This is a genomic window from Vibrio sp. V12_P9A6T4, assembly GCF_963874835.1.
Lineage (GTDB): Bacteria > Pseudomonadota > Gammaproteobacteria > Enterobacterales > Vibrionaceae > Vibrio > Vibrio anguillarum.
Genome location: NZ_CAWNJO010000041.1, coordinates 1 through 57,388 on the forward strand (window position 1 = coordinate 1; position 57,388 = coordinate 57,388).

Below are 57,388 nucleotides of genomic sequence, written 5' to 3' on the forward strand. Positions count from 1 at the left end.
TTGACATGCAGGGTAATCTTTTGCAATCTAATCCTTGAGATTTAATGGCGGCAACGAACCGAGTTTAAATTTGGAAGTTGCCAGCAAAAACAAAGGGAACCGGATAAGGAATTCCCATACATAAGAAAAGGCAGTGGATTAATTATGAAAAAGACTCTATTAGCACTAGCAGTGCTTGCGGCAGCAAGCTCAGTTAACGCAGCAGAAATTTACTCTAACGACAGCACTTCAGTTGGCCTTAAAGGCGAAATTGATGCTTACTTAATTCAAAAAGAAACAAGCAAAGATTATGCTAAAACTAAAAACTCTGCAGATTTCTCTACTTGGGCGAAAATCCAGCTAGATGCTTCTCATAAGCTTTCTAATGGCCTAACCACTTTTGGTTCTTTTGAATTTGAAGGTGACGGTTCTGCTGGGGTAGTAGTCGACGACCTATATGTCGGTGTGAAAGGCGATATCTGGGGTGTGGCTGTTGGTGAAACTGGTGATTTCGCAGAATCTTTTGATGCAATTCAAAAAACCGATATTGCTAACGAAGGTAACTACATCGGTCTAGATCGTCCTTACGAAAGCAAAACAGAAGGTCTTGCACTGAAAGTGACTCCTGTTGGTGGCCTAACCTTAGTTGCGGATGTGTATACTAATAGCACTGACAAACTAGATAACTCTTACGGCCTATCAGCTAACTACGCGATGGACATGTTCTCTGTTGGTGCTTCATTCAACAGCAGTGAAGTGGCAAAAGACTACGATGCAAGTTCATTCGGTGTATCTGCTTCTGTTGATGTTGCTGGTTTCTTCTTCGCGGCAACTTATCTAAGTACTGAAGGTCTAAGCTCTCTTGGTGCTGCAGATGTCGCGTCTGTTAGTTCAACTTCTGGCGCAGTAGAAGGTGATGTATGGAACCTAGCAGCATCTTACCAAATTGATGCGTTACGCCTATACACTACTTATGCATTCGCTGATTTCGATAAAGCCGTATCTTTTGCTAATGTAAGCCAAAAAACTACTATTGATGCGCAAGTGACTGATTTGGTTGTAGGTGTTGACTATGCCGTTTCTAGTAACGTACTCGTGTTCGTTGAATACGAAACAGCTGAAGCTAAGAAAGCTTGGGCGGGTAATGATTACGAAGATATTACTCTAGGTGTTTACTACACATTCTAATTCGAGTAATTTGATGAACTAAAAGCCGACGCTTAGCGTTGGCTTTTTTCATATAGGAGCTGTAAAAGAAAATGGTAAAGAACGTTATTGTAAGTTTATTGATGTTAGTGAGTTTTTCTTCATTATCTCAATCGCTTGATTTGCAAAGAGGCATTACTTTGGAAGTGCTGAATGAAGCGCTATTCACGGATGAAGAAAAACCAATATTTATTGATGGTGAAAACCAATTGGTTCTCACCTTTGCTGGTCGCTTAAAGAAAGTGGCTAAGCCAGAGTATTTCTCGTCTCTCCCTTATGTCATTCGAACAGAGATTAAAGCTGGAGATAAGCTATCTGTGGAGCTTGTTTCGGGTCGATACGAAGTTATTCAGGAGAAGCAGTTTAAGAGTGAGCCGATTTTTGTTTTGAAGAAAAACGGAGTCGAAGTCACAGATAGTAAACAATATCGCCTTGAGCCAGAAAATGGTTCGCTGATGCCTTATTCAGATATTCGTTCTTTGACGATTAAGCAAAACCGCAAAGAGGGTGTCATTTTTGAATCTGGAAAGTTTCATCATTTGACCGACGAATTAAAATCGTTGGGCACTTCAGCTCAATCGACAAAATATACTGAATCGGAAGCGGCCTTACAGCTAAAAATTTGGTTTAGTAAAGCTTCAAAAGAAGAAAGACGAGAGTTTTTGGATTGGGTTGTGCAAGGTCTTTATACTGAATAGGTTACTCCGTACTACACCATAATTCCAGGATCCAAAGTCACATAGCTGTGTGTGACTTTGAATCTCTTACCCACAACACTTCTTAAATTTCTTGCCGCTACCGCAATGACATGGGTCATTTCGTCCTAGCTTCGTTGGTGTGTTCTCCTGTGGAAATTCACCGTCAACGTAGAACCAGATACCATTTTCTCGTATAAATCGTGAACGTTCTTGCAGACAAAATTGCTGTTGATTCTGTGTGTAATAGGCTTTGAAATGAACGAAGCCTTCATTTTCGTTGTTGCGGATACTTGCGGAGATGACGTCTAGCCCACACCATTGACTGCTGATTGATTCTTCAATCGCGTCACGTTGCTGTGGTGCATTGCAACTCGGATGATAGGTATTGATGACGAAATCAACCAAACCCAGAACATGGGCACTATAGCGGGCTCTCATCAGTTGCTCTGGATAGATGGCTAAAGCTGAATCACTGTGGATTGGTTCACAACAGTGTTGGTAATCTAAATGACTACCACAATAGCATTGGTTCATAAATCCTCTCAAATTGCCCATTCATATAAGACGGGGAAGTTTAAGGAGATCTAAACTCGATGTCTACTCAGGAGTGGACACCCAGTAAATCGGCTGTCCATTTCACAGCTTCGTTGTAACACTCTTTCACCACGGGCTCTTCGATATTTAACGCATTAGCAATTTTCTCAACCTTTTGCCAGTCAGCCTGTTCATAAGCTCGAGTTAACTCGAGTACCAGACCTAATTCTCCTTTCCCTTCTATTAATGCAAGTTTAACGTATTCGTCGATAGGCATCTCTTCCATGATACTTTCTAAAGGTTGATCAAGTAGGCTATCGAGTAGCGAAAACATTCCTGTCAGGAAGGCCGAACCGGGTTCGACGTTCATTTTTGCTTTCACACCGATCAGCTCGCAATATCTTGCCCTTTGAATGGATAAACCATACAAATAGTCCGGTTTAGATTCTTGCGTCGAAGCAATAGCAACCAAGGAGATAAACTTTCTCAATCGTTGTTCACCGAGATAAATCAGCGCTTGTTTAAATGAATGGATTTTTGAACTGACTGTTGCGGATGAGTTAACAAAGGTTAACAGTTTATAAGATAAGGTCAGGTCGGTGGCGACAAGCTCCTCAATGGCTTTGTAATCGAGGTTAGATTTGGCTATTTCTTTGAACAGTTGCACCACAGTAAGAAATGCGGGTTCTAACGCTTTGCGCTGTAACATCTCTGGTTTGCTAAAAAAGTAGCCTTGAAAATAGGTAAAGCCCGCCTTTTTAGCTTGCTTAAACTCTTCATAGGTTTCTACTTTCTCAGCAAGGAACTCAATTTTCGTCGCACCAAGTTTTTGAATAAAGCGAGTGGCTTTTTCAAGGGGAACGATACGGATGTCAAATTTGATAATTGACACATAGGGGAAGAAGACGAGCCAGCCTGAACTGGGTACAAAGTCATCAAGCGCAATTCGGTAACCAAGCTTCGCCATCTTTTTAATTGCTTCTAATAACTCTAAAGTTGGTTCGCAATCTTCCAATACCTCAACGACCAAGTTTTGCGCAGGAAAAAGCGTAGGCACGAGGTTAATCAGGCTTTGATAAGGAAAATTGACAAACCCTAAATGCTTACCCAGCGTATTGTAATGAGTGGATAAAAAATGATCAGAGAGTAACCGGCTCGTTGCTAAGTCCGGGTCTATATCTGGAAAGGTGTTCTTAGGACCGTCTCGAAATAGCAGCTCGTAGCCGATAGTTTTTCGGTCACGATCGAGTATGGGTTGTCTGGCGATATAGGAGTATTTCAAGGCAAGACTCTTATCTAATTATTGATATTATTGATTATACTTATTATAGCTTAACTTTTGATTCGACCACTTAAACCAATTAGTACCAGAGTGCGACTTGTCGTCAGTTTTTAGAACTAAAAGGTCGAGTTTGCAGTTCGTAACCATCATTAGCATAGACTAAGACTGAACCTTGGGTGTACCAGTCACCCAAAACAATTCGCGTTGCGGTGCCATGAAGTTGATTTCTGTGATGAATCTCTGGTCGATGAGTATGGCCATGAATCATTAAATCGACCCCATACTGGGTCAGAACTCTATCCACTTCACTTTGTGTAACATCCATAATATCCATAGATTTCATTTGCTTATCATTATGGATGCCCGACTGTACTTTACCCACAATACGAACCTTTACAAAAAATGGCAGCCGATTAAATACCCATTGTAGCCAAGGCTGGTGAACCTTCTTTCGATAGGCTTGATACTTTATATCGTCAATACAGAGTGTGTCGCCATGCAACACCACGGCTTTTTTTCCGTAAAGGTCAATTACTTGTTCTTCTTGGAGAAGAGTGATTCCGGTTTCTTTCGCAAATCGTTTGCCAAGCAAGAAGTCGCGGTTTCCTTGAGTAAAATAGCAAGCAACCCCTTCGCGAGTCAGTTGTTTAAATTCCGATTTTATTTGGTTGGCGAAAGGTGAATTATCATCGTCACCTATCCAAAATTCGAAAAGATCGCCAAGCACGTACAGTGCATCGGCATGAATGGCTTCTTCGCGCATGAAACGGATAAAACACTCGGTGATATCTGGTCGAGAAGGGCTTAGGTGTAAATCAGAAATAAATAGTGTATGCATAATAAAAATAAGGAGCGCATAGCGCTCCTTTTACCGTTACTCTTCGATGGTTGTGCCAGAAATGAACACTTCTTCTAGTGGAACATCTTGATGCATGCCCATAGAGCCTGTGCTCACGGCTTTTATTTTGTTCACAATATCCATACCTTCGATCACTTCAGCGAACACGCAGTAGCCCCAGCCATCTCGGCTTTCTGAACGAAAATCTAGGAATGTGTTGTTGTTCACGTTGATGAAAAACTGAGAACTTGCAGAGTGTGGATCCATAGTGCGCGCCATGGCAAGAGTACCGATCTTATTGCTTAGGCCGTTGTTGGCTTCGTTTTTAATCGTTGCGCGAGTTGTTTTTTCTTTTAGGCCAGAGGTCATGCCGCCGCCTTGAATCATGAATCCATCGATAACGCGGTGGAACAGAGTGTTATCGTAAAAACCGTCACGGCAGTACTGTAGAAAGTTTGCGCTTGTTTCTGGTGCTTTTTCTTCATTAAGTTGAATTTTAATATCACCAAAATTCGTGTGAAGGATGATCATGATAGTTACCTTTATCTATTTTTCGTTGAGGCCCGGATTTTAACTGAACTTTGGACACATTCAAATCAACAAATGTCTTTAGGGGCCGTATTATTGCGAGAGAATAAGGATGACCAAGCTAGGCTAGAGTTGTTATACTGTGAAGCCATTTTAGTTCAAACAGTTATTAGATAGAGATCATGCTGAAAATATATAACTCAATCACTAGACAAAAAGAAGAATTCAAACCAATTCATGCCAACAAAGTGGGTATGTATGTCTGTGGAGTCACCATTTATGATCTCTGTCATATTGGCCATGGTCGCACCTTCGTTTCTTTTGATGTGATTTCTCGCTACTTGCGCTACTTAGGCTATGACCTTACATTTGTGCGTAACATCACTGATATTGATGACAAAATCATTAAACGTGCTGCCGAAAATGGTGAATCTTGCGATTCGCTAACCGAGCGCTTAATCGCAGACATGCATGCAGATTTCGATGCATTGAATATGAAACGTCCAGATGTCGAGCCTCGTGCAACCGCTTATATCCAAGAAATCATAGGCTTGGTGCAACGACTGATTGAACGCGGTTTTGCTTACGTTGCTTCTAATGGTGATGTGATGTTTGAAGTCAGCAAATTTGACGAATACGGCAAGTTATCCAAACAAGATCTCGATCAGCTTCAAGCGGGCGCTCGTGTTGATGTTGATCTTGCTAAGCGTAGCCCACTTGATTTTGTGTTGTGGAAAATGTCGAAGCCGGGCGAGCCCACTTGGGAATCCCCATGGGGAGAAGGACGCCCAGGCTGGCACATCGAATGTTCGGCGATGAATTCAGCGATTTTGGGTAACCACTTTGATATTCATGGTGGAGGCTCTGATTTGCAGTTTCCTCACCATGAAAATGAAATTGCTCAATCATGCTGCGCACATGACACTCCCTATGTGAACACATGGATGCACAGTGGCATGGTGATGGTGGATAGAGAAAAAATGTCTAAATCATTAGGGAATTTTTTCACAATCCGCGATGTACTTGCTCACTATGATGCGGAAACGGTGCGCTATTTCTTGATGTCGGGCCATTATCGTAGCCAATTAAATTACAGCGAAGATAACCTAAAACAAGCGCGAGCCTCGCTAGAGCGTCTATACACAGCGTTGAGAGGGTTGGATTTAACCGTAGCAGTTGCGGGCGGTGAAGAGTATGTCAGTCGCTTTACGATAGCGATGAATGATGACTTTAATACGCCAGAGGCTTATTCCGTATTGTTTGATATGGCACGTGATATCAACAAGTTGAAGACAGAAAATCTTCAGCAAGCCAGCGCTCTTGGCGCACTTATGCGTGAGCTTGCCGATGTGATTGGCATTTTGCATCAAGATCCAGAAGCGTTTCTTAAAGGGGACACTAATGGCGACGAACAAGTGGCTGAGATTGAAGCTTTGATCAAACTGCGTAATGACTCACGTGCAGCAAAAGATTGGGCTAATGCTGACGTGGCACGCGATAAGTTGAACGAACTCGGCATCATTTTAGAAGATGGCCCAAGTGGGACTACTTGGCGTCGTAAATAATCAGGCAGTTAACTTGTCGATGATGGGCTTGAACTTTATTGGTTAAGCCCATTTTGTTTTTCGTCCACGATTAAGGTTTTCATGTCAATTATTTTAGGTATAGATCCCGGCTCGCGAATCACAGGTTATGGTGTGATCAGGCAGCATGGACGATATTTGTACTATCTTGGTAGTGGATGTATTCGTACATCCGAAAAAGAGTTACCTGGGCGGCTCAAGCAAATTTACGCTGGCGTGACGGAAATCATCACACAGTTTCAGCCTGATGTTTTTGCCATCGAGCAAGTATTTATGGCAAAGAATGCGGACTCAGCACTCAAACTCGGGCAAGCAAGGGGCAGTGCTATTGTGGCGGCGGTGAATGCGGATCTTCCAGTCTATGAATATGCCGCTCGACTGGTTAAACAATCTGTAGTTGGTACGGGTAGTGCTGATAAAGCGCAGGTGCAACATATGGTCCAGCAAATGCTCAAATTATCGGCTAAGCCACAAGCGGATGCCGCTGATGCTCTGGGTGTGGCAATTTGTCATGCGAATACCAATAAAACCTTGATTGCGTTAGCTGGGCGGGCAAGCAGTGCTAAAAAAGGCCGATATCGCTGAAAAACCGATCTCGAGCGGGGTGGTATTTTTCTACTGGCTATACATCCAGTTATTTATTATCATCCGAGTCAAATAACCTCATTTCTCTAAGGAATTTCCTGTGATTGGACGTCTTCGCGGCATTCTGATTGAAAAGCAACCTCCAGAGCTATTGATTGAAGTCGCTGGCATTGGTTATGAAGTTCAAATGCCAATGAGTTGCTTCTATGAACTCCCTAAATTGGGCGAAGAAGCGGTCATTTATACCCATTTTGTGGTCCGAGAAGATGCGCAGCTTTTATATGGTTTCAACTCGGTAAAAGAGCGAGCTTTATTTCGTGAAGTGATTAAAGCGAATGGCGTCGGGCCAAAATTAGGCTTGGGTATTTTGTCCGGAATGACGGCCGGTCAATTTGTTTCATGCGTTGAGCGTGAAGATATCTCCACATTAGTTAAGCTTCCTGGTGTGGGTAAAAAAACCGCTGAACGTTTGGTTGTTGAGATGAAAGATAGGCTGAAAGGTTGGGGAGCCGGTGACCTCTTCACTCCCGCTACTGACGCTGCGCCAGTCGATAACAATTCCTTGGAAGCGCTCACGAGCAATGCGGAAGAAGAAGCGATCAGTGCGTTACTTTCTTTGGGTTATAAGCCTCAACAAGCTTCTAAAGTAGTGGCACAAGTAATGAAGGCTGACATGACCAGTGAAGCGCTGATTAAAGAAGCCTTGAGAGCAATGGTATGATTGAAGCTGATCGCTTAATTGCCCCTGATAGCCCTATTTTTAAAGATGAAGATATTATTGATCGCGCGATTCGTCCCAAAAAATTAGCGGATTATCGTGGCCAAGATCATGTACGCAATCAAATGGAAATCTTCATTAAAGCGGCACAAATGCGCAGCGAACCACTCGACCATCTCCTGATTTTTGGCCCTCCAGGGCTTGGAAAAACAACATTAGCCAATATCGTTGCCAATGAGATGGAAGTGAATATCCGCACAACTTCTGGTCCGGTATTGGAAAAAGCAGGAGATTTGGCGGCATTACTGACTAACCTTGAAGAGAACGACGTTCTTTTTATTGACGAAATTCATCGCTTAAGTCCGGTGGTTGAAGAAATTCTTTATCCCGCAATGGAAGATTACCAGCTCGATATAATGATTGGCGAAGGTCCAGCCGCTCGGTCCATTAAAATCGATTTACCCCCTTTTACGCTGATTGGGGCAACAACTCGCGCTGGCTCGTTAACCTCACCCTTGCGTGATCGCTTTGGTATTGTACAGCGCCTTGAGTATTACAAAATTGATGATCTACAGTACATAGTGCAAAGAAGCGCGGACTGTTTAGGATTGTCGATGGAAGCGGATGGTGCACTTGAAGTGGCTAGGAGAGCAAGGGGAACGCCTCGGATTGCCAACCGTTTATTGCGCCGAGTTCGAGATTACGCTGAAGTGAAAGGCAACGGGCACATATGTATAGAGACTGCAGATAAAGCGCTAAACATGTTGGATGTTGATAGCCAAGGTTTCGACTATATGGATAGAAAGCTATTACTAGCGATTATGGACAAATTTGGCGGTGGCCCTGTTGGTCTCGATAACCTAGCTGCTGCAATCGGCGAAGAAAAAGATACCATTGAAGATGTGTTAGAACCCTTTCTTATCCAACAAGGTTATTTACAACGGACACCAAGAGGACGAATGGCGACCGATCGCGCCTATCTTCACTTCGGAATTGAAAAATAAGTTTACACCTCATCGTCATTTTTAGGTGGTAAGCACAAAGTGTGAACTACATCTTATTTATGATAATTTCATTATCACTAAAGAGTTAATGATGTGAAGTGTATTGTTAACTCTCTGTGTGATTCGTTGTATTAATTTCTATCCCTTTCACTAAATACTCACAACAATTTCATTCTTCCTTTGATGTGGATCATTTTGTTCTTTTTTTGTTCAGATTTGCCGCGTGAAAATTGATGTAAATCAAGGCTTTTTTCTCCCATAAATCTTTTGAAACAACCTGCATTTAGAAGTAGTATTAGTCCCAGCTATATTAGCTGATGCTTAACAATTAACTAACCATAACGGTACATGCTTGCAACAAAATTCTGATATTTTTCAACATTTGATGAGGTTATATCACTGATGAATTTTGAGGAATTTTAACCCGTTTAGCATGTCAAAAGTGTCATTCAGCCGGCACAAAGGAGTTACCATGATTGACGTCGTTGATCTATCGCGGTTGCAGTTTGCACTGACAGCGATGTATCACTTCCTGTTCGTTCCATTGACTCTAGGTATGGCTTTTCTTTTAGCCATCATGGAATCTTTGTATGTAATGACTGATAAGCAAATCTATAAGGACATGACAAAGTTCTGGGGTAAGCTTTTTGGTATTAACTTTGCCCTTGGGGTGGCCACTGGCCTCACTATGGAGTTCCAGTTCGGTACAAACTGGTCATACTATTCCCACTATGTAGGTGACATTTTTGGCGCCCCTCTTGCGATTGAAGCACTTGTAGCCTTCTTTTTAGAATCAACCTTTGTCGGTTTGTTCTTCTTTGGGTGGGATAGACTATCAAAACGCCAGCATTTGGGCGTGACTTGGTTGGTTGCTCTGGGGTCCAATTTCTCGGCACTTTGGATCTTGATTGCGAATGGTTGGATGCAAAACCCAGTTGGCGCAGAATTCAATTTTGAAACTATGCGTATGGAAATGGTCAGCTTTGCTGAAGTCGTTTTCAACCCAGTTGCTCAAGTGAAATTTGTGCATACCGTCGCTTCTGGTTACACCACTGGCGCGATGTTCATTCTTGGTATTAGCTCATATTACTTGCTGAAAGGTCGAGACGTTGCGTTTGCACGCCGCTCATTCGCTATCGCTGCATCATTCGGCATGGCCGCTATTTTGTCCGTGATTGTGCTTGGTGATGAATCAGGATATGAAGTGGGTGAAGTTCAAAAGGTGAAGCTGGCTGCGATTGAAGCTGAGTGGCACACGGAACCTGCACCGGCTGCATTTACACTGTTTGGTTTGCCTAACCAAGACGCCATGCACACCGATTATGCAGTAAAAATTCCGTACGTGATGGGTATTATCGCTACACGTTCACTGGATACCGAAGTCACAGGGTTACGCGATCTACGCGATCAACACGTTGACCGAATTCGTAACGGTATGTATGCCTATGAACTGTTAGAAAAATTACGTGCAGGCGAAAAATCACCAGCAAACATTGCCGCTTTTGAAGAAGTGAAAGGCGATTTGGGCTACGGCTTATTGCTAAAACGTTATACCGATAAAGTGAGCGATGCAACGGAAGAGCAAATTCAAGCCGCCGCCGATGATTCAATTCCAACCGTATGGCCACTATTTTGGTCATTCCGCCTGATGGTTGGTGTCGGTTTTGTGATGCTATTTGTCTTTGGTGCAGCATTTATTCAAACTTGCCGTCAGAAAATTGAGCAAAAACAATGGGTACTTAAAGCCGCCTTGTTCAGTATTCCTCTACCGTGGATTGCAATTGAAGCGGGTTGGTTTGTTGCTGAATATGGCCGTCAACCATGGGCTGTTGGTGAAATATTGCCGACCAATGTTGCTGCTTCTGCGCTAACTCTGGGCGAATTATGGACCTCATTGTTTGCGATTCTTGCACTGTACACAGTGTTCTTGATTGCTGAAGTTTACCTGATGGTTAAATTTGCTCGTAAAGGGCCTAGCAGCCTGAAAACTGGTCGTTATCACTTTGAGCAAAACGCAAACTCTGTTGAAGACAAAGTTAGCCGTCAAGTCGAAGCATAAGGCAGGGAGATAGAATAATGTTTGATTACGAAATCTTGCGACTAATTTGGTGGGTGCTGATCGGCGTACTGCTGGTTGGTTTTGCAATCACGGATGGTTTTGACATGGGCGTTGGTGCTCTTGTTCCAGTCATTGGTAAGAATGACAGTGAACGTCGTGTCATGATCAACTCTATTGCTCCACACTGGGATGGTAACCAAGTTTGGCTTATCACGGCAGGCGGCGCACTGTTTGCGGCTTGGCCGTTAGTCTATGCGACATCATTTTCCGGATTTTATTTGGCTATGATTGTTACATTGGCTGCATTATGGCTTCGTCCGATTGGTTTGGATTACCGTTCAAAAATTGAAGATCCAAAGTGGCGTAATACTTGGGATATCTGTATTTCAATTAGTGGCTTTGTACCACCAGTCATCTTTGGTGTTGCCTTTGGCAACTTACTACAAGGCGTGCCATTCCAACTCAGTGATTTCATGATGCCAACGTATCACGGTTCATTTTTTGGTCTGTTGAACCCATTTGCTCTGCTTTGTGGCTTAGTCAGCTTGTTTATGATTATTTTACAAGGTGCCGCTTGGCTACAGATGAAAACCACCGATGAGCTGCATGCACGCGCTCGTGGCGTCGCTCAACTAATGGGCTTGTTGGTTGCTGTTACTTTCGTCGCTGCAGGGTTTTGGATCCAAAACATCGATGGTTACGTGATTACCAGCGTAATTGATACACATGCTGCATCAAACCCACTCAATAAAGAAGTGATACGTGAGGCGGGGGCGTGGATGGCTAATTTCAACGCTTACCCATTACTATGGATCGCACCAGCTTTGGGTGTTGCCATGCCACTACTTGCTGTGTTGGCGTCGCGTTTTGAAAAAGGTGGTCTCGCATTCTTGGCTTCTAGCTTAGCCAATGCGGGTGTGATTTTCACCGCTGGTTTTGCGATGTTCCCATTTATCATGCCTTCAAGCTTAGTACCAAGTAACAGCTTGACCATGTGGGACTCAACATCGAGTGAATTGACGTTGAACTTAATGACAGTGGTCGCTTTTGTAATGGTACCTATCATTCTTGGTTACACCACTTGGACTTACTACAAGATGTTTGGTCGTCTTGATAGCAAGTTTATTGAAGAAAACAAAAACTCACTTTACTAAGGAGCATAGATATGTGGTATTTCGCATGGATTCTAGGTGTGCTTTTAGCTTGTGCATTTGGCATCATCAACGCTCTTTGGTTAGAGCATTCTGAAATGATGGACAAAGACAGTGAGTAAACTTGCAATGCAAGTCACTGAGTACCATAAACTGGTTGATAAGACTCTGCTCAGAGTCTTATCGCTCTTGCTTGGTTTTTATCATATCGCCATGATTATGTGGGATCCCGAGTTGTATTCTCAGAGCATTGGTGGTTTTAACGCGGTTATTTCACCACTCATGATATGGGCGCTGTGTGCAAGTATGGTTTTTGGTGTTGGCTTTAGACCACGCAAATGGTTTTGGCAATTATTGTTTAGCCCCTACATTTCATTATCGATCTTAATTTACCTAACGATTATTCGACTAGTTTGATATTTACTGTGTATGAATAACCTGTCGAAGGTTGATTAACGACCCACATTAGTGCTGCCTCTTTGAGACAGCACTAATTTTTTGTTTCAAGTTTTGTAAAAGTCCACTCAATGCTTGTACTAACGTCAATGAGTTGCGTTATAGTATCCGCCTAAATCTGCATATGTGTTGGAACCTTTGTGCAAAATACAGCCTCAGCCTTTCATTGGCCTGTAACGATTTACTATGAAGATACGGATGCTGGTGGTGTCGTCTATCACTCAAACTATCTTAAATTCTTTGAACGAGCCCGAACTGAAATGTTACGCGCAGTTGGAGTGTCTCAGCAGACGCTTTTGCAGCAGAACATTGGTTTTGTGGTCAGGCACGTTGACATCGATTTTCTACAAGCTGCACGTTTAGACGATATGCTGACGATAAATACTGTGATTTCGGCATTGAAAAAAGCCTCACTGATCTTCTGTCAAGAGCTCGTCAATCCTGAAGGTAAAGTATTGTGTAAAGCAATAGTTAAGGTAGCATGCATCGACAATCAGAACATGAGGCCAAAAGCGATGCCTCAATCAATAATTTTGGAGTTAACCCATAGTGACTGCTGATATCTCAATTCTCGATCTGTTTTTGCAAGCCAGCTTATTGGTCAAGATGGTGATGCTAATCCTTTTGGGGATGTCTATCGTTTCGTGGGCGATGATCATCAAACGTAGTAAAGTCCTTTCCCAAGCAGAAAAGAACGCTGATGCTTTCGAAGACAAATTTTGGTCTGGTACTGACTTATCCGTTATTTATCAAGATGTCAAAAAGCGTAAAGATGAACTTTTGGGTACAGAAGAGATTTTTTATTCTGGCTTTACCGAATTTGCACGTTTACGCAAGACTAACGCCACTTCACCCGATTTCATTATGGAAGGGACGGGACGTGCGATGCGAGTTGCTGTCGCAAGGGAAGTGGACGAGTTAGAGACCAGTCTGCCATTTCTAGCGACCGTGGGTTCTATCAGCCCATACATTGGATTATTTGGTACGGTATGGGGAATAATGCACTCATTTATTGCGTTAGGTGCGGTGAAGCAAGCGACGTTAGCAATGGTGGCTCCTGGTATTGCAGAGGCGCTGATTGCGACCGCTATGGGTTTATTTGCGGCTATTCCTGCGGTGATGGCTTACAACAGGTTGAGCAATAAAGTCAGCAAATTAGAACATAATTACGCCACCTTTTCTGAAGAATTTCATAGCATTCTTCACCGCCAAGCGATGGCTGGTAGGGAATAGACGATGGTGGGTTACCAGCGTAAAAAGCGCAAGTTGACAGCTGAGATTAACGTTGTCCCTTATATCGACGTTATGCTCGTGTTGCTGATTATTTTTATGGTGACATCGCCGTTTGTCACTCAAGGCGTTGATGTCGAGCTTCCTAAAACCACCACTTCAAAGTCAGCGGCTGAGCTGAAAGGTGATAGTGATAGTAGTTTTATCATCGTGGAAATAGATAAAGAAGGTCGTCTCGGGTTGAGCGTAAATAATGAAGAAGTCGAGCGGGGTCTTTCGCTGCAAGATGTGATCATTAGAGTCAAAGCTGAATTGTCGTTGAAACCGGATTCACCGGTTGCGGTTGGCGGTGATGCTGCAACGCCTTATGCAGAAGTGATACTGGTTCTGGATGAATTGAATCGTGCGGGCATTTCAAAAGTAGGTCTGCTAACCGAAATTAAAGGATAGTTTGTACTGTTCATGAAAGATCATAAATCCAAAAAAAGCGATTACAAAAAGCCCATCATTATCTCGGCTGTTTTGCATATAGTGTTGATCATTGCTTTGTTATGGGGTTCGGATTTTAGCCTAACTAAGCCCGAGCCTGCAGGGCAGATGGTTCAAGCTGTGGTGATTGATCCACAACTGGTACAAAAACAAGCCCAGCAAATTCGTAACCAGCGTGAAGCTGCTGCCAAAAAAGAGCAGGATCGGCTGGATAAGTTACGCCGCGAAAGTGAGCAGTTGGAAAAAAACCGCAAGGCGGAAGAAGAGAATATTCGCCAACTAAAAGAGCAACAAGCTCAGGAAGCGAAAGCGGCCAGAGAAGCTGAAAAGCAACGTGCCGAAAAAGAACAAGAGCGTAAAGTGGCAGAAGAACGAGCTCGTAAAGAAAAAGAGCGAGCGGTAAAAGCGGAAACGGAACGTAAGATAAAAGAAGAAGCAGTAAAAAAAGCAGAGCAGGAGCGCATCGCTAAAGAGGCTGAAATTGCGAAAGCGGAAAAAGAACGCATTGCCCGTGAAAAAGAGGCAGAACAAGCTAAAGAGAAAGCTCGTAAAGAGCGGGAAGCCGCAGAGCGAGCCGAGAAAGAGCGAATAGCCAAAGAACAAGAGGCGAAGAAAGCGGCCGAAAATGCAAAAAAAGAGAAAGCACGTTTAGAGAGATTGGAGCGTGAACGCAAAGAACAAGAAGCGGCGCTGAATAACATTTTTTCTGGGTTAGAAACAGAAGCCGAGCAAAATAGCTCAGCTCGTTCTCAATTTGTAATGAACGAAGCTCAGCGGTATGGAGCAATCTATACGCAGCTCATTCAACAAAATTTGCTGATTGAAGACAGTTTTAAAAGTAAACAGTGCAAAGTGAACCTACGGCTCATTCCAACGGGAACTGGAGCAATAGTCGGTAATCTAAGCATTATTGATGGTGACTCAAGGTTATGCGCGGCGGCAAAACGTGCTGTGGCGCAGGTGGGGACGTTTCCGCTGCCCAAAGATGATCTTGATGTAGTCAATCAATTGAAAAACATTAATTTAACTGTAGAACCAAATTAAAAGGAAAAGCTTGTGTTAAAGCGATTGATGTTAGGATGCTTACTTGTCATCGCAAGTAGTGTACAGCTCGCCAACGCCGCATTGGAGCTTGTGATCACCGACGGCATTAATTCAGCAAGGCCGATTGCTATCGTACCGTTTAAGTGGGAAGGCAAAACAAAATTACCGCAGGATGTCTCTGCGGTGATCGCGTCAGACTTGCAACGTAGTGGTAAATTTAGCCCGATTGCGACCAGCAAAATGCCACAAACGCCTTACAATGAAACCGATGTGAAGTTTGATGCTTGGACCAGTATTGGTGTTGATGCTTTGCTCACAGGTAGCATTACGCAAAATGCAGAAGGTAACTATGTCATCAACTACCAATTGGTAGATGTAGTGCGTGGTCAACTGACACAAGGCCAAAGCAAAGCATTAAGTAACGATGGACAGTTGGTGCTTTCTAAAGATCATGTTTTATTCAATAAAGTTGCCACCGTACCAGCAAACCGAATGCGTGAGTATGCGCATCGAATTTCAGATTTGGTCTATCAAGAACTCACGGGTGATAAGGGTGCGTTTCTCACTCGTATTGCCTACGTGGTGGTCAACGACGATGAACAATATCCTTACCAGCTAAGGGTTGCTGACTATGACGGTTACAATGAACGTTTGGTACTTCGTTCAAAACAGCCTTTGATGTCACCGACTTGGTCACCTGATGGTAAGCAACTGGCGTATGTGAGCTTCCAAAACGGCCAAGCAGAAATATTCATCATGAATATTTATACTGGTGAAAGAGAGAAAGTGACCTCGTACCCACGCCATAATGGGGCACCGAGGTTCTCGCCAGATGGGAAAACCCTTGCTTTGGTGTTGTCTAAAACGGGTAGCTTACAGGTTTATACTCTGGACTTGGCAACCAAGAAGCTGAAACAAATAACGAGTGGCAGATCAAATAATACAGAACCGTTCTGGCATCCTGATGGTAAATCGCTAATATTTACTTCGGATCGGGGTGGTAAACCACAGATATATCAAGTAAATTTATCAGACGGTTCTACCAATCGTCTAACATGGCAAGGCAGCCAGAATTTAGGTGGACAAATAACGCCTGATGGTCGATTCCTTGTCATGGTAAACCGAAGTAATTCGGGTTTTAATCTGGCGAAACAAGATTTGGAAACTGGTTCAGTGCAAATTCTAACAAAGACTTTGCTCGATGAGTCTCCAAGTATTGCACCCAATGGTGGTATGGTCATATACAGTTCTATTTATAACAAAGCGAATGTACTTTCGATGGTGTCTATAGATGGGCGTTTCAAAGCTAGATTACCGGCAACAAATGGTCGCGTTAGGGCTCCTGCGTGGTCTCCGTTTTTATAGCAAGTAAGTATCAAAAAGTAAGGAAAAAAAATGCAACTTAATAAAGTTCTTAAAGGGCTACTGATTGCGCTACCAGTACTTGCAGTAACTGCATGTAGTTCAAGCGATGAAGCAACAAACGCTTCTGGTACTCAAACTAATCAGTCTACTTCAGGTTCAGCAAATAGCGTTGATACAACTGTAGTTTCTCCAATTGATGCGAATGGCCAACTCTCTGAACAAGAGCTAAAGGAACAAGCTCTTCGTGAAACTCAAACCATTTATTTCGCATTTGATAACGCGACAATTGCTGGTGATTACGAAGATATGCTTGCTGCACACGCAGCTTACCTAAGCAAAAATTCAGCAATGAAAGTTACCATCGAAGGCCATGCTGACGAACGTGGTACGCCTGAATATAACATCGCGCTAGGTGAGCGTCGTGCACAAGCTGTAGCGAAATATCTACAAGCGCTAGGTGTACAAGCTGACCAAATCTCGATCGTTAGCTATGGCGAAGAGAAGCCACTTCTTCTTGGTCAATCTGAAGAAGTGTATGCGAAGAACCGCCGCGCGGTTCTCGTATACTAATCGAGGAATCGCCTCATGTTCAGTAACTTAAAGCGAATTGTAACGCTTACGTTACTGGCAAGTGCAGCGGGTCAAGTACTCGCTGCACCAGCTCCAGTATCCGATCTTAGCAATAGCTCTTCAGCAAGCACATCTCGTGCTCAACAATCATCATCTGAATCTAATGTACAACGTCTTGAACGTCTGCTTGAAAACCGTAATAGCGTTCAACTCAAAATGCAGCAGCAGCTCGATGATATGGCACTTGAAATCAGCGAACTACGTGGCCAGTTAGAGCGTAATAGCTACGATATGCAGCAAATGTTGCAGCGTCAGCGTGAACTCTTTATCGAGTTAGATCGCGTACGTGGCGAAATGAAGAATACAACCACAAGTTCGTCACAGCCGACAACGGACACTGATATTGCAGGAACGTTTAGCAGCAATGTTGATGAACAAACTGCCTATCAGAATGCGGTTGATTTGATCCTGAAGAAAAGGGATTACAGTGGTGCTATTGCAGCGTTTCAACAGTTTCAAAAAGATTATCCAGATTCTAATTTTGCGTCTAATGCCCATTATTGGTTAGGGCAGCTCTATTTTGCGAAAAAGCAGGATAAAGAAGCGACGCAAAGTTTTGCCGCCGTGCTCACTTACAGTGACTCCAATAAACGTGCTGATGCGCTGGTTAAGTTAGGTGATATTGCCAAGCGCAATAATAATACTGCGCAAGCAAATAAGTATTATCAGCAAGTTGTGGATGAATACCCTACAAGTGCGTCTGCCAAGGTTGCTAAAGAGAATTTGAATTGATAACAATTTGAGTTAATAAAAAGAGGCCTTGCGGCCTCTTTTTCGACGGCACTATTTTATGAATCGCTTTTGATCCTTCGTTAGGTGCGGTGTACAATGCTCGGATTCTTGGAAGTGCGTAGAGCAAGAGCAATGAGCCACATATTAGATACGATTGAAACTATTTATCCATTTCCGCCAAAGCCCATTCCACTGACGGTTGAGCAAAAACAAGCCTATACAGCAAGTATCAAACAACTCTTAAAAGAAAAAGATGCTGTATTAATTGCGCATTACTATACCGATCCTGAAATTCAAGCTCTCGCTGAAGAAACCGGCGGTTTTGTTGGTGATTCATTAGAGATGGCCAAGTTTGGTAATCGCCATCCTGCCAGTACATTGATCATCGCTGGTGTGCGATTTATGGGCGAATCAGCAAAAATCTTAACTCCTGAAAAACGCATTTTAATGCCAACGTTAAAAGCAGAATGCTCTTTGGATCTGGGGTGTCCTGCCGATAAATTCACAGAATTTTGTGATGCACACCCAGATTATACCGTTGTTGTGTATGCAAACACATCGGCGGCGGTCAAAGCTCGTGCCGATTGGGTGGTTACATCGAGCATTGCACTTGATATTGTTGAGCACTTAGATGCGGAAGATAAACCCATAATTTGGGGGCCAGATCGCCATTTAGGCTCATACATCGAGAAAAAAACGGGCGCAAAGATGTTGCTCTGGCAAGGTGAATGCGTAGTTCACGACGAGTTCTCTGCCGATGCATTGCGTAAGATGAAAGCACTGTATCCTGATGCAGCCATCCTTGTGCATCCAGAATCACCAGCCAGTGTGGTAGAACTTGCGGATGCTGTAGGCTCTACAAGCCAGTTGATTAAGGCAGCAAAGTCCTTACCTCAACAGAAAATGATTGTGGCGACCGATAAAGGCATCTTTTTTAAGATGCAGCAGTTAGTCCCTGAGAAAGAATTGATTGAAGCACCGACGGCAGGGGCAGGGGCAACATGCCGAAGCTGCGCGCATTGTCCTTGGATGGCGATGAATGGTCTTCGAGCGATTGAGTCAGCTCTTATGGAAGGCGGTAAAGATCACGAAATTTTCGTCGATGAAGCTGTGAGAGTGAAATCACTCATCCCATTAAACCGTATGTTGGATTTTGCTGAACAGTTAAATTTGCAAGTTAAAGGGAATGCCTAATTCCTTTCGGCGGTAGTGGATGAAAAAAGGCTCTTATTTAGAGCCTTTTTTATCGCAAGCAAATTGATTTGAAATTAACGTTATTCGAAAATAAAACTATTCAAAAACAAAGTTATTGCTCTAGTGCCAACTGAGCGCCGCGTTGCGTTAAGCCACACAACATCACCGGTATGGCCTGATAGATTTCTTCAAACTGGTCGAGTCCTTGCATACCTTGTTGAGAAAGTGTTGCCAAGGACGTCTCCGGATCATAAAGCATACTCAGCGAAAGGAGCACGCCCCCAAGTAGCGCATTATCTTGGCTATCTTCAGGCATTAACGTTTCCCAATCATCACGCGTAAGTTGCCAACCTTGAAGAAAACCTTCACAAAAATCACGGACATGTTCAGTCACTATTTCTTGTTCATCGAGTGAGCAACCAGTAGGCCAGCTCCATTGATTTTCGAGCAAAGCAGGGCGATAGTCATTCCACATTTCAACGATCAGTTGGAAATAGGTTTCTAGCTGTTTGCCTTCGCTAAATGGCGCGATCTCTTCTCCCCCCCATAGAAAAGGGAGCCATTCCTCTGGCGGGAGCAAGTTAGGCGCTGACGCCATGGATGCGACAAAACCTTGAGTTTTGGCCTCATTAAGCAATTTATCTTCTAGTTCGGGTTGGGTAAGGAGTTCTTGTAAATTCACAGCAGATCCCATCAGTTGCCGAGTGTATTTGCAGCCATTTTAACGTTAAAGCGATACAATGTGCGAATTTTGCTGATAATTTGTTGGCTTTAGTGAGGTTTTACAACAATCAACATATTGCTCGCTGAGATTGTTCACTATAATTTGCACAAAAGAAAAAATTGAAAGGATTTATGAGAGCACCTATTTCATTGAAGAAGAAGAGCATTATCGCCCTTTCTTTTTATCTTTGCTTTTTTATTGCGATCACTGGCACCGTCACTTATTGGGTTGTCGAAGCGCCACTACGAGCTGAATTAAAACAGAATTTAGATCTTCGTGCAGAAGTGTTATCAGCCCAAATTCGCGAACCTCTCAACCGTTCTATTGGTGTGCTCCAAAGCATTGTGAGCCTTGGGCAAGCTGCAACCAACCAAGCTGAGCAAGACAGAATGCTCTCTTCGCTGTTCACTATACTTGATGATGTTGTCGTCAGTGGTGGGCTATGGCCGAAACCCTACAGTATTAATGCATCTCAGCGATACAGTAGCCTGTTTTATAATCGGGCCGCTGACGGTCAAGTCGACAAATTGCATTCTTGGAACAATCAAGAAGCGCATGGTTACGATAACGAAGAGTGGTACAACGCAGTAAAAGAGAAGCCTGTCGGTAGTGTGGTATGGTCAGAAGTCTATGTTGATGCCTATACGCACGTTCAGATGATCACGGCTTCATCGCCCTATTACGTTAACGGTGAATTTGCTGGAGTAGCAACAGTCGATCTGTCATTGGCGGGGTTAGCCACATTTATTGCCAGTCAAGCGGAGCTTTATAACCTTGGCGTATCCTTAAGTGATTCGGGGGGCTCCCTGATCACTGAACATAATTTTATAATACGTGAAGAAGCTAACGTAAGTCATTTCGGTTTTGGTGATTTTGAATGGCGAGTTGATGTTATTAATGCCCATCGGTTAGTGAATGACGAAGTGTTTGATCTGGTGATGAATGTCGAACGGAGTATCATTCCAATCCTTTTAGTGTGCGTTATGATCGGTTATTACTTGATCAATCAATATGTGATCAAACCGATTACCATGATTGCCAAAAAAGTGAGTGATTCTAAACAAGGCGGTATTATTGATATGCCGTATCGAAGCCAAGATGAGATACGCCAGCTTATCGATTCATTTAACCAAAAAACCGTTTATCTTGAAGCGGAAAAAGTGAAAGCTCAAGCTTCCACTCAAGCCAAAAGTGCCTTCTTAGCAACCCTGTCACACGAAATCAGAACTCCAATGAATGGTGTTTTAGGAACCGCGCAAATCTTATTGAAAACAGAGCTTTCCCCAGAACAGAGGCAACACCTTAATAGTCTGTATGAGTCTGGCGAGCACATGATGGTGCTGCTTAACGAAATTCTCGATTTCTCCAAGATTGAACAAGGGCGATTAGAACTTGATAACACCCGTTTCCCCTTGGATTCACTGATTGGTAGTATTAACAGTGTTTACCATACCTTATGCAATGAAAAAGGACTGCAGTTTAGAATTTACAGCGATATTGTTCACGATCGCTGGTATTACTCAGATAAAGCACGATTGAGACAGATTCTGTTTAATTTACTGAATAATGCGGTTAAGTTTACCTCTCACGGCTTTGTCGAAGTGACTCTAAAAGAGCAGCAGATGGAAGATAAACGGTATCTTTCTATTCGGATACGGGATTCGGGGATAGGTATAGCAAAAGAAGCTCAGGAAAAAATATTCCGCCCATTTGAACAAGCTGAATCATCGACGACAAGGCGTTTTGGTGGAACGGGGTTGGGCTTAGCAATTGTAAAACAAATTGTAGAGCTAATGGATGGGACAGTCACGGTAACCAGTGAGTTAGGAATTGGTACCAGTTTTCACGTTATGCTGGCGATAGAAACAGCGACGCCCGGGACCATTGAAGTCAAGCCACGTCGCAAGCTTAATTACCAAGGACTGAAAGCTCTCATTGTGGAAGATAACCGGACCAACTCTATCATCATCGAAACCTTTATGAAGAATAAAGGGTTTACATGCGATTGTGTTGAGAATGGTGAATTGGCAATTCAAGCGGTTGTTGGCGGGAATTATGACCTGATATTGATGGATAACCATATGCCCGTAATGGATGGCGTAGAAGCGGTGTCTGCGATTCGGATCTTAGTTGGGGAGCAACGTAATGTGCTCATTTTTGGTTGTACTGCTGATGTTTTCAAAGAAACTCGTGAGCGAATGTTGTCGGCCGGCGCTGATTATATTGTCACCAAACCCATTGATGACAATGAATTAGATGATGCTCTTTTCCAATTTGTCGAAAAACTGTATCAATATCATCCAGAGTCCTCTATGCCGCTAAAGATAGGCTCAGCAGAGGAATCATTGGTGACGTTTTATATGGCCGTGGAAGATCAAAACATAGAACTTGCATTAGCCATGATTCAACGTTTGATACAACAGTTGCCGGAGATTGAAAATACTCATATTCATCAAGTGTTAATCGATACCCAAACAAGCTTAGAAAAACAGCAGTTACCTACACAGCAGCAAGTCGATTTGCTAACGGTATTGCTTTCCGATTTTTGTAATTAAATAACCATTTTGAGATTTAGTAAGAATGCGTTGTAACAGGAATTTAAAGAATAGCGTTAGATTCTAGTTTCCGATTCAAAATTGGTTATAAATTTACCTAAGTTAATTAAAATTGGTCACTAAATCTACAAAATATGTGTTCTAATTCCCTCATTATCTAGCTTGTTGTTATTTTCTAGGTATCTGTATTGCTGATTGGCATATTTAATAGTTATATCTATTGTGTAGAGGGAAGTAATGAAAGCTCGTGGCCCATTTTGTATTCGTCATGCTGCGGCGGACACATTTGCAATGGTTGTTTTTTGTTTTATATCAGGCATGATCATTGAAATTTTCATCTCTGGAATGACCTTCGAACAGTCGCTAGCATCACGTACACTGTCTATCCCAGTTAATATCGCAATAGCATGGCCTTATGGCGTATTTCGTGACTTTATTCTGCGCCAGGGACGTCAATGGTCTGAGACTGGCTTAATGAAGAATGTCTCGGATTTGGTTGCTTACGTTCTATTTCAATCTCCGGTCTATGCCGCCATTCTATGGGCTGTAGGCGCATCTACAGAGCAGATCATAACCGCAGTATCAAGCAATGCCATTGTGTCGTGTGGAATGGGCGTTCTCTATGGCTATTTTTTAGATATGTGCCGCCGTTGGTTCCGTGTCCCTGGTTATCATCGTAGCGCCTAACCGTGACACTCACTGAAGAAAGGCTTGTATTGAATTTCATCAAATAAGTCAATAAGTAGTCAAACGAACCAAAGTGGTGGGCTTTTTTATTATTTTGGCTTGACCTAATCCTATAGAATCATTAAATTAGCGCCTCGTTAGCCAAATGCGCTAACCACAATATAATTTGGTGAGTTGTCCGAGTGGCTTAAGGAGCACGCCTGGAAAGTGTGTATACGGCAACGTATCGAGAGTTCGAATCTCTTGCTCACCGCCATATTCTAAACCGTAGACGATCGTCTACGGTTTTTTTGTGCGTAAAATACCATGTTAACTCAAGCTTAACTCACTGTTTAATCTAAACAATCTCAATGCATCCCCTGCTAAAAGTTATTAAATAGCCATTCACTCAAAAATAATCCCAATTCAGAGCTAAACTGTCATATATAAAACTAATTTCACTTATTGGCTATGGTTACGAAAAAGCACAAAGCTCAGACCTTTCATAAAGTTGCAGTGGCTATTGTTGTATTGGTAGTCACTATTGCTATTTTTAATAGGCAACTTGGTCATTTTTATGATGCTAGCCGTGTTGAAGAGCGTAAAGCAGTAAGAATAGCGGTTTCGCAAACGCCACTCTCTTCCTCCTTTATTATTGCCGAAAGTTTGGGTTTTTTTGAACAACAAGGGGTGAATGTCGAACTCGTGCCCTGTTCTGGAGGTGTGGCCTGTTCTCAAGCTTTGTTTAGTGGGAATGTAGACTATGCGACTGCCTCTGAGTCGGTGGTTATGTTTAAGCTTTTCCAGCGTAATGATTTTGCACTATTAACCAGTTTTGTTGAGTCAGATAACGATTTAAAGCTGCTCACGTTAGAGCGATTAGGCATTGTTAACTTGAGTGACTTGGAAGGTAAAAAAGTAGGCATCGTTAAGGCGAGTGCCAGTGAGTTTTACTTTGATTCATTGTTGATTGCCAGTGACCTGAAAGAGATGGCTGTTGAAAAAGTCTATTTACCACCAGAAGCGCTAAATGACTCATTATTCTCCTCGCAAGTTGATGCTATTTCTGTTTGGGAACCTTACGGTTATAAAACTGAAACCTCTGCACCATCCGATGTATTGAACCTTGGGCTATCTGGTATTTACCATTTGTCATTTAATTTACTTTCGATGAAAGCAACCGTCGAAGAGGCGCATGACGAGATAGTGGCAATATTACGTGCATTAAAAGAGGCTAATGAATGGATTAACCTCAATCCTGAACAATCAAGAGAAGTGATTGCACAGGCCTTAAATATTCCGTTACCCCAACTCGAGTGGTCTTGGAATGATTATGTATTTCGTTTGTCGTTAGGTAATGCACTTTTATCTAACTTACAGCTTCAAGCAAGATGGGCGATTGAGGCTGGTATGGTTACGGGCGACAAGCCGGATTTTCGGACAGTGCTTGCTTCCAAGCCGATCGAGGAAGTGCTACGTACTAAGGTATCGATAAAATGATCAGTTCGATTGTACGTAAATTGACATTATTGTTCGCATCCACGGCATTTCTAATCCTTTTGATCACTTTTTCTCTGTGGGGCTTACTTAAAGAACAAGAGCAAACAAAAAAAGATCTAGAAGATATTATGCAGATCCAATTGAGTGTGGATTTGTTGCGTAGCCAACTTTGGATTTTCCTGCAGTATTCTGATGTATCAAGTTTGGACCAGGTTGATATTGCTCAGCAAAGCCTCTCCAAGAGACTGCTTAATCATAAGATGATGGGCAAACATATCGAAAACTTACAACGCATGAATACTAGCCTTGCCGTCTTACTGCAACAAGAAAAAAAGCTTACTCATCAAGATGCTGAAGCAAAAAGCAACTCTCTAATCAGCGCGAAAGGGCTGTTACATTCACGTTACAATATGCTTGTGCAAAATATGACTGAAGAGTTGTTTTACTTACAAAAATCAGTCTTAGCAAAAAGCATTGAGAGTCAACAAATGACCTTGATGTTGAGTGCACTGAAAATATTATTTTTTTCAATCTTAGTGAGTGGCATTGCGTGGTTGATTTTGAAACGTTTCAAAAGAGGGTTTGCGTCAATTAAACAAGGTATCCTAGCTTTGACGTATGGTGACCTTGAAAGCAAGATTGAACCAGTTAATCTGGATATTGAATTTGTTGCTTTGGCTGATTTCTTTAACCATATGAAGGTCTCACTAAAAACGACAACCGTGACAAAAGATGAATTGCAATTAGAGGTTGAGCGACAAACCTCAGAGTTAAAAATTCAAAAAGATCAGCTTCAGTTTCTATCTGAACATGATTCGTTGACGGGGCTACTTAATCGGCGAGCGTTTGAAAAGTTGTTGGATAACGCCATTATTAAAGCCAACAGGACTAAGGTGAAGTTAGCGCTGCTTTTCATTGATTTGGACAATTTCAAAACCATCAACGACACTCAAGGCCACTGCGCGGGAGATGAAATTTTAAAGCAAATCGCGATTCGCTTAGAGGCCAGTATCCGCCAATCTGATTTTTCGGCAAGGCTTGGAGGCGATGAATTTGTAGTGTGCCTCGATCTGATTGATGAGTACGATTTTGTCGCAGAGAAAGTCAAGCAAATCATCAAATGCTTAGGGCTGCCCATTGAGTTTGAAGGGCAAAGCCTAACCGTTGGTGTTAGTGTCGGTATCAGCTACTTCCCCTTACAAACTAATAGTATGCATCATTTAATGGCCTTAGCTGATGAGGCGATGTATCAAGCTAAAGAAGTGGTGGGTAACACTTATTGTCAAAACATTGATCCCTTAAGGGGAGTTTTTACAGTGGAAGACGTGGTGAGTTAACACCATTTTTCTGCATAGGGAGTGGCTGTGTCGAGCTTGATGCATGAGTAGATAGTCGCAATCCCTGAATAATACCGTTTATCAATTGAACCTGACTCAGTTTCCTTTTACCCTGTTCTCTCCCCCTTATTCATCGCTAGGAGCATTGTCATGCAGCTTCGTGATCCTCAACTTTTTAAACAACAATGTTATCTCAATGGTCAATGGGTTTGTGCATCCAACTCGCTCACCTCAACCGTTTACAACCCTTATGACGGCACTCTGATTGGAACGGTTCCGCAGCTAGATAGTGCGCAAGTTCAACAAGCGATTGAGGGTGCAGAGTTTGCGCAGAAACTGTGGAAAAAACAGCCAGCGGCGGACAAAGCGAGAGTGCTTAGAGCTTGGTATGAATTGATTGTTGAACACAGCGATGATCTGGCACTGATTTTAACCAACGAGCAAGGCAAACCTTTAGCGGAAGCGAAAGGTGAGATCAGCTATGCTGCCAGCTTTGTCGAATGGTATGCCGAAGAGGCAAAACGAGCTTATGGTGAGCTTGTCCCGAGTCATAAAGCGGATGCAAGAATACTGGTATCGAAAGAACCTATTGGTGTGGTTGCTGCGATCACGCCTTGGAATTTCCCTGCGGCTATGGTGACTCGTAAATGTGCTCCAGCGATTGCGGCTGGATGCGCAGTGGTACTCAAACCAGCACCAGATACGCCTTTTACTGCTCTTGCTTTGGCGGAATTGGCGCATCGTGCTGGGCTTCCCGCTGGCTTATTGCAAGTGGTGACCGGAGAGGCAATCGCAATCGGGCAGCAATTAACCAGCAGCAAAGTGGTACGGAAACTCTCATTTACTGGCTCAACAGGAGTGGGGAAAATATTAATGGCACAGTGCGCGCACAACATCAAAAAGTTGTCGCTCGAGCTGGGTGGTAATGCTCCTTTTATTGTGTTTGATGATGCCGACATTAATGCCGCCGTAGAGGGTGTGATGGTGGCGAAGTTTCGTAACGCTGGTCAAACTTGTGTCTGTGCCAATCGAATCTATGTGCAAGAGGGCGTGTACGATAAATTTGTTAAAAAATTGGTTGATAAAGTCAGCAAGCTGATTGTGGGAAATGGGTTGGAATCAGGCGTAACAATGGGGCCTTTAATCAATGATGCGGCGGTGGCTAAAGTCAAATTACATATTGCGGATGCCACCGCGCAGGGCGCTTTAGTGCAATATGGCACTCTGCCTCAAGCCGGTAGCCGCTTGTTTGAGCCTCACGTATTAACTGAGATGACAGAAGAGATGTTGGTGGCTCAAGAAGAAACCTTTGGCCCACTTGCACCTTTGTTTCGTTTCACTCACGAAGAGGAAGTGATTGAACGTGCAAACCACACGGATTCTGGATTAGCTGCATACTGCTATACGCAGTCATTGGCTCGGGCTTGGCGATTGAGTGAGGCTCTGGAAGTCGGCATTGTTGGTATTAACGAAGGTTTGATATCAACTACAGTCGCACCGTTTGGCGGCATCAAAGAGTCAGGTCTTGGCCGCGAGGGAGCAAAACAGGGGCTAGACGAATATTTGGAAGTGAAATACACCCTAATGGGAGGCTTAAACTAACCTTCCTCTCACTATTTTTGTTGAGTCAGTAACCCCCATCTTAAGGGGCCATTGGTTTCAAAATCATTGGCCTCTTGGCAGATCATATACAGCTCACCGACTTGGATCACTGCACCGATAGAATAAGCTTGGTCCTTATAATAGCAAACACGTTGCAAAGCTTTACCTTCTGTAGCCACCACAACCGGTAGCGAAGCGGTATTGATTACTTTCGTGTAGCCAAAGCTAGGAGCAATCAATAATAACCAAACACAGTACTTCAGCATGGTGTATCTCCTATTTATAGTGAGGTAGTTAATCAAATTGCCGCTGATAGCGGGGCAGCATACTTTCATTACCCAGTAACCCACCTTGATGAATATAAATCACCGTTTTTTCTGGATGAGCTTCCATCCAAGGTAACAAACATTGCCACATCATAGGGTCATACAACAGATCAAATTCCACATGAGTCTGCTCAAGTAGATTTTGCCACATCCGATAATCGGCTTCGTACAATCGTCCAAAGTGATGCTTTTTCTCTGTAGATATAATCGTAGGGTACTGGCGCTCTTCAAGCTCGTCAAATTGTTGGATGAGGTAGTCATTTCCCCCTACACAAGCACAGGTCAGAACCTCAATGCCGTGCGGTTTTAGATATTTTTGCAGGTAGATCGCAGTGGTTCCTGTCCCGGAGGGCAACGCAACGACGAATTGCGTTTTTGTCTCCATTCTCATCCAGTTGAGAATTTCTAGAGCCAACTGCTTAATGCCCGTTTCGGCCACCTTTGAGCGACCGCCTTCCGGTACGACTAAGCATGAAGCATCAGGCTGGCGGATCGTATCAATATACTGCTCGGGGGCCATTATATTGATGGGGCTAACTTCGATGATGTGCGCTCCTAAATCCAGTGCACCACGATAGTTGCCAATCGGCCTTTGTTGTAACCACGTTGGAATGTGGTCTACATAAAACTCAAATTTCCACCCTTTAATGCGCGCAAGAGCTGCCAGAGAATAGAGAGCATTCGACTGCGCCGAACCATAGCTGATTAAAGTGCTGATGCCGGGGAGATCGCTATCCAATAACGCCATGAACTTACGCGCTTTATTTCCGGAAAAATGGCTGTGAAGTTGATCATCACGTTTTAAATAGAAGCGGTTATTGGCAAAAGTATGTTGTGTTATGGGGGTGTCAGACAGTTTCATGATGATTTTCGAGCAGAAAAGGGCCGTAGTATATACTGACCTGAGTAAAAATTGCAGTGTTGGCCGATTTTATCGCTCGTCAGTTACTGCTTTGCCTCTCATGCGGCAAAAAAAAGCCCAGAGCAAAAGGCGCTGGGCGGATACAAATAAACATAGGAGTTAATAAGAAAAAGCAGCATATCGGTAGTTACAGTAAGAAGAAAAATTTGACGGCCTGTAAAATTCTTAATGCTCTGCTAACTACACTTATTGAGACTGAGCATTTCACAATCAGTTCCATCTCAAAGCCATTTTTTTCAATTTATTTTTAAAATATTTATCTTTCATTAGCTTACTTCTATTTTACTCTTCAGCTCCGATCATTTCGTAAAAATGTGATGTTAATTGCTTGTTAATCAATTGTGTCGATAGTATATTTCAAACACCTGTTTGATACGAGTGATTGAAATGGCACCAAGAAGTAGTACCAAAGAAAAAATCCTAGATGTTGCAGAGGGATTGTTTGCTGAACATGGCTTCAACGATACATCGTTACGAGCTATCACCAGCAAAGCTGGAGTAAATCTAGCCTCGGTTAACTACCATTTTGGTGATAAGAAAACGTTAGTGCGTGCAGTGTTGAATCGTTATTTAGAAGCATTTATGCCTGCCGTTCAACAAGCGCTGCAGGAGTTAAACTCCCAAGATGAATATCAAATGTCGGAAGTGTTTGAGTCATTGCGTACACCATTACGTGCGTTGAATGATGTTAGGCCCAATGGTACCAGCCGTTTTATGTTGTTGATTGGTCGCGGCTATACCGATGTGCAAGGTCATTTGCGTTGGTTTATCACCACACGCTACAACGATGTATTGTCACTGTTTACTCAGTCAGTGATGAAGGCGAACCCAAAACTGACGCCTGAAACTCTATTCTGGCGTTTGCACTTCACGCTAGGCACGTGTGTTTTTACCATGGCGTCGAGCCAAGCATTGGCTGAGATTGCCGAAAGTGATTTTGGCAACCAAGTGGATGCCAAAGCCGTCGTCGACTTACTTATTCCTTATTTAGCCGCCGGCGTTGCGGCTGATTAACCCAATTAAATCTATTATAAGAAGTAACAATCCAAGCGAACAAAAGGATCTGATCATGAGCTCTCTACGAAGAAAATGGATAAGCGACCCCGCCTTTAAACTGTTTAAGCAAGTTTTGCCTCCGTTATCGGAGACAGAAAAAGAGGCGATGGAAGCGGGCAGCGTTTGGTGGGATGGTGAACTGTTTTCAGGTCGTCCAGACTTTACCAAGCTGCATCATTACCCAAAACCAACCTTGTCAGATGAAGAGCAATCTTTCATTGATAATGAGTTGGAAACGCTGCTGTCCATGTTAGATGACCATAAAATCGTGAAAGAAGATCGCGACTTGCCAGCGGAAGTGTGGACGTTTCTGCGTAAAGAGCGTTTCTTTTCTTTGATTATTTCAAAGGCCTACGGTGGTCGTGAATTTTCCGCACTCGCCAACTCCACCATAGTGTCACGGATTGCGACGCGCAGTATCAGTACCGCTGTTACAGTGATGGTGCCAAACTCCCTTGGCCCGGGAGAGCTCCTCTCTCACTACGGTACACAACAACAGAAAGACTACTGGCTTCCTCGCTTAGCTGACGGTACGGATATCCCTTGTTTTGCGCTGACCGGGCCAGAAGCAGGCTCCGATGCTGGCGGCATTCCTGATCAAGGCGTGGTGTGTTACGGCAAGCACGAGGGCAAAGAAGTCCTTGGGATTAAACTCAGTTGGAATAAGCGTTATATCACGCTGGCTCCGGTTGCAACTGTGCTAGGCCTAGCTTTCAAACTCAGTGATCCTGAAAAACTTCTAGGCGATAAGCTCGATATCGGTATTACCTGCGCGTTGATCCCTGCTAATCACAAAGGCGTGGAAATTGGCGAGCGACACGATCCACTCGGCCTTGCGTTTATGAACGGCCCAACGCGTGGTCAAGATGTTTTCATCCCGATGGATTGGCTCATCGGTGGTGCTGACTATGCGGGTAAAGGCTGGCGCATGCTGGTGGAATGTTTGTCGGCAGGGCGTGGTATTTCATTACCCGCACTTGGTACGGCGATTGGTCACTTAACTTCGCGCACGACAGGTGCATACGCTTATGTGCGCAAGCAATTTGGCATGTCAATTGGTAAATTTGAAGGGGTAGCTGAAGCACTGGGCCGTATCGGTGGCTTAACTTATTTGCTTGAAGCGACACGAACCTTAACCACAACCTCGCTCGATTTGAAAGAAAAGCCGGGTATAGTGACCGCCATTGCCAAATATCATATGACAGAAATTGCGCGCACAATTTTAAATGATTCGATGGATATTCACTCTGGTCGAGCGATTCAAGATGGACCAATGAACTACCTCGGAACACATTATCTTGGTATCCCGGTCGCAATTACGGTTGAAGGGGCCAATATCCTAACTCGCAATTTGATGATCTTTGGCCAAGGTGCCACTCGCTGTCACCCTTATGTTTTGAAAGAGATGGAAGCGGCGGCTAATCCTGATACAGAGCAAGGCGCGAAAGATTTCGATAAGCTGTTGTTTAAGCACATTAGCCACGCGACCAAAAATACCTTTGGGGCGCTCGGTGCTGCATTAACGGGTTCGCGCTTTGTCAAAGCGCAGATGAGCGGCCCAACAAAAGCGTATTACCAACAGTTGACGCGCATTAGCCGAGCACTTGCCGTGAGTGCCGATTTCGCTATGTTGACGTTAGGTGGCGATCTTAAACGTAAAGAGATGATCTCAGCGCGTTTAGGTGATGGTTTGAGTTATCTGTACATGGCTTCAGCGACCTTGAAAAAGTATGAAGATGAAGGCCGCCAACAAACCGATTTAGATTACGTGCACTACGCGGTGCAATATTGTTTGTACCACGCGGCTAAATCTTTGCAAGAGGCGTACAGCAACTTCCCCAACAAAGTGGTTGGGCGCTTACTTAAAGTGTTGGTCTTCCCTTTGGGCAACCATTATGACAAACCTAGCGATGAGCTGTCGGTCAAACTGGCGGAAAGCTTAATGACTCCTGGAGCACATCGAGATCGTCTCACTCATCTTTGCTACATTGGGCCAGAGGAAGACGATAGCGTTGGCTTGATGGAAAAAGCGTTTTTGGCGATGTACGGTATCAGTGCACTTGAGCGCAAGCTGTTCCGCGCAGCCAAAGAGGGTAAAATTGCGCGTAAAGGTGCCCTGACTGAGCGATTGGCTCAAGCCTTAAGCGAAAATGTGTTGACTCAAACTGAAGTAGACCAAATTTTGGCCGCAGACAAACTGCGTTATAAAGCGATTCAAGTTGATCACTTTAGCCATGACTTGAGCGAGGTGATGACCAATAAGCCGGGAAAGCCAAAGCTTAATCATGTTGCTTAGTCGCGAATATCGTTACTAAAAGTGTGACCATATATCAGGGCATCCTAGTCGGGTGCCCTGATTTTTTGAGCCACGAGAGATCCAACCACTTGCAATTTCTGCCTGTTTTTAAAGAAATAGGGTGAGATCTTCGAGCGAAACTTTTATCCTAGCGGAGATTTTTGAAGGAAGTTGAATATGATCATCAAACCTAAAATTCGTGGATTTATCTGTACGACAACGCACCCTGTGGGTTGTGAAGCTAATGTAAAAGAACAAATTGCTTACACCAAAGCACAAGGCCCTATCAAAAATGCACCGAAACGTGTACTTGTTGTAGGCTCATCCAGTGGCTACGGCCTTTCGTCTCGTATTACCGCCGCTTTTGGTGGAGGTGCTGCGACTATCGGTGTTTTCTTTGAAAAACCGGGCACGGATAAAAAACCAGGCACCGCCGGTTTTTATAACGCAGCCGCGTTTGACAAGCTTGCTCACGAGGCGGGTTTGTATGCTAAAAGCCTAAATGGTGATGCATTTTCTCACCAAGCAAAACAGAAAGCGATCGAGCTAATCAAACAAGACTTAGGTCAAATTGATATGGTGGTTTACTCGCTTGCTTCACCAGTGCGTAAGTTACCTGAAACTGGCGAACTGATTCGCTCATCATTGAAACCGATTGGCCAAACATACACCGCGACAGCGGTTGATACCAATAAAGACATCATCATTGAAGCCAGTGTTGAACCTGCAACTGAGCAGGAAATTGCAGACACGGTAACGGTTATGGGTGGTCAAGATTGGGAGCTGTGGATCCATGCACTTGCTGAAGCTGGCGTATTGGCTCAAGGGTGTAAAACCGTGGCTTATAGCTATATCGGTACTGAGCTAACTTGGCCAATCTATTGGGATGGTGCGCTAGGTAAAGCGAAGATGGATTTAGACCGCGCCGCATCGGCACTGAATGAACAGCTTTCTGTACTAGGTGGTACGGCTAATGTGGCCGTTCTTAAATCGGTTGTTACTCAAGCCAGTTCAGCTATTCCTGTTATGCCTCTTTACATCGCAATGGTGTTTAAGAAAATGCGTGAGCAAGGTGTACATGAAGGATGTATTGAACAGATCTATCGCATGTTTAGCCAACGTCTTTATAAAGAAGACGGTAGTGCGCCGGAAGTAGATGAGCAAAATCGTCTGCGTCTGGATGACTGGGAACTGCGTGAAGATATTCAAAAGCATTGCCGTGAGCTTTGGCCACAGATCACTACTGAAAACCTAAAAGAGCTGACGGATTACGTTGAATACAAAGAAGAATTCTTGAAGTTATTCGGTTTTGGTGTTGATGGCGTTGATTACGAAGCCGATGTCGATACTGAAGTGGCATTCGATGTAATTGATATCTAATCTATTGATGTCACAGTGACACAATAAGATGTTCTAATCTCAAAGGTCTAGCCACAATGCTAGGCCTTTGCTGTTATGGAGGGTAATACAGCATTATTCACCCTCAACAGCATTTTCTCGATCAATGGAACGGTTGCTGTTTCCCTGCAACAAAAAACACATTACAGTGGTGCTCGGCCGCTAATTGCTTGAGTAGGTGTTGGTTGATAGGCTCAATAGTATTTGACGCGATTATCGCACTGGCATTTCCGGAGCGGATAGCTTTAATCACAATCTCTAATTCCGATAACGTTTGAGAGGGTTTCATGTGGATCACTCTGTCGCAATGTATATTGAAAGAAGCAAACTGTTCATACTGTGGTCGAGGACATTCAGAGGTGAATAAGATCCACTGTTGTTGGTGCTGGGATAGCTTAGCAAGCTTTGACATCATGGCTTGTTCAATCGTATTTACTGAGCGATGGGCATTAGCCAAAGGGTACTGAGCTGATAGTTGAGAAGCGAAATTTACTTGAAGCATAACACTGTCCTTTCATACATGCTGTATGTGTATACAGTATTTGAGTTGTAGATACTGATCAAGTTTTTTTTGCTGGATTTATCAGCATAACCAAGCTTGAATTCGTTAGATTTTGTTTTAATTTATTGATTAATAATTATTTTTAGCAACAAATCAAATTGTTCAAAGATAAAGCGACATTGTCTGTTTTGTGATCAATGTAAGTATCCTCGTAACAGTGCCTCGTCACTAATTAGATAAGTTGTCATGGTCGTTGAAATGGTTGTGCTTTAAAACAGGCAGTAAAAAAGCGCCGTTTTGGCGCTTTTTCATGTATAGCTATTGATGCCTAATGTGACAGTGACTGTCGATCTCGAAATGCTTGCTCTGCAATATTAAACTGCCTGACATCCATGCGCGCAAACTCATTGCAACTTTCACATGAGTGATGCGATTTCCCATCAATATATTCGTGTTTTATTAATAGCTTTGGTTGTTTACACCAATCGCAAATACCTTCAATCGTAAACATGTTTTCTCCCCACCTAGAAGATTTAGGTGCAATTTTCGCGGCGCATTATCCCATATAAAAGAGAATTAAGTTAACTATTTGTTACTTTAAGTGAGATGGAGATCGATTGCGTTGTCTATCTTTAGCGAGTGTTTTAATCGCGAGCGGTAATATTTTGCATTAAAAATAACATTTACTTAACGTGAGGTAGGATGATTTTTAACGCACCATTGAGTCGTTTCATTTCTTCTTGTGAGCCTTGAAGATCTGGGTGGTATATTTTGCACAGTTGCTTGTAGCGAAGCTTGATGCTTTTTTCATCGGGAAGTTCACTGAGTTTAAAGCCAAATAATGCACAGGCTAATAGTAATTTTTGATCCTGAGATTGAGCAACATGATTGTTTTGCAGTCTTTTGATCTCTTTGAATAAGCTTTCAAGCTGCCTTTTTTGCTGCTTGATCATAAAGGCTTGCGATTCGATTTCTTGCTGGTGTTGACTATTTTTATCGTGTTGTTGGGTCTTACGTTTTCGGCTCCAGAAGCGGAAAAGATAGATAAGCATCAAAAGGAGTACCACCAGCAACAACAGAGATAAGTAATCCGTCATGATAGAGCTTGTCGAGTCGAGCTCAACGGGTGCAGTGCTGACCACCATGTCAGCTTCATCGCTGCTGTCAAAAGCGCTGTCTAATTGGCTGATGGAGGAGACTTGTTTTGCACGTTGTTGATTGAATTTTTCTTGCAATACACGGGCATAACCCTCTTCGGCTTGGCTACTCTTACTTGCCGCAATGCGATACCATATTTCTGATAATTCTAACGCTGAGGGTGGCGAAGGGAGTGTTTCGTACGTTCTAGCGAGTTGTAATTGAGCATTCACATCGCCGCTAGTGGCTAAGTCTGTCAGCCAAAATAGAGCTTGAGGGATGTCTTTTGGGGTTCCTTGTCCCTTTAAATAGAGATTGGCTAGCCTAGATTTGGCTAAGGGGTGTCCATTCTGCGCCGCTTGCTGAAACCAATAAAACGCATTGTTTAGGTTAACAGCAACTTTGTCCCCTTGCTGATAAGCCAGCGCCAATTGATATTGCGCATTTGAGTTTTGTTGCTGAGCTTGGGCAGTTAGCTCAGCAACAGGAGAAGCCAGTACTAATGAGGAGAAAAACAGGCACAAACTAAGGACAACTCTCAAATTTTCACCATGTTTTGTGGGGCTAATTTCTGTTCAAATAGTAGCGCATTTCTATCGAATGCACAGAGCAGAATAGCGCATTAATGGTTATCTAAGACGTTTTGGATCAGGTGCGCCATCAATCGGTCGGTTTACAGATACTTTACGGCCTTTTTTTAACCCAGTTTCGTAATCCGCGGTAATATTTTTCATAGCATCACGCAGCTGCTGCTTGAAGGTTTCACGGTCAATATTTTGAAACTCTTTATCAATGTAATTATTGATTTTGTTATTGGATTCATCATCGGCGGTGATCACTGGAAGCTTTTCTAATGCCCCTTCAATCCAACCCGAAACGAATGAATTGACGCGCCGTGTGACTTCCATGCTGGAAGTGCCACTGCCCGCGAAACTATTTCGAAATTGGCCTGTGTGCTCGTTCATTTCTCGGTAAATGATATCAAAAGCGAATGCGGCAAAAATAGCGCGATCGGCCTCACCAATAAACTCAACACGTTTGAGTCCTTTATGATTGAGTAGCACCGCTTCTACACCAAACTTAGTATTGATACCGCGGATCACTCGTAGTAGTGATGAGGTGATGGATGCGGGTAGTAAATGGGTTGATTGGGTTTTGCCCATCTTGATAAATTCGATGTCATCTTTATCAAGCCCATACTTCAGCATCAGGCTATGCGCCATCTTGATGGCATTGGCCGCTTCATTCACATTCGCGGAATTACCAAGTTCAAGACATTTAGCGATCTTCTTTAGAGCTTTCTGTTTATCCATTAATTCGCAAATACAATTCTACAACTTCAGAAAAGTCCGACATTTTAGCGGTTTTATGCGGGAAGTGAAAGCGAAGTGGAGAATCGCTGCCCAAAATCAGGCAGCGAGTCGAGAGGAGGTTGGTGGTTTAAATACCAAGTTCATCCAATAGGTCTGTAGTCAAATCATCATCACTGTTGTTTTGCTTGTCGTTTTTTGCTTTGGCAGACAGTTTTTGCTGAGTCGCTTCTAAAATTGAATCAGGGCTTTCATCTTCTTGAACTTCAAACTCTTCAAGTTGGATGAATTCGGTTTTATCCATTGCCAGTTCAAGATAGAAAATATTATTACTTTCTGTCGAGAAGGTAACTCGGCGTGCTTGTGGACGATCTAAATTAGTATCCACCGACAAAATTACCTGTTTGTTGAGTGACAGCATCTTCGGTTGGTTTTGGGTAATGTTGGTTTGCAGTTCTTTGCGGATTTTATTTGTGAAGTCGCCTACGAGTTGATTCATCAATTCGCCCAGTACATCGCCCACCTCGTCAGAAGTGTGCAGCACGGCCAGCTCTTCTTCTGGCATTCCCATGTTGCGCATATAACTGGTGTAAATTTCCAGCGCAGCCTTGGCCGTAAAGTTGATAACAACGAGCCCAGAGAAGCCACCATCAAACAAAACGAAACAGCCGAAATCTGGCTTTAGTGACGTTTTGTTGATTTTTTGTACCATCGCTGAGTAAGCAATGTTGGTCGCCGTTGCAGAACTGAGCACTCCTGACACTGATTGACAAAGCTTAAGCAAAATATCTTCAGTGGTAACAATCTTGTTTTTTTTCATTCTGATATCCGTAATGTGCATTGCAGTTTAAAAGCGGTATTTAACTCTCTATATCAATATATAAAGCATAAAGCGTTAATTAACTATATATAGCTAAAATGTTGTGTACAGGAAAAATGTCGTACTGATGACTTTTTAGAGAGATTCATTCTTGCATTGAGATTCTGATTTGATCACCTTTTTAAATGTTGTAAAGTGACGAAATTCAAAGATTAATATCAAAATAACCATTAACCCACAGCTGATTGGATCAGCGCAGTAGGGGCAGGAAGCAAATGTTACCAAGACTTCATCACCAAACGGACGTCGATCCCGTCGTTTTGAGCTTTTTACAACAACTCGAAAACGAGGGGTTTAGCGGCGATATCGAATCACAATACTCTAGCCGACTTGCTGTTGCGACTGACAACAGTGTCTATCAGCAATTGCCTCAAGCCGTTGTGCATCCCAAATCAACTCATGACGTAGCACTTATTGGTAAGATTAGCTCAAAACCAGAGTTTGAGAGAGTCACTTTTTCACCGCGCGGTGGTGGCACTGGTACCAATGGCCAGTCGTTAACCAAAGGTATTGTGGTTGATTTATCTCGTCACATGAACCAAGTGCTTGAAATTAATGCTGATAAAGGTTGGGTAAGAGTACAAGCTGGCGTGGTGAAAGACCAATTAAATGATGCGGTCAGACCATTAGGTTATTTTTTCTCACCGGATCTTTCGACCAGTAACCGAGCCACACTTGGTGGCATGATCAATACCGATGCGTCAGGGCAGGGCTCTTTAAAATATGGCAAAACGTCGGATCATGTCTTGTCTCTGCAAGCCGTTTTTGCCGATGGCTCGGTACTTGAATCGGATCTCTCATTAGGCTTGCCTGAAAGTGGTACTTTTGCTGTGAATGCTTTGCAAGTGACCGAAGCGGTATGCCGTGAAAAGCGCGAACAAATTGTGGCGAAATTTCCACCTCTTAACCGCTTTCTGACGGGCTACGATCTTAAAAATGCGCTTGATGAAGAAGGTGATCACTTTAATCTCACTCGGGTACTTTGTGGCGCAGAAGGCTCTTTGGTCTTCATCACAGAAGCAACCTTGAATCTGACGCCTATCCCCCAAGCTCGCACCTTAGTCAATGTGAAGTACAACAGCTTTGATTCGGCATTGCGTAATGCCCCTTTAATGGTAGCGGCCAATGCGTTATCGGTTGAAACCGTCGATTCCAAAGTATTAAATTTAGCTAAGCAAGATATTGTTTGGCATAGCGTCAGTGAGTTATTAGCGGATGTTCCGGGCAAAGAGATGCAAGGCATCAACATGGTCGAATACGCAGGCCAAAGCGAGCAAGAGGTCGCCGCGCAGGTCGCTTCATTGACGCAGCGTCTTGATCAGATGCTTGAGCAAGAACAAGCGGGCATCATTGGCTATCAAGTGTGCAGTGATTTGGCGAGCATTAACCTGATTTACAACATGCGCAAAAAAGCGGTGGGGTTATTAGGGGCGGCCAAAGGCAAGGCTAAACCTGTTGCTTTTGCTGAAGATACTTGTGTTCCTCCTCAACACTTGGCTGATTTTATTAGCGAATTCCGTACCTTGTTGGATAGTAAAAATCTCAGTTATGGCATGTTTGGTCACGTGGATGCGGGCGTGTTGCATGTGCGTCCTGCTTTGGATTTGTGTGACCCACAGCAAGAGCTTCTGATGCATGAAGTGTCTGATGAGGTGGTCAAGCTGGTGGCAAAATATGGCGGTTTAATGTGGGGCGAACATGGCAAAGGTTATCGCTCCGAATATGGCCCCGCGTTTTTTGGTGAGGAGCTATTTACTGAATTACGACGAGTTAAATCTGCCTTTGACCCGCACAATAAAATGAACCCCGGCAAAATATGTACGCCACTTGAGACCAATTTTGAATTGGTCAAAGTCACGGACACCAAACGCGGCTATTTTGATCGTCAAATCGATGTGAAGGTCCGTGACAGTTTCAAACAGGCGATGGAGTGTAATGGTAACGGTTTATGTTTTAACTATGACACCAGTTCGCCGATGTGCCCGTCGATGAAAGTCACGGCGGATCGTCGTCACTCACCGAAAGGCCGTGCCGGTTTGGTGCGTGAATGGTTACGCCAACTTACCGAGCAGGGTGTGGATATTCTCGACCTAGAGAAGCAAGTGTTGGAGTCAAACCCAACCATCAAAACCATGATTGATCGCGTGCGTAACTCTTTCAATAAATCGCGTGAGTACGATTTTTCACATGAAGTGTATGAAGCGATGAACGGCTGCTTGGCGTGTAAAGCGTGTGCCAGCCAATGTCCAATCAAAGTGGATGTGCCGAGTTTTCGCTCTCGTTTTTTAAATATCTACTACTCACGTTATCAGCGTCCGGCTAAGGATTATCTCGTCGCGAATATTGAAACGCTTTTACCGGTCATGGTAAAGGCTCCGCAAGTGGTGAACGGGGTATTGGCTCAGAAATGGGTACAAAGCCTCACCGCTTCAACCGTTGGTTACGTTGATGCGCCCTTGCTTTCGGTACCGACGTTGGCAAAGCGTGTCGCAGGCCAAGTGGTGAAATTCGATATGCAGCGCCTCGCTGGGCTGTCACAGCAAGATCGCGCTGAACATGTGATTATCGTTCAAGACCCATTCACCAGTTATTACGATGCTGAGGTGGTTGAAGATTTCGTGCAATTGCTGATCAAATTAGGCAAAAATCCGATACTGTTGCCATTCAAACCCAATGGTAAAGCGCAGCATATCAAAGGATTTTTAAAGCAATTCACAACTACCGCGAAAAACACCGCTGCGTTTTTGTCGCAGGTAGCGGATCTCAACATTCCGATGGTCGGTGTCGATCCAGCGTTAGTGCTTTGCTACCGTGATGAGTACAACGAAATTCTTGGTGATAAGCGCGGTGAGTTTGATGTGCTGACCGTTCATGAGTGGCTGTTGCCACGTTTGTCGGAGTTTAACCATCACCAAAACCACAGTGACGCGCCTTGGTATCTGTTTGCTCATTGCACGGAAAAGACCAAACTACCGAATGCAGAAAAAGAGTGGGGCGCGATATTTAGCCATTTTGGTTCCCAGTTAAAAACGGTGCCAGTTGGTTGTTGTGGCATGGCAGGAACCTTTGGCCACGAACAGGATAAGCTGGAGATGTCGAAAGATATTTATGGTTTAAGCTGGAAGCCAAGTTTAGAAAAACTGCCCAAAGAGCGTTGCTTGATCACAGGGTATTCCTGCCGCAGTCAAGTGAAACGATTTGAACAGGTAAAACCAAAGCATCCGTTACAAGCTTTACTGGCATTGTTGTAAACCCTAAGCCCAGACCTTGCTGGGCTTTTTACTATACTGTCGATATTGGTTTGGAGCGAAGCACAGTCAGGTGGAGCAGCATGGATAAATTTGAACTGAAAATACCCCCAGTGGCGATATTTATTGTGGCGCTACTGTTGATGCATCGTATCTCATACAGTTTTGAGTTTGCAAGCCTCGCTTTACCTCTGCCTCGAGTAGTCTTTGCGATTTGCTTTGTTTTATCTGGCATCGTTGGTTTACTGGGGATTTACGAATTTCGTCGCAAGAAAACTACGGTCAATCCAACCAAACCAGAAACGACATCGTGTATTGTGGATAGCGGTATCTACCGTTATTCGCGTAATCCGATGTATCTGGGGCTCTTTTTCCTGTTGTTTGGCGTGGCTTATTGGCAACACAATGGGTTGAGCCTCGTGGTCGCATTTTTATTTGTGTGGTTTATGAATCGTTTTCAGATTTATCCAGAAGAGCGAGTGCTGGAAGCGCGTTTTGGCGAAGAGTATGTCGATTACAAGCAGCGTGTCAGGCGCTGGATATAGTTGAATGTCGTAAGGCATCCGAAATCAAAAGCCCCGCAAGAATAGCGGGGCGGCAATCTATACAACGAACATGGTTCTAGATAATGAGCAAAAGAGCTCAAGTCATAGTGAAAAGAATACGGTTAGGCTGCTTTTGAAAATTGAGCTAAAAACATCTCTTTACGTTCATTGAAGCGATTAACTAAGTCATCGACTGCTTCTTGGTCATAAGGTTTCAGGCCACTAGCTACCATGCGCTTTACCCCTTTCCCTACGATTTGACCGTTTTCTTTAAAGGCAAAGTTAAGCGTGACAATGCCACGTTTACCGTCAACATCAAACGTCGCACCAGAAAACTCAACTTCAGGTGAAGAGAGGTCTAAACGTTCAAATTCCACTTCCATGCTTTCATAGATGACTAATGGGCGCTGGCAGTTAATCATCATTTGCGCTTCTTCCATCAATGGCACCATGATGTGCGGGAAGTTCATACCAGAAAACTGCACATAGTTCGTCACAACGTGTTCGATAAATGCGGTGTTGTGGCTTACTTGGCCTTCGCGGCTCATGTGTAGATACTCTTTGCCGGCAGTATCGACAAGAGCGCTCTCTTTCATACACTTATTTTCAATGTGCAGTGCAATGCCATCGCTGACCATGCCTGAAAAATCAAAACGCATCTTTTGGCTAATGCCTTCTTTTTGCAGCAATACTGCAAAGAGCAAATCGCCCGGAACACAGAAACGCTTGCTGTCTTCGTCGTGGATTGGGTTGAAATCTCCCGCCACTTTTTTAGCAAAGTGACTCGCTTGTTGGCGAGTGAACTGGAATTTTTGATCTTGATGAGAGAAATAAGATGTAAGAGACATAATGTACGCTGTATAGCCAAAACTGACGCGATTATAAGTCAACTCCACTCGATGAATGGTCCAATCAGTAAAAAGAGCCTCACAGAGAGCGAGGCTCAATAGCGTAACATTATAAGCTAGGGAGAAGATTTTCCGGCATGAGCGAGTTATGTACCGCCAGCTCTAGCAAGGTATTAGCTTGTTCAATATCTGGCGAGAAGTAGCGATCCTTATCGTAAAACGAAACTTTTTTACGCAGGATTTGTTTCGCTTCTTCGACTAATGCAGAGGATTTATTGGGCGCTCTGAAATCGAGTCCCTGCGCGGCAGAAAGATACTCGACCGCTAAAATACCACGCGTGTTTTCGCTCATATCACGCAGACGACGACCAGCAAACGTTGCCATCGACACGTGATCTTCTTGGTTGGCCGAAGTAGGTAAGCTGTCAACCGAAGCCGGATGGGCGAGCGTTTTATTTTCACTGGCTAGCGCTGCCGCCGTCACTTGCGCAATCATAAAGCCAGAGTTAACGCCACCGTTGTCCACTAAAAATGGCGGAAGCTTGCTGAGCGCGCTGTCAATCAAGAGTGCCATGCGTCGTTCTGACAAACTGCCGATTTCGGCAATTGCTAGCGCCAAGTTATCCGCAGCCATCGCGACGGGCTCTGCATGGAAATTACCGCCAGAGATGATGTCGCCATCGTCTGTAAACACCAGAGGGTTGTCGGAAACGGCATTGGCCTCCACTTCTAGCGTTTCAGCCGAATTGCGAATTTGCTGTAAGCACGCGCCCATCACTTGTGGTTGGCAACGCAGTGAATACGGGTCTTGTACTTTTTCACATGCGGTGTGGGATTCACCAATCTCGCTGCGGCTGTCAAGTACATGGCGATAAGCGCTGGCGGCATCCATTTGCGCGCGATGGCCGCGAACGCGATGAATGCGCGGATCAAACGGGCGGCGACTGCCCAGCGCCGCTTCGACCGACATCGAACCACACACAATGGCGGAGGCAAATAAGTCTTCTGCGGCAAATAACCCCTCTAGTGCAAATGCGGTAGAAGCTTGTGTGCCATTGAGCAGCGCGAGCCCCTCTTTTGGCGCTAAAGTAATAGGAGTTAGCCCTGCGATTTTCAACGCGTCCAGCCCAGAGATAATTTCGCCGTTGTGGCGAGCTTGCCCTTCGCCGAGCAGTACCGTACTCATGTGTGCTAAAGGCGCTAAATCACCCGATGCGCCAACCGATCCCTTTTGTGGAACACAGGGGTAGACTTGGTGATTAACTAACGCCATCAAGGCGTTGATCACCTCAAGTCGAATACCAGAATACCCACGGGAAAGACTATTAATTTTGAGTACCATCATCAAGCGAACGGTTTCATCCGCCATGAATTTACCAATACCCGCAGCGTGTGAAAGCACGATGCTGCGCTGCAAGGTTTCTAAATCTTCAGGGGCAATTTTAGTATTGGCAAGTAGGCCAAACCCCGTATTGATACCATAAACAGTACGATTTTCGGCAATCACTTGTTCAACGACTTGTGTGCTTGCTTCAATACCCGCTATCGCGCTGGAGTCGAGTGATACGGTGACCGGCTTTCGGCTTACTTGACGCAGTGCTTTTAAGCTCAATTGGCCCGGTTTAATAACAAGATTTAACATGTTTTTTTGTCCTTACTTCAGTTGCGCGAGTTCATGGTTGAGCATTGGCAGGTCGAGCTTTTGTTCTTTAGCACAGCGTTTCGCAATGTCATAACCTGCATCAGCATGGCGCATGACACCTGTGGCTGGGTCGTTATGTAAAACACGCGCAATGCGTTGCGTTGCGTCATCTGAACCATCGCAGCAGATCACCATGCCAGAGTGCTGAGAAAAGCCCATACCTACGCCACCGCCGTGGTGGAGTGACACCCAAGTTGCGCCACCGGCGGTATTGAGCAGTGCGTTGAGCAGCGGCCAATCGGAAACAGCGTCTGAGCCATCTAGCATACCTTCAGTTTCACGGTTTGGGCTTGCTACCGAGCCGGAATCTAAATGGTCGCGACCAATCACGACTGGCGCTTTTAACTCGCCACTTTTCACCATCGCGTTAAAGGCTTGGCCTAAACGTTCGCGATCTTTCAAACCCACCCAACAGATGCGAGCTGGTAGGCCTTGGAATTGAATGCGTTCGCGCGCCATGTCTAGCCAGTTATGTAGATGGGGGTTATCAGGGATTAACTCTTTCACTTTTTGGTCGGTTTTATAAATGTCTTCGGGATCGCCAGACAGGGCGACCCAGCGAAAAGGTCCAATCCCCTCACAAAATAGCGGGCGAATGTAGGCTGGCACGAATCCTGGGAAGTCAAAAGCGTTTGCCACTCCTTCTTCGAGAGCCATTTGGCGGATATTGTTGCCGTAGTCGAGTGTGGCAGCGCCGCGTTTTTGCAGCGTTAACATCGCTTGAACTTGGACCGCCATCGATGCTTTGGCCGCCTTGACCACTTGGCTTTCATCTTGAGTGCGCATTTGAGCGGCGTGTTCCATGCTCCAATTTAAGGGTAAATAACCATTGAGTGGGTCATGGGCCGAGGTTTGGTCTGTCACCACATCGGGGGTGATATTACGCTCAACTAGCTGTGGAAAAATATCAGCGGCATTACCTAACAAACCGACAGAAATCGGTGTCTCCGAGCTATCGATCATCGCCAAGGCTTCATCTAAGCTGGTGGCTTTTTTATCGACATAACCAGTGCGTAAACGGTAGTCGATGCGCGATTCATCACACTCGACCGCAATCATGGAAAACCCAGCCATGGTTGCCGCTAATGGCTGAGCGCCGCCCATGCCACCTAAGCCGCCAGTCAACACCCAGCGGCCTTTTGCGCTACCAGAAAAATGCTGTTTAGCGATGGCGACGAAGGTTTCGTAAGTACCTTGTACAATGCCTTGTGAGCCGATGTAGATCCATGAGCCAGCCGTCATTTGACCGTACATCATCAAGCCTTGCTTATCGAGCTCATTAAAGTGCTCCCAGTTGGCCCAATGTGGTACAAGGTTTGAGTTGGCAATTAGTACACGTGGTGCATTTTTGTGCGTCGGGAAAACACCGACAGGTTTGCCTGATTGAACCAAAAGTGTTTGATCCTCTTCAAGGCGTTCAAGCACTTCAACAATTTTATCAAAGCATGGCCAGTTTCGCGCCGCGCGACCAATGCCACCATACACCACAAGTGCATGTGGGTGCTCTGCAACGTCTGGGTCAAGATTGTTCATGAGCATGCGCAGTGGCGCTTCGGTTAACCACGATTTGGCTCGAAGTGTTGTACCGTGAGGGGCGCGAATGGTGCGCGTAGTATCAAGACGTTGCTCTTGAGTATGGGGTTGCGTCATGTTGAGACTCCTTGTGTTTCACAATGTGGCGCTATTGTTGTTATGGTGCCAGTATCGGGTTTAGTGAGGTGTAGCGATTAATCGTCGGTCATGGCATTGGCGATATCCCAACACAGCCTTGCCGCGAGACGAGCAGTTTGATTGTCTTGGTCAAATTGCGGGTTGTATTCGGCAATGTCGGCAATTAACAGCTTATTTTTGTGGTAGAAAATTTTGTCAAAATAAGGGGCAAGCGCTTCATAACTTACACCACGTGCTGCTGGGGCGCTGACTCCCGGCGCCGTTGCAGCTGGAAAGACATCTAAGTCAATCGTTAAATAGAGATAGTCACACTGGTCAATGAAGTGTTGCAGTTCACGCAGATGATCAATCGGGCTCAGTGCTGAAAACTGATTATCTTGCATATACCAAACGCCCAGTTCATCGGCTCGTTGAAACAGTGCAGTAGTATTACTTGCTCGGCTTACACCTAAGCAAGCGTAATGAAATGGCCATTGATTTTGCTCGCACCATTGATGAATTTGATTAAAAGGAGTGCCTGAGCTAGGTCGCACCGAAGCGATCTCTGACTCAAAAGCACGTAAATCGAAATGTGCGTCAAAATTGATGATCCCAATTCGTGGTTGGCTGATGGCTTGTTGACTCAGATATTGCGCTGCGCCTTGAAACGTGGCCCAAGCGACTTCATGACCGCCACCCAGTACGATAACGGGCGTTTGTTTAAGCGTATGGGCAATCACATCAGCGCACTGTTGCTGAGCCAGCTCAAGTTCATCATCAATACAGCGAATATTGCCCAGATCAAAAAAGCGAGAGTGCTTATGCCAAGCCATGTTGGCCAGCGCTTGGCGAATGGCATCGGGGGCCTGTTTTGCGCCAATGCGCCCTTTGTTGCGGGCCACCCCCGCATCGCATTCAAAACCGATAATGGCAATGGCTTTCTCATCTTGGTTTTGTTGAATGGGTAGCGTATTGACGGTGCAACGTTGAGTTTGATGGTGAACGCGTGTACCTAACTCGCCATCTTCGGCATCGTGACGGCCTTGCCATTCGAAGCTGTGCTGAGTGTTGCTAAGGGTAGGGTTATTCATAGGTCAATGCTCCGTCAACTACGCGTGCATGCAAACGCGGTACGCCCACTTGATAACTTAAATCGGCTGGGTGGCTAATATTCCAAATGGCGAGATCGGCATCGTAGCCAGTGGCAATTTTGCCGCGAGAATCAGCAAAACCTAACGCTTGCGCAGCATGTTGAGTCACACCTCGTAAGGCTTCTTGGGGGGTTAAGCCAAACAGTGTGCACGCCATATTCATAATAAGAGTGAGGTCAGCAAACGGCGATGTACCGGGGTTGAAATCACTTGCGATGGCCATTGGAATATGATGCTGACGCAGTAAATCAATCGGTGGGCGTTGGGTTTCACGTAAGAAATAAAAAGCACCGGGCAGCAAGGTTGCCACGGTATTGGAACGGGCGAGTGCAAACACACCTTGCTCATCTAAATATTCGATATGATCGGCAGACAAACCTTGGTAATGGGCGGTTAAAGCGCTTCCCCCTAGGTTTGATAATTGCTCGGTATGACCTTTCACTTGCAGCCCATGCGCAATTGCGGCTTGGAACACTTTTTCTGTTTGTGCCAGCGTAAAACCAATCGATTCACAAAACACATCGACGCTCGAAGCGAGTTTTTGTTCGGCCACCAGAGGGATGATTTCCTGACAAATATGCTCAACATAATCGTCTGATCGGTGTTGATATTCTGGCGGAATGGCGTGAGCGGCGAGCAGTGTTGTGACGACTTTAATGCGGCGATGATCCTCAAGGTGCTTAGCCGCTTTGAGCATTTTTATCTCATCATGGAGCGTTAAACCGTAGCCCGATTTGATCTCAACGGATGTGACACCGGAACGCAGCAACCCCTCTAACCTTGGTAGTGCCAACTCAACCAATTGGTCAATGGATGCGGTGCGGGTGGCGTGGACGGTTGATAAAATACCGCCGCCTTGCTTGGCGATCGCTGGGTAGGGAACACCTTGCAAGCGCATTTCAAACTCATTGGCGCGGTTACCGGCATAGATAAGGTGAGTATGGCAATCTATCAACCCCGGAGTGATAAGCTTGCCTTGGCAATCTATGACTTTGTGTTCTGGCGCGGCGGCGATGGGAATGTGGCTATCAAAGTAGGCGTCAATTTTGCCCGCTTTTATCACCACAGTTTTAGGAGAGCTAGGCTGATAGCCAAGCTCTCCTTGTTCCATGCTGACGATACGCGCGTTGGTCAGTATTAGATCCATCTTTATTGTCACCGTTATCGTTTAGTACGCTGCTGATTTAAATGTATATACAAATAAATAAGGCAAAAGCGCACGCGGTGCAAGATGAATGTTGCAAAAGTGTGATCGAATGTTGAAATGTGTAGCGTTAGTCGAGCATCACTTTAGAGGTTAATTTGTATTTCGAGCCCGGGTGATAAAGCAGTGCAGAGCTGACTAACTTATCGCCACTCCAGGTACGGCGATTAAGTAGTAAACAGGGTTCATTGACGGCCAACTGCAACAATTGTTTGATGTGATGCTCGGCAATAATGGCTTCAACAGTGTGCTCAATGGCACTTAATGGGCAGTTTTGTGAAAGATATTGATTAGGCGTCATGAACGAGAAGTTTTGTTCAAGATAGTGGGGCGCGTAGCGGCTATTGACCCAACGCATTTCCAGTTGTATCGGAGTGTCATTAGCAAAGTGAATGATTTCACTATAAAAAACAGAAGATCCTAGCATGACGCCGAGTTTGATAGCGACACTTTCATCTGCTGTTAACGCAAGTTGCTTTAAGACTTTACTGCGATATTGCTTCCCTCGGCTAGCGACCTCGTCAGCAATATTACGAATATCAAGTAGCGGTGATTCCGCTTTGTCTTCTACAGCGCAAACAAAAGTACCTAGCCTTGGTCGGCGCTGCAGTTTTCCATCAGCTACCAGATCCCGTATCGCTTTATTCACCGTCATCCGACTCACATTAAATTGCTCGGTCAGTTCTAGCTCGGTGCTTATGCGTTGGCCGACAGGCCAGTGTCCGGATTCAATGTTATCTAAAATAAATTGTTTTATTTGTCTATAAAGTGGTGAGCTTGACATGGGCATGATGAGTTTTATTTGAATATACAAATAATTAACGAAGTCGCTGGGAAATGCAATATTTAGATAAGGCTTTGCGATCATCATCGGCCAAAACTGTGAATTGGTGAAGCAGCTATCGACGACAAAGGGTCAGTGTCACGGTAAGATGGCGCCGTAACTTGTGTTGTAAATAGTAACCTGTGTTGTAAATGATAACTTGTGGTTTAAATAATAAAGAGAAAATACGATGACAGCTCCAACAGAAATGACTTTTTTCGCTCGTTTTGAAGCGGATATTTTGGCGAAAAAGAAAGTGATCACCATTCGTGATGAGAGCGAAAAGCACTACCAAGTTGGCTCTATTGTCGAGGTGAGTACGTTGGAAGAGGGACGAAAGTTCTGCCGCTTGTTAATCAATAAGGTTGAACCGATCCTATTTAGCGAATTAAGCCACTACCATGCAGAGCAAGAAAATATGTCACTCACGACACTGAAAGAGGTGATTCAAGACATTTATCCCAATATTGAACAGTTGTATGTCATTCACTATCAACTGGTTGAAGAGAAAGCTCTGGAAAAAGATCACGCTTAAAAATAATAACGCCAATCAATCACGATTGGCGTTATTGCTGTTTCCCTCAAGACAGTGTCACGACGATTTCATTATAAAACGCAGCAACAGTAATGAGGTTAGTCACGCTTCCACAGAATGTGGCAGAACTTTTGGTCTGGGTCGCGGCTGACGAGCATTCTTGCAAACACATCGTCTAGTACGTCGTCCTCTTCGTTGACAAGACCGATCAATACTTCCGCGTAAGCTTCCTTATCGACGTCAAAACCCACGTGTTGAACCCAATCATCACCAACGTCAACCAGTTCAGCCGCGCCACGGTCTTCAAATTGTGCCGTAAACAGGATGACATCAACAGGTTCTAGATTATCGGGTGCCATTTCAAGAAAGATGTCGTAAGCCGCATCAATGGCATCGTCGTAAGAAATCAAATCAGACATTATTATGCTCGGCTCATGTATTTGCGTTCAGCGGTGTTGATAATAATACGGTCGCCAGTTGCGACATATTCAGGAACCTGCACGACAAGACCAGTGCTTAAACGTGCTGGTTTTGAACGCGCAGAAGCTGAAGCACCTTTGATGGAAGGATCAGTCTCTTCAATCACAAGCTCGACAGATGAAGGGACATCTAGTGCTACCGCAACACCGTCAACGACAACCACATACATACCTTGGATTTCTTCAGTGATGAACAGCAGCTCATCTTCGATATCCGCCTGTTTAAACGTAAATTGAGTGTAGTCTTCGTTATCCATGAAGATGTACTCATCGCCATCAACATAAGAAAACGAAACCGCACGGCGGTTCATGTCAACGGTGTCGACAAAGTCATCGGCTTTTAAACGCTCATCAACGCGAGCGCCAGTGTTCAAATCAGTACAACGTAGTTTGTAGATTTTAGAACCACCGCGGCCACCAGGAGTGGTCACTTCGATGTCTTTGATCAATAGCGTCTTGCCACCAGAAATAATAGCAAACCCTTTTTTTAATTCATTCGCCTTTGGCATGGAATTTTTCCTTCATACTTAGTTTCGGCGCATTATACCTTGCCGTTTTCGAAAAGGAATATCTTGATTGATTGCTTTGCATAGTAGAACATGACCGCGTGTACTTTTTCTTAAATTAACTAACGCTTTTTGCTATGTATTTATCGGTTATTGACCCAAAACAACCCTTTCAGGCTGAATATCAAGCGGCTATCGATGATCTCATCAAGTTTCTGCGTGCCGGGTTAGGTGACAATCTACATAGTCTTTACCTTTATGGCAGTGTGGCGCGTAGAACTGCGCGTTATGGGCGCTCCAATTTGGATGTAGTGTTGGTCACGCACCGTGATTTCTCCGAGCAACGAGCAACTCTGCTGAATACGATAAAATGGCGATTTCAGAAAAGTTTCCCACATATCACCGAAGTCTCGATCAAAACTGCACTCGTGAGCGAGGTAGCCACTTTAGAGAGCATTTTTACGTGGGGATTTATGTTGCGCCATTGTTGCGTTTGTATCTTGGGTGATGATTTGGCGGAATGCTTTGGCGATTTCGAACCCAGTTGGGAAATAGCCAAACACTGGAATATGGACATCGCAGATTGGGTCTTTTTTTATCGTGATAAAATTGCAAAAACCAGTTCTGAAAGCGAACAGAGCAAGGCGCAAGTAGCCATTGCCAAGAAATTACTGCGCGCCAGTTATTCTTTGATTATGTATCGTGACAAAAATTGGTTTGATGATCCTATCGAATGCGGGCAGCAGTTTTTACGTTATCACCCGGAGAAAAAAATCGACATTGAGAGATTGGGTATTTTGCTCTCTGGACGAGTGATCGCCAAACGCTCAGTGATTGGAATTCTAGACAGTTATGGGCAATGGCTTGCAAAGCAGTATCAAAAAACAGAGTTTCGGATTGGTTAACCGCTGGCTAGATCGTCGTGCTTCTTAAAATAACCCAAGTTGTGGCTGGCTGAGCTGTTCGAAATTCAAGCCAACAAAAGGCAAAATGGCTTCTGCGACTGGCTGCAATTGTTTATCAATATAGTGCTGATAATCGATAGGACTTTTTAAATACTCTTTAGGCTCAGGGCCATTCAGTGTGATGAGGTATTCGATACGACCTCGATTTTGATATTGCAATGGTCGGCCTAACTGCTGGTTTATCGTATCAGCAAGTCGTGCGGCTCTTACTTGTGGTGGTACGTTTTTTTGGTATTCATGCAGCTTGCGACGCAACCGTTTTTGGTACACGAGCTCATGGTCGAGTTGACCGGTTTGAGTTTGCTCAACGATTTCACGAATAAACGCCGCAGGGTCTTCACCATTAAAAATCATCGAATAAAGTTGGTGCTGAAAGCGTTGTGCGAGCGGAGTCCAGTCCGTTCTTGCACTCTCAAGCCCTTTAAAAACTAGCCGCTCGTTTTCGCCTTCACCGATCAATCCCGCATAGCGTTTTTTTGATCCTGTTTCTGAACCTCGGATGGTGGGCATCAGAAACTTTCGGTAGTGGGTTTCGTATTCCAATTCCAGCATCGATTCCAATCGGTACTCTTCACGCAAGTGGGTCGTCCACCATTGATTGATGTGTTCAACCAGTTGTTTTCCTACGCGATCCGCTTGTTGCTGTGAATATTGACCACCTAAAGAGACAAAGGTTGAGTCGGTATCACCATAAATCACTTGATAGCCTTGCGCCTCAATTAACTTTTTAGTTTGCTTCATGATCTCGTGTCCGCGCATGGTAATACTGGACGCCAAACGAGTATCAAAAAAACGACAACCTGACGATCCAAGCACCCCGTAGAAAGAGTTCATGATGATTTTTATTGCTTGTGAAAAGGCTTTGTTATTGTTCTTTTTCGCCACATCACGCGCAGCCCATAATTTCTCGATCATTTCTGGAAGAAAGTGTTTGGTGCGGTGAAATTGACCGCCACGAAATCCCGTTACCGCTTGGTTATCCTCTTTACCAAGCGGAATTTTTAGCCCTTCAATCAAGCCAAGTGGGTCAATTAAAAATGAACGAATGATCGAGGGATATAAGCTTTTAAAATCAAGAAGTAATACAGAGTCGTAGAGGTTAGGGATGGAGTCCATCACATAGCCTCCGGGGCTTGCGACCCAATGTTCGGAGTGTAAGTTAGGCGCAATGTAACCCGCGCGATGCAATTGAGGTAAATAGAGATTGGTAAAGGCGGCGACAGAACCGCCGACGCGATCTAGCTCCACACCCGTGAGACGGGAACGTTCAATGGCGAAATCCAGCAAATGGGTATGTTCAAAGATTTTATTTACTAACACACAATCTTGCAGGTTATATTTCGCCAGTGAAGGTTTGTCTTTTTTAAACATACGGTTGATTTCATCCATCCGATCATGGGCGTTATGAATCGCTTTTCCTTCACCTAAGAGCTCCCTTGATACTGATTCCAATGACCAAGAACGAAATTGGTAAGTGGCTGTTTTTAATGTATCAATTCCATCCAACACTACTCGCCCGGGAATGGTAATAAACCCTTGCTGACTCTGGTTTGAACTACGAAAAAAACTGTGCTGTTTGCCGCGACCAATCGCAAGTTTTAACTTATGCCACTCGGCTCTTTTATGGAGTAAGCGAAAATCAAAATCAATCACGCTCCAGCCAATTACTACATCAGGGTCGAACTCAGTGAACCAATCGATGAGAGCGTTGAGCAATGCGTATTCATCTTTCACCCATTGAATTGGGGTATCGCAAGGCTCAGGCTCACCAATCATGATTACGCGGCTGTCCATTGGGCTATCAAAACCAATCGAGTAGAGAATGCCTTTTTCAGAGCATTCTAAATCCAGCGAAACCACTTTCAGATGAGGAAGATAGTTGCCCGGTCGACATTTCGCCTGTTCTATTTTTGAATGGGAAAACGTCTGGGTAAGCCGTCCAGTGAATTCAATGCTGCCTTTAAGAAAACGCTCCATAAGAAAGCGGTCGGCAAGCTTAATATCATCTTCTAACGTCAGAATATGATGTTGCTTTAGTAGTGCCGAAAACTCAGCATGCGTTTGAATCGTTTGACAATAACAACCCGCTAGGAGGGTATGTTCAAAATCTTCCAAATCCAATGTTTTTAATTCGATAGAGAGCTGCCGCTCTAACGCTAATTTTTGCGCTTGTGGTACATCTTTCTGTGGTATGAAGAAAACGGGTTTTTCACCACGGATAATCAGTTGGGTTGGACCTTGAGGCGTACTCAACCACAACTCAATATGAGTCGAGCCATGAAGGTCTCTTGCATGGCGAGTAAGTAAAAAACCGTGTTGAATAACCAAGCGTAATAAATCCAAATAGTCGTAACCTTGGGGGAGGGCATCATATCAGAGCTACGAGGTAAATAACGAATTTCAGTGAGGTGAGTAAGCGGGCGATGGAGATGAAATAACCGTTAATTGGTATGGTGTATGCATTTTAACTTTATGATTTGTTTTGGTTTTGTATTTTTATGAGGCTGGTTGCATTTTTATGTTTAGGTTCAAATTTGTCAAAAAATCATGTAAAAGTCGTGCGGCATCTCTGCTAATATAATTAAGCTTTTGATTTGTTAATGGATTCTCATTGGATGATTAGCCGAACAAATAAGTACTTGCCAAATTTGGGGTTTGAGCACATATTCAGTGTGAGTAAAAACCAATGTTAAGTTAATTACCCGATTGTGAGTTAATTTCCAATTGTGAGCTAATTAATGTGGGCCGCGATGCTGCTATCCACGATTCAGTGGGTGCAGAGCCAATAGATGAGTGTGGAGATACAAGTTTGATAAGTGTTTTCCTTGTAGATGATCACGAGCTGGTTCGCACAGGGATACGACGTATTATTGAAGACGTCCGTGGAATGAACGTAGTAGGGGAAGCTGACAGCGGTGAAGAAGCAGTAAAATGGTGTCGCAGTAATCATGTCGACGTTGTTTTAATGGATATGAACATGCCTGGTATCGGCGGTTTGGAAGCGACAAAAAAAATTCTGCGCTTTAATCCAGATGTGAAAATCATCGTGTTAACGGTTCATACGGAAAATCCATTTCCGACCAAAGTGATGCAAGCTGGAGCCGCGGGTTATTTAACCAAAGGTGCAGGCCCAGATGAAATGGTCAACGCGATTCGCATTGTGAATAGCGGGCAGCGTTATATCTCGCCTGAAATCGCACAGCAAATGGCATTAAGCCAATTCTCGCCAGCTTCTGACAATCCATTTGCTGATCTCTCGGAAAGAGAGCTGCAGATTATGATGATGATTACCAAAGGGCAAAAAGTGACGGATATTTCCGAGCAACTTAGTCTTAGCCCCAAAACAGTAAATAGCTATCGCTATCGACTGTTTAGTAAGTTAGCGATAAGCGGTGATGTTGAACTGACCCATTTAGCTATTCGACACGGAATGTTAGACACAGAGACGCTTTAGTGACTTCTTTGTTCGACTCGGTCGCTTTTCTTAAAACCGTTACCCATCAGCCCGGCGTTTATCGAATGTATAACGCCGAGGCTGATATCATCTATGTTGGCAAAGCCAAAGACCTCAAAAAACGCCTTTCTAGCTACTTTCGAAAAACAATCGACAGTGAGAAAACGCGCGCGTTAGTCAGCCATATCGATAAAATTGATGTCACCGTTACTCACACTGAAACGGAAGCGTTGATCCTTGAACATAATTACATCAAGCAATATTTGCCTAAATACAATGTGCTGCTGCGAGATGATAAATCTTACCCGTATATTTTTATTAGTGGGCATAAGCACCCTCGTTTGTCGTTGCACCGTGGCGCGAAAAAGCGCAAAGGTGAGTATTTTGGTCCATACCCTGATTCTGGTGCGGTTCGAGAGTCGTTACACCTCATCCAAAAAATATTTCCGGTAAGACAATGTGAAGATACCGTCTATAGCAACCGGACTCGTCCTTGCCTGATGTATCAAATTGGCCGCTGCGCTGCACCTTGTGTGAGTCATATCATTGCGGATGAAGAGTATGCTGAATTGGTTAATTATGTTCGATTGTTTTTGCAAGGCAAAGATAACCAAGTACTTGAAACATTAGTGCAAAAAATGGAACAAGCCAGCCAAGCACTGCAGTTTGAAAATGCCGCTAAATTTAGAGACCAGATCCAAGCCATTCGAAGAGTCCAAGAACAACAGTTTGTTTCTGAAGAGACGATGGATGACATGGATGTATTGGGATTTGCCCAAGAAAATGGCATCGCTTGCATCCATATTTTGATGATCCGCCAAGGTAAAATATTGGGTAGTCGTAGCCATTTTCCTAAAATTCCGGCTAACACGACTCAAGAAGAGGTGTTTGATGGCTTTTTAGGACAGTATTATTTAAGTCACAATGAGGCGCGTACGATCCCAAGTCGAGTGATCTTAAATGCGGGTCTGCTAGAGGATGAAAAGCCGCTGCAAGAAGCCTTACAGACCCTGGTCGGGCGTAAAGTTTCTTTCCACATCAGCCCAACAGGTGTGCGTGCTCAATATTTAAAATTGGCTAATACCAATGCATTGAGCGCAATAACGGCTAAAATTAACCATAGAATGACGATCAACCAGCGTTTTAAAGCACTTCAAGCTGTTTTAGGGTTGGATAGCATAGAGCGTATAGAGTGTTTTGATATTTCGCACACCATGGGAGAGAGTACGATCGCCTCATGCGTGGTATTTAACCAAGAAGGGCCTGTTAAACCAGAATACCGCCGTTATAACATCACGGGAATTACTGGTGGGGATGATTACGCTGCAATGGGACAAGTGTTAGATAAGCGGTATTCCAAGCAGCTTGACGTGGAAAAAATCCCCGATGTCATTTTCATTGATGGTGGTAAAGGGCAATTGAATCGAGCTTTGCAGATCATCTCCAGCCATTGGCAAGATTGGCCGAAAAGACCAGTGATGATTGGTATCGCCAAAGGTGTTACCCGCAAACCGGGGCTAGAAACGTTGATTACAACCGATGGCGATGAATTTAACCTGCCAAGTGATGCGCCAGCTTTGCATTTGATTCAGCATATTCGCGATGAAAGTCATAATCACGCCATTACTGGGCATAGAGCCAAACGAGGTAAAACACGGCGTACCAGTACATTGGAAGGCATAGAAGGGGTTGGGCCTAAACGCCGGCAAGCACTGCTGAAATATATGGGAGGGCTGCAAGAGCTAAAAAGAGCCACTGTTGAAGAAATCGCCAAAGTGCCCGGTATTAGCCATTCTTTAGCTGAAAACATTTATCAAGCATTGAAACAATAAGAAAAATAACGCAACATAACCGCGCAATCGATAAGAGCCTATAAATATGCGTTTGAATATTCCTAATATTTTGTCTTTATTACGACTTTTCCTTATCCCAGTATTTGTCGTTGTTTTCTATCTGCCTTACGGCTGGGGCCCTTTTGCTGCGGCAATGGTGTTTTGGGTAGCGGGTTTTACCGATTGGTTAGATGGCATGCTTGCGCGAAAACTTGGGCAAACCTCTCGCTTTGGTGCTTTTATCGATCCAGTAGCGGATAAAGTGCTCGTTGCGACGGCTCTTATCTTGATCACCGACCATTACCACAGTCTCTGGATAACGATTCCAGCCGTGACAATGATTGCACGTGAAATCATCATTTCTGCGTTGCGAGAATGGATGGCGGAAATTGGTAAAAGAGCCAGTGTGGCCGTTTCATGGGTTGGGAAGGTTAAGACGCTCACCCAAATGTTTGCATTGTGGGTACTGATTTGGCGTCATGATGATTGGATGGTGTGGGTCGGCTATGCAGCGTTATACATCGCCACCATTTTGACCTATTGGTCAATGGTTCAATACTTGGCGGCAGCTAAAGACGACCTCCTCAATGCAGAACATCATTAAGAAACGGGCTTAGGCCCGTTTTTTGTTGTCATCCCTAAACCACCGCCTTGGGCGGTGGTGATTCAACCTTGGGGCTATTGCCCGAAGGAGTGCCCATGCTAGAAGTAAACCTCTTATTCACCACAAGTAAGAGGAAACTAAAAACATGGGCGATTATAGAAGTTCATCACATGTATATTGGCGTTGCAAATACCACATAGTTTGGACACCGAAATACAGATTTAAGATCTTGAAAGGGAATGTAGGTAAAGAGCTTTATCGCTCAATCTATATTTTGTGCAATATGAAAGATTGTGAAGTCTTGGAATTAAATGTTCAGCCGGATC

General features: G+C 44.2%; 55 protein-coding genes and 1 tRNA gene. 35 read left to right on the top strand and 21 right to left on the bottom strand.

Going from position 1 to position 57,388, the window contains the following annotated elements:
- The first annotated feature begins 144 nt into the window (after positions 1-144).
- Together AACQ42_RS05395 and AACQ42_RS05400 are read left to right on the top strand one after the other, a co-directional pair.
- Positions 145-1,167 carry a porin gene (locus AACQ42_RS05395; protein WP_094165356.1) on the top strand — a complete coding sequence of 341 codons (1,023 nt, stop codon included), beginning with the start codon at positions 145-147 and terminating at the stop codon, positions 1,165-1,167.
- 101 nt (positions 1,168-1,268) lie between these two features.
- The gene (locus tag AACQ42_RS05400; RefSeq protein WP_254918564.1) at positions 1,269-1,883 is read left to right on the top strand and encodes a DUF2057 family protein; all 615 of its coding nucleotides are present in this window, start codon (positions 1,269-1,271) and stop codon (positions 1,881-1,883) included.
- Positions 1,884-1,949: 66 nt separating this feature from the next.
- Here AACQ42_RS05400 and AACQ42_RS05405 read toward each other — a convergent pair whose 3' ends face one another.
- From AACQ42_RS05405 to AACQ42_RS05420, 4 genes are all read right to left on the bottom strand, one after another.
- The gene (locus AACQ42_RS05405; protein ID WP_141195644.1) at positions 1,950-2,417 is read right to left on the bottom strand and encodes a YchJ family metal-binding protein; all 468 of its coding nucleotides are present in this window, start codon (positions 2,415-2,417) and stop codon (positions 1,950-1,952) included.
- Positions 2,418-2,484: 67 nt separating this feature from the next.
- Positions 2,485-3,699 (bottom strand): EAL and HDOD domain-containing protein, encoded by a 1,215-nt coding sequence (locus AACQ42_RS05410; protein WP_088728945.1) that lies wholly within the window; start codon positions 3,697-3,699, stop codon positions 2,485-2,487.
- 103 nt (positions 3,700-3,802) lie between these two features.
- Positions 3,803-4,537 carry a UDP-2,3-diacylglucosamine diphosphatase gene (lpxH, locus tag AACQ42_RS05415; protein ID WP_019280922.1) on the bottom strand — a complete coding sequence of 245 codons (735 nt, stop codon included), beginning with the start codon at positions 4,535-4,537 and terminating at the stop codon, positions 3,803-3,805.
- Positions 4,538-4,573: 36 nt separating this feature from the next.
- Entirely contained in the window at positions 4,574-5,068 is a 495-nt protein-coding gene (locus tag AACQ42_RS05420; RefSeq protein WP_010319203.1) for a peptidylprolyl isomerase, read from the bottom strand.
- 179 nt (positions 5,069-5,247) lie between these two features.
- On the opposite strand from AACQ42_RS05420, the gene cysS reads away from it, so the two are divergent.
- The 16 genes from cysS (at position 5,248) to nadA (ending at position 19,305) form a co-directional block, all read left to right on the top strand.
- The gene (cysS, locus tag AACQ42_RS05425) at positions 5,248-6,630 is read left to right on the top strand and encodes a cysteine--tRNA ligase (protein ID WP_094124411.1); all 1,383 of its coding nucleotides are present in this window, start codon (positions 5,248-5,250) and stop codon (positions 6,628-6,630) included.
- An 81-nt stretch (positions 6,631-6,711) separates the two neighbouring features.
- Positions 6,712-7,233, top strand: coding sequence for a crossover junction endodeoxyribonuclease RuvC (gene ruvC, locus AACQ42_RS05430; RefSeq protein WP_013856565.1), 522 nt, complete (start codon positions 6,712-6,714; stop codon positions 7,231-7,233).
- A gap of 100 nt (positions 7,234-7,333) precedes the next feature.
- Positions 7,334-7,954 carry a Holliday junction branch migration protein RuvA gene (ruvA, locus tag AACQ42_RS05435; RefSeq protein WP_064625522.1) on the top strand — a complete coding sequence of 207 codons (621 nt, stop codon included), beginning with the start codon at positions 7,334-7,336 and terminating at the stop codon, positions 7,952-7,954.
- Positions 7,951-8,955 (top strand): Holliday junction branch migration DNA helicase RuvB, encoded by a 1,005-nt coding sequence (ruvB, locus tag AACQ42_RS05440; RefSeq protein ID WP_017042275.1) that lies wholly within the window; start codon positions 7,951-7,953, stop codon positions 8,953-8,955. Before ruvA ends, ruvB begins: the two co-directional genes overlap by 4 nt.
- 472 nt (positions 8,956-9,427) lie before the next feature.
- Positions 9,428-11,014, top strand: a complete 1,587-nt coding sequence (cydA, locus tag AACQ42_RS05445) for a cytochrome ubiquinol oxidase subunit I (RefSeq protein WP_029189795.1) — start codon at positions 9,428-9,430, stop codon at positions 11,012-11,014.
- A 17-nt stretch (positions 11,015-11,031) separates the two neighbouring features.
- Positions 11,032-12,168 carry a cytochrome d ubiquinol oxidase subunit II gene (gene cydB / locus AACQ42_RS05450; RefSeq protein ID WP_013856570.1) on the top strand — a complete coding sequence of 379 codons (1,137 nt, stop codon included), beginning with the start codon at positions 11,032-11,034 and terminating at the stop codon, positions 12,166-12,168.
- Between the two features lie 11 nt (positions 12,169-12,179).
- Positions 12,180-12,287: a cytochrome bd-I oxidase subunit CydX gene (gene cydX / locus AACQ42_RS05455; protein WP_000270284.1), complete on the top strand. Its 108-nt coding sequence runs from the start codon at positions 12,180-12,182 to the stop codon at positions 12,285-12,287.
- Positions 12,280-12,582, top strand: coding sequence for a cyd operon protein YbgE (gene ybgE, locus AACQ42_RS05460; RefSeq protein WP_013856571.1), 303 nt, complete (start codon positions 12,280-12,282; stop codon positions 12,580-12,582). Before cydX ends, ybgE begins: the two co-directional genes overlap by 8 nt.
- Positions 12,583-12,761: 179 nt before the next feature.
- Positions 12,762-13,181 (top strand): tol-pal system-associated acyl-CoA thioesterase, encoded by a 420-nt coding sequence (gene ybgC, locus AACQ42_RS05465; RefSeq protein ID WP_017042272.1) that lies wholly within the window; start codon positions 12,762-12,764, stop codon positions 13,179-13,181.
- A complete protein-coding gene (gene tolQ / locus AACQ42_RS05470; RefSeq protein ID WP_013856573.1) occupies positions 13,171-13,854 on the top strand; it encodes a protein TolQ in 684 nt (227 codons plus the stop codon). The genes ybgC and tolQ overlap by 11 nt, the downstream gene beginning before the upstream one ends.
- Before the next feature lie 3 nt (positions 13,855-13,857).
- Positions 13,858-14,301, top strand: a complete 444-nt coding sequence (gene tolR / locus AACQ42_RS05475) for a protein TolR (RefSeq protein ID WP_013856574.1) — start codon at positions 13,858-13,860, stop codon at positions 14,299-14,301.
- Between the two features lie 12 nt (positions 14,302-14,313).
- Entirely contained in the window at positions 14,314-15,384 is a 1,071-nt protein-coding gene (gene tolA, locus AACQ42_RS05480) for a cell envelope integrity protein TolA (RefSeq protein ID WP_094165360.1), read from the top strand.
- Between the two features lie 27 nt (positions 15,385-15,411).
- A complete protein-coding gene (gene tolB, locus AACQ42_RS05485) occupies positions 15,412-16,749 on the top strand; it encodes a Tol-Pal system beta propeller repeat protein TolB (protein WP_088718023.1) in 1,338 nt (445 codons plus the stop codon).
- Positions 16,750-16,779: 30 nt separating this feature from the next.
- Positions 16,780-17,319 carry a peptidoglycan-associated lipoprotein Pal gene (pal, locus tag AACQ42_RS05490; RefSeq protein ID WP_013856577.1) on the top strand — a complete coding sequence of 180 codons (540 nt, stop codon included), beginning with the start codon at positions 16,780-16,782 and terminating at the stop codon, positions 17,317-17,319.
- Between the two features lie 15 nt (positions 17,320-17,334).
- Entirely contained in the window at positions 17,335-18,111 is a 777-nt protein-coding gene (gene ybgF / locus AACQ42_RS05495; RefSeq protein ID WP_017048054.1) for a tol-pal system protein YbgF, read from the top strand.
- A gap of 132 nt (positions 18,112-18,243) precedes the next feature.
- Positions 18,244-19,305: a quinolinate synthase NadA gene (gene nadA, locus AACQ42_RS05500; protein ID WP_094127168.1), complete on the top strand. Its 1,062-nt coding sequence runs from the start codon at positions 18,244-18,246 to the stop codon at positions 19,303-19,305.
- A 112-nt stretch (positions 19,306-19,417) separates the two neighbouring features.
- Here nadA and AACQ42_RS05505 read toward each other — a convergent pair whose 3' ends face one another.
- Positions 19,418-19,999, bottom strand: a complete 582-nt coding sequence (locus AACQ42_RS05505) for a UPF0149 family protein (protein ID WP_017045210.1) — start codon at positions 19,997-19,999, stop codon at positions 19,418-19,420.
- A gap of 161 nt (positions 20,000-20,160) precedes the next feature.
- Here AACQ42_RS05505 and AACQ42_RS05510 point away from each other — a divergent pair, with 161 nt between their 5' ends.
- The 6 genes from AACQ42_RS05510 to AACQ42_RS05535 all read left to right on the top strand — a co-directional run bounded on the left by AACQ42_RS05510 (position 20,161) and on the right by AACQ42_RS05535 (position 27,689).
- On the top strand, positions 20,161-22,584 hold the full coding sequence (locus tag AACQ42_RS05510) for a hybrid sensor histidine kinase/response regulator (protein ID WP_217898937.1): 2,424 nt from the start codon (positions 20,161-20,163) through the stop codon (positions 22,582-22,584).
- Between the two features lie 237 nt (positions 22,585-22,821).
- Positions 22,822-23,271: an L-alanine exporter AlaE gene (locus AACQ42_RS05515; protein WP_017042265.1), complete on the top strand. Its 450-nt coding sequence runs from the start codon at positions 22,822-22,824 to the stop codon at positions 23,269-23,271.
- A gap of 168 nt (positions 23,272-23,439) precedes the next feature.
- Positions 23,440-23,527: transfer RNA gene (locus tag AACQ42_RS05520), tRNA-Ser, on the top strand.
- A gap of 188 nt (positions 23,528-23,715) precedes the next feature.
- Positions 23,716-24,750, top strand: a complete 1,035-nt coding sequence (locus AACQ42_RS05525) for an ABC transporter substrate-binding protein (protein WP_081265504.1) — start codon at positions 23,716-23,718, stop codon at positions 24,748-24,750.
- Positions 24,747-26,087 (top strand): GGDEF domain-containing protein, encoded by a 1,341-nt coding sequence (locus tag AACQ42_RS05530; RefSeq protein ID WP_094165364.1) that lies wholly within the window; start codon positions 24,747-24,749, stop codon positions 26,085-26,087. Before AACQ42_RS05525 ends, AACQ42_RS05530 begins: the two co-directional genes overlap by 4 nt.
- A 150-nt stretch (positions 26,088-26,237) precedes the next feature.
- A complete protein-coding gene (locus tag AACQ42_RS05535; RefSeq protein WP_026028136.1) occupies positions 26,238-27,689 on the top strand; it encodes an NAD-dependent succinate-semialdehyde dehydrogenase in 1,452 nt (483 codons plus the stop codon).
- An 11-nt stretch (positions 27,690-27,700) separates the two neighbouring features.
- On the opposite strand, the gene AACQ42_RS05540 is transcribed toward AACQ42_RS05535, so the two are convergent.
- Together AACQ42_RS05540 and AACQ42_RS05545 are read right to left on the bottom strand one after the other, a co-directional pair.
- A complete protein-coding gene (locus tag AACQ42_RS05540) occupies positions 27,701-27,955 on the bottom strand; it encodes a DUF1496 domain-containing protein (protein WP_017045216.1) in 255 nt (84 codons plus the stop codon).
- Between the two features lie 28 nt (positions 27,956-27,983).
- The gene (locus AACQ42_RS05545) at positions 27,984-28,877 is read right to left on the bottom strand and encodes a pyridoxal-phosphate dependent enzyme (RefSeq protein WP_094165366.1); all 894 of its coding nucleotides are present in this window, start codon (positions 28,875-28,877) and stop codon (positions 27,984-27,986) included.
- A 447-nt stretch (positions 28,878-29,324) separates the two neighbouring features.
- On the opposite strand from AACQ42_RS05545, the gene AACQ42_RS05550 reads away from it, so the two are divergent.
- The 3 genes from AACQ42_RS05550 (at position 29,325) to fabV (ending at position 33,669) form a co-directional block, all read left to right on the top strand.
- Complete coding sequence (locus AACQ42_RS05550; RefSeq protein WP_038198255.1) at positions 29,325-29,951, top strand: TetR/AcrR family transcriptional regulator; 627 nt, start codon at positions 29,325-29,327, stop codon at positions 29,949-29,951.
- Positions 29,952-30,006: 55 nt separating this feature from the next.
- On the top strand, positions 30,007-32,289 hold the full coding sequence (locus AACQ42_RS05555) for an acyl-CoA dehydrogenase (RefSeq protein WP_026028135.1): 2,283 nt from the start codon (positions 30,007-30,009) through the stop codon (positions 32,287-32,289).
- A 177-nt stretch (positions 32,290-32,466) separates the two neighbouring features.
- Positions 32,467-33,669 carry an enoyl-ACP reductase FabV gene (gene fabV, locus AACQ42_RS05560; protein WP_026028134.1) on the top strand — a complete coding sequence of 401 codons (1,203 nt, stop codon included), beginning with the start codon at positions 32,467-32,469 and terminating at the stop codon, positions 33,667-33,669.
- Positions 33,670-33,790: 121 nt separating this feature from the next.
- Here fabV and AACQ42_RS05565 read toward each other — a convergent pair whose 3' ends face one another.
- From AACQ42_RS05565 to AACQ42_RS05585, 5 genes are all read right to left on the bottom strand, one after another.
- A complete protein-coding gene (locus AACQ42_RS05565) occupies positions 33,791-34,189 on the bottom strand; it encodes a hypothetical protein (protein WP_094165368.1) in 399 nt (132 codons plus the stop codon).
- A gap of 328 nt (positions 34,190-34,517) precedes the next feature.
- Positions 34,518-34,700, bottom strand: coding sequence for a hypothetical protein (locus AACQ42_RS05570; protein ID WP_010319035.1), 183 nt, complete (start codon positions 34,698-34,700; stop codon positions 34,518-34,520).
- Between the two features lie 172 nt (positions 34,701-34,872).
- Positions 34,873-35,850: a tetratricopeptide repeat protein gene (locus AACQ42_RS05575; RefSeq protein WP_094165370.1), complete on the bottom strand. Its 978-nt coding sequence runs from the start codon at positions 35,848-35,850 to the stop codon at positions 34,873-34,875.
- A gap of 105 nt (positions 35,851-35,955) precedes the next feature.
- Complete coding sequence (locus AACQ42_RS05580; protein ID WP_094165372.1) at positions 35,956-36,639, bottom strand: DUF2786 domain-containing protein; 684 nt, start codon at positions 36,637-36,639, stop codon at positions 35,956-35,958.
- Positions 36,640-36,766: 127 nt separating this feature from the next.
- The gene (locus AACQ42_RS05585; RefSeq protein WP_026028133.1) at positions 36,767-37,456 is read right to left on the bottom strand and encodes a DUF3334 family protein; all 690 of its coding nucleotides are present in this window, start codon (positions 37,454-37,456) and stop codon (positions 36,767-36,769) included.
- A gap of 275 nt (positions 37,457-37,731) precedes the next feature.
- On the opposite strand from AACQ42_RS05585, the gene ydiJ reads away from it, so the two are divergent.
- Positions 37,732-40,767: a D-2-hydroxyglutarate dehydrogenase YdiJ gene (ydiJ, locus tag AACQ42_RS05590; RefSeq protein WP_176429652.1), complete on the top strand. Its 3,036-nt coding sequence runs from the start codon at positions 37,732-37,734 to the stop codon at positions 40,765-40,767.
- A 50-nt stretch (positions 40,768-40,817) separates the two neighbouring features.
- Positions 40,818-41,309, top strand: a complete 492-nt coding sequence (locus AACQ42_RS05595; RefSeq protein WP_094165376.1) for a methyltransferase family protein — start codon at positions 40,818-40,820, stop codon at positions 41,307-41,309.
- Positions 41,310-41,431: 122 nt separating this feature from the next.
- Here the strand turns inward: AACQ42_RS05595 and AACQ42_RS05600 are convergent, their stop codons facing one another.
- The 6 genes from AACQ42_RS05600 to hutC form a co-directional block, all read right to left on the bottom strand.
- On the bottom strand, positions 41,432-42,157 hold the full coding sequence (locus AACQ42_RS05600) for a DUF3581 domain-containing protein (protein ID WP_047688343.1): 726 nt from the start codon (positions 42,155-42,157) through the stop codon (positions 41,432-41,434).
- Positions 42,158-42,266: 109 nt separating this feature from the next.
- Complete coding sequence (gene hutH, locus AACQ42_RS05605; RefSeq protein WP_094165378.1) at positions 42,267-43,799, bottom strand: histidine ammonia-lyase; 1,533 nt, start codon at positions 43,797-43,799, stop codon at positions 42,267-42,269.
- Positions 43,800-43,811: 12 nt separating this feature from the next.
- Complete coding sequence (gene hutU / locus AACQ42_RS05610; RefSeq protein ID WP_094165380.1) at positions 43,812-45,509, bottom strand: urocanate hydratase; 1,698 nt, start codon at positions 45,507-45,509, stop codon at positions 43,812-43,814.
- A gap of 77 nt (positions 45,510-45,586) precedes the next feature.
- Positions 45,587-46,600: a formimidoylglutamase gene (hutG, locus tag AACQ42_RS05615; protein WP_094165382.1), complete on the bottom strand. Its 1,014-nt coding sequence runs from the start codon at positions 46,598-46,600 to the stop codon at positions 45,587-45,589.
- Positions 46,593-47,807, bottom strand: a complete 1,215-nt coding sequence (gene hutI / locus AACQ42_RS05620; protein ID WP_094165384.1) for an imidazolonepropionase — start codon at positions 47,805-47,807, stop codon at positions 46,593-46,595. The genes hutG and hutI overlap by 8 nt, the downstream gene beginning before the upstream one ends.
- Before the next feature lie 127 nt (positions 47,808-47,934).
- Positions 47,935-48,648, bottom strand: a complete 714-nt coding sequence (hutC, locus tag AACQ42_RS05625) for a histidine utilization repressor (protein ID WP_094165388.1) — start codon at positions 48,646-48,648, stop codon at positions 47,935-47,937.
- 229 nt (positions 48,649-48,877) lie between these two features.
- On the opposite strand from hutC, the gene yqfB reads away from it, so the two are divergent.
- Positions 48,878-49,222 carry a N(4)-acetylcytidine aminohydrolase gene (gene yqfB, locus AACQ42_RS05630; RefSeq protein ID WP_010319023.1) on the top strand — a complete coding sequence of 115 codons (345 nt, stop codon included), beginning with the start codon at positions 48,878-48,880 and terminating at the stop codon, positions 49,220-49,222.
- Between the two features lie 98 nt (positions 49,223-49,320).
- On the opposite strand, the gene AACQ42_RS05635 is transcribed toward yqfB, so the two are convergent.
- Both AACQ42_RS05635 and yeiP read right to left on the bottom strand, forming a co-directional pair.
- Positions 49,321-49,641: an HI1450 family dsDNA-mimic protein gene (locus AACQ42_RS05635; RefSeq protein WP_017048043.1), complete on the bottom strand. Its 321-nt coding sequence runs from the start codon at positions 49,639-49,641 to the stop codon at positions 49,321-49,323.
- Between the two features lie 2 nt (positions 49,642-49,643).
- Positions 49,644-50,210, bottom strand: a complete 567-nt coding sequence (gene yeiP / locus AACQ42_RS05640; RefSeq protein ID WP_013856610.1) for an elongation factor P-like protein YeiP — start codon at positions 50,208-50,210, stop codon at positions 49,644-49,646.
- Between the two features lie 134 nt (positions 50,211-50,344).
- Here yeiP and AACQ42_RS05645 point away from each other — a divergent pair, with 134 nt between their 5' ends.
- Positions 50,345-51,112 (top strand): nucleotidyltransferase, encoded by a 768-nt coding sequence (locus AACQ42_RS05645; protein ID WP_013856611.1) that lies wholly within the window; start codon positions 50,345-50,347, stop codon positions 51,110-51,112.
- A gap of 24 nt (positions 51,113-51,136) precedes the next feature.
- Here AACQ42_RS05645 and AACQ42_RS05650 read toward each other — a convergent pair whose 3' ends face one another.
- Complete coding sequence (locus AACQ42_RS05650) at positions 51,137-53,500, bottom strand: DNA polymerase II (protein WP_094165390.1); 2,364 nt, start codon at positions 53,498-53,500, stop codon at positions 51,137-51,139.
- 481 nt (positions 53,501-53,981) lie between these two features.
- On the opposite strand from AACQ42_RS05650, the gene uvrY reads away from it, so the two are divergent.
- From uvrY to tnpA, 4 genes are all read left to right on the top strand, one after another.
- Positions 53,982-54,626, top strand: coding sequence for a UvrY/SirA/GacA family response regulator transcription factor (gene uvrY, locus AACQ42_RS05655; protein ID WP_026028128.1), 645 nt, complete (start codon positions 53,982-53,984; stop codon positions 54,624-54,626).
- Entirely contained in the window at positions 54,626-56,458 is a 1,833-nt protein-coding gene (uvrC, locus tag AACQ42_RS05660; protein WP_094165386.1) for an excinuclease ABC subunit UvrC, read from the top strand. Before uvrY ends, uvrC begins: the two co-directional genes overlap by 1 nt.
- 46 nt (positions 56,459-56,504) lie before the next feature.
- Entirely contained in the window at positions 56,505-57,062 is a 558-nt protein-coding gene (pgsA, locus tag AACQ42_RS05665; RefSeq protein WP_013856615.1) for a CDP-diacylglycerol--glycerol-3-phosphate 3-phosphatidyltransferase, read from the top strand.
- Between the two features lie 145 nt (positions 57,063-57,207).
- Positions 57,208-57,388 (top strand): IS200/IS605 family transposase (tnpA, locus tag AACQ42_RS05670; RefSeq protein WP_141195638.1); only part of this gene is annotated, 181 nt, incomplete at its 3' end.

Excerpts from the sequence above, each read along its gene's own strand:
- AACQ42_RS05585 (WP_026028133.1), bottom strand. The coding sequence starts at position 37,456 with ATGAAAAAAAACAAGATTGTTACCACTGAAGATATTTTGCTTAAGCTT.
- AACQ42_RS05550 (WP_038198255.1), top strand. The coding sequence starts at position 29,325 with ATGGCACCAAGAAGTAGTACCAAAGAAAAAATCCTAGATGTTGCAGAG.
- AACQ42_RS05545 (WP_094165366.1), bottom strand. The coding sequence starts at position 28,877 with ATGAAACTGTCTGACACCCCCATAACACAACATACTTTTGCCAATAAC.
- cydX (WP_000270284.1), top strand. The coding sequence starts at position 12,180 with ATGTGGTATTTCGCATGGATTCTAGGTGTGCTTTTAGCTTGTGCATTT.
- AACQ42_RS05565 (WP_094165368.1), bottom strand. The coding sequence starts at position 34,189 with ATGCTTCAAGTAAATTTCGCTTCTCAACTATCAGCTCAGTACCCTTTG.
- hutH (WP_094165378.1), bottom strand. The coding sequence starts at position 43,799 with ATGTTAAATCTTGTTATTAAACCGGGCCAATTGAGCTTAAAAGCACTG.
- cysS (WP_094124411.1), top strand. The coding sequence starts at position 5,248 with ATGCTGAAAATATATAACTCAATCACTAGACAAAAAGAAGAATTCAAA.
- AACQ42_RS05510 (WP_217898937.1), top strand. The coding sequence starts at position 20,161 with ATGAGAGCACCTATTTCATTGAAGAAGAAGAGCATTATCGCCCTTTCT.
- ybgF (WP_017048054.1), top strand. The coding sequence starts at position 17,335 with ATGTTCAGTAACTTAAAGCGAATTGTAACGCTTACGTTACTGGCAAGT.
- AACQ42_RS05535 (WP_026028136.1), top strand. The coding sequence starts at position 26,238 with ATGCAGCTTCGTGATCCTCAACTTTTTAAACAACAATGTTATCTCAAT.
- yeiP (WP_013856610.1), bottom strand. The coding sequence starts at position 50,210 with ATGCCAAAGGCGAATGAATTAAAAAAAGGGTTTGCTATTATTTCTGGT.
- AACQ42_RS05645 (WP_013856611.1), top strand. The coding sequence starts at position 50,345 with ATGTATTTATCGGTTATTGACCCAAAACAACCCTTTCAGGCTGAATAT.
- AACQ42_RS05555 (WP_026028135.1), top strand. The coding sequence starts at position 30,007 with ATGAGCTCTCTACGAAGAAAATGGATAAGCGACCCCGCCTTTAAACTG.
- tolR (WP_013856574.1), top strand. The coding sequence starts at position 13,858 with ATGGTGGGTTACCAGCGTAAAAAGCGCAAGTTGACAGCTGAGATTAAC.
- AACQ42_RS05530 (WP_094165364.1), top strand. The coding sequence starts at position 24,747 with ATGATCAGTTCGATTGTACGTAAATTGACATTATTGTTCGCATCCACG.
- AACQ42_RS05400 (WP_254918564.1), top strand. The coding sequence starts at position 1,269 with ATGTTAGTGAGTTTTTCTTCATTATCTCAATCGCTTGATTTGCAAAGA.
- hutU (WP_094165380.1), bottom strand. The coding sequence starts at position 45,509 with ATGACGCAACCCCATACTCAAGAGCAACGTCTTGATACTACGCGCACC.
- ydiJ (WP_176429652.1), top strand. The coding sequence starts at position 37,732 with ATGTTACCAAGACTTCATCACCAAACGGACGTCGATCCCGTCGTTTTG.
- hutC (WP_094165388.1), bottom strand. The coding sequence starts at position 48,648 with ATGTCAAGCTCACCACTTTATAGACAAATAAAACAATTTATTTTAGAT.
- AACQ42_RS05600 (WP_047688343.1), bottom strand. The coding sequence starts at position 42,157 with ATGTCTCTTACATCTTATTTCTCTCATCAAGATCAAAAATTCCAGTTC.
- AACQ42_RS05515 (WP_017042265.1), top strand. The coding sequence starts at position 22,822 with ATGAAAGCTCGTGGCCCATTTTGTATTCGTCATGCTGCGGCGGACACA.
- lpxH (WP_019280922.1), bottom strand. The coding sequence starts at position 4,537 with ATGCATACACTATTTATTTCTGATTTACACCTAAGCCCTTCTCGACCA.
- AACQ42_RS05420 (WP_010319203.1), bottom strand. The coding sequence starts at position 5,068 with ATGATCATCCTTCACACGAATTTTGGTGATATTAAAATTCAACTTAAT.
- yqfB (WP_010319023.1), top strand. The coding sequence starts at position 48,878 with ATGACAGCTCCAACAGAAATGACTTTTTTCGCTCGTTTTGAAGCGGAT.
- AACQ42_RS05635 (WP_017048043.1), bottom strand. The coding sequence starts at position 49,641 with ATGTCTGATTTGATTTCTTACGACGATGCCATTGATGCGGCTTACGAC.
- AACQ42_RS05570 (WP_010319035.1), bottom strand. The coding sequence starts at position 34,700 with ATGTTTACGATTGAAGGTATTTGCGATTGGTGTAAACAACCAAAGCTA.
- nadA (WP_094127168.1), top strand. The coding sequence starts at position 18,244 with ATGAGCCACATATTAGATACGATTGAAACTATTTATCCATTTCCGCCA.
- hutG (WP_094165382.1), bottom strand. The coding sequence starts at position 46,600 with ATGAATAACCCTACCCTTAGCAACACTCAGCACAGCTTCGAATGGCAA.
- cydA (WP_029189795.1), top strand. The coding sequence starts at position 9,428 with ATGATTGACGTCGTTGATCTATCGCGGTTGCAGTTTGCACTGACAGCG.
- AACQ42_RS05505 (WP_017045210.1), bottom strand. The coding sequence starts at position 19,999 with ATGGGATCTGCTGTGAATTTACAAGAACTCCTTACCCAACCCGAACTA.
- ruvB (WP_017042275.1), top strand. The coding sequence starts at position 7,951 with ATGATTGAAGCTGATCGCTTAATTGCCCCTGATAGCCCTATTTTTAAA.
- hutI (WP_094165384.1), bottom strand. The coding sequence starts at position 47,807 with ATGGATCTAATACTGACCAACGCGCGTATCGTCAGCATGGAACAAGGA.
- tolA (WP_094165360.1), top strand. The coding sequence starts at position 14,314 with ATGAAAGATCATAAATCCAAAAAAAGCGATTACAAAAAGCCCATCATT.
- tolB (WP_088718023.1), top strand. The coding sequence starts at position 15,412 with ATGTTAGGATGCTTACTTGTCATCGCAAGTAGTGTACAGCTCGCCAAC.
- pal (WP_013856577.1), top strand. The coding sequence starts at position 16,780 with ATGCAACTTAATAAAGTTCTTAAAGGGCTACTGATTGCGCTACCAGTA.
- ruvC (WP_013856565.1), top strand. The coding sequence starts at position 6,712 with ATGTCAATTATTTTAGGTATAGATCCCGGCTCGCGAATCACAGGTTAT.
- AACQ42_RS05580 (WP_094165372.1), bottom strand. The coding sequence starts at position 36,639 with ATGGATAAACAGAAAGCTCTAAAGAAGATCGCTAAATGTCTTGAACTT.
- pgsA (WP_013856615.1), top strand. The coding sequence starts at position 56,505 with ATGCGTTTGAATATTCCTAATATTTTGTCTTTATTACGACTTTTCCTT.
- AACQ42_RS05405 (WP_141195644.1), bottom strand. The coding sequence starts at position 2,417 with ATGAACCAATGCTATTGTGGTAGTCATTTAGATTACCAACACTGTTGT.
- cydB (WP_013856570.1), top strand. The coding sequence starts at position 11,032 with ATGTTTGATTACGAAATCTTGCGACTAATTTGGTGGGTGCTGATCGGC.
- AACQ42_RS05540 (WP_017045216.1), bottom strand. The coding sequence starts at position 27,955 with ATGCTGAAGTACTGTGTTTGGTTATTATTGATTGCTCCTAGCTTTGGC.
- AACQ42_RS05395 (WP_094165356.1), top strand. The coding sequence starts at position 145 with ATGAAAAAGACTCTATTAGCACTAGCAGTGCTTGCGGCAGCAAGCTCA.
- fabV (WP_026028134.1), top strand. The coding sequence starts at position 32,467 with ATGATCATCAAACCTAAAATTCGTGGATTTATCTGTACGACAACGCAC.